Below are 57,671 nucleotides of genomic sequence, written 5' to 3' on the forward strand. Positions count from 1 at the left end.
TGAACGGAACCAAGTTGCGCCGCCTTCTTCGAAAATATGACCTCTTTCTCTCAATTCAGAAAGAGCTTCTTCAATTTTCCCATCTTTATAAAGCGAAGTTTCCGAATACCAAACATCAAAACGAACGCGGAAATTCTCAAGATCTTCTTTTAATTTCGCCATTTCGTATTTCAAGCCGTATTCACGGAAAAAGCCAAAACGTACATCTTCAGCAACCGTTACATATTTATCGCCATAATCTGCAGCAAGCTGCTTCCCGATGCCAATAATATCAGCACCATGGTACCCATCTTCAGGCATTGGCGTGTCCATTCCAAGTGCTTGGAAATAACGAGCTTCAATGGAACGAGCTAAATTATTAATTTGATTTCCAGCATCATTTATATAGTATTCGCGTGATACATCATATCCTGCTTTTGCAAGGACATTACATAATGTATCCCCTACTGCCGCTCCACGAGCATGACCCAAATGCAAGTCGCCAGTAGGATTAGCTGATACAAACTCAACTTGGATTTTTTCCTTCTTACCAAAGTCACTTTCACCATATGCTTCTTGAGCGTCTAAGATCACAGGAATTAATTCTGTTAAATACGCATTATCCATATAAAAGTTAATGAAACCAGGACCAGCAATTTCAATTTTCTCAATGGATGCCTTCGAACGGTCAAAGTTCTCAATAATAGCTTCCGCAATAGCACGAGGAGCTTTTTTAGCCACTCTTGCTAACTGCATAGCCATATTCGTAGAATAATCACCATGTGATTTTTCTTTAGGAAGCTCTAAAACTACTGACGGAATTTGTTCTTCTGTAGCTAATCCAGCTTTAACTGCTGCATCTTTAATTTCTTGTTTTAACTTTTCTTGCACTTGTTCAACAATATTCATCTCTTACGCTTCCTCCTTATAGTTCAAATTCAATTCATATTGCCCTGGTTCTCCGCCCTGTACATCAAGTGTATACCGAAGACGCAATACCCCTTCATTGGTATTCTCGTTCCACAGATGCTCAATCGACTCTGTATGGGTACGCATGGGTAATGTTCCATATATACTTTCATAATGCCCGTTCGTGATTTCCGATGGGCGAAAAAGCTGCCTCATTTTAACCGCGCCATTTCTTAACAAAAGCGTTTCATACTCTTTAAACTTAATTGTAGTTTGTGTATCCCCTGCTTCTGTTTTTTCAGCATACTGAAAATAAAGAGCAGAGCCTTTCCTAAACTTCAAACCAGAAGTCTTCACTTCAAAATTCTCCGTTACACCCTCGTGCATAATCTTCGTTTGAAGAACAACTTTTATCTTTTGTTGTTTATTTTCATGAAGAGACAAACGTCACACATCCTTCATTTTCTCTAATAACCTTATAAGTATAAATTTTCTCGAGACAAGTTTCAACTTGAACTCGAATTTCTACCATTTTTCACGAATTACTTTTTATCCATACCTTATTTTTAAAAACAACTAGCTTTACCTGAAAAGTTGCCTGACGCAGCCTGGGTTGGACTGTTTTTGGCGTATTTTCTGCTCATTTGGGCTGGAAAGGTTGTTTGATCCGTTCAAGGCGAGGACTGATTTTCACATTTGGGAGTTGATTCGGCCCATTCTGCTTTTAATTCGGCCCTTTTTGCCAATCATTCGGCCCAAACGTGGAAACATTCGTCCCTTTTTCCGACTGATTCGGCCCAAAAATCCAAACTGCCTTTCTCAAGGGAAACTACTTTTTTTCTTTTCAAAAAAGTGTATCTTCTATTCTTTTGGCTTGAAAGGGTCGTTTGATCTAACATGGTGAGGCTGAATTCCCGCCATTTGAGAGTCAAGTCCTTATTATTGTGTAAATTTGTTAACAATGTTTTCATTTAAGATCAACACAACCGCTGATTTAATCACGGCATCAAGATTAGAATTCATAATGGAAAGTTTTAAAAGATCGATATCAAGGTTAAACTGTAACTGAGTCATTATATTCCCTCTTTTCAATGTGTTTTCATGGTGAAAACATTGTTTCCAAGAGCGAATAAAATGACTCTCTTTTTTTACACAATTATATGGACTTAATCTTGATTCGCCCCATCAAGCAAAACTACTCTTTTTCTTTTCAAAAAGGTGTATCTTCTGCTCTTTTGGGCTGGAAAGGTTGTTTGGACCATCATGGTGAGGCTGAATCCCCACCATTTGGAAGATGATTCAGCCCATTCTGCTTTTGATTCGACCCAAAAATCCAAACTGCTATTCTCAAGGAAAAACTATTCTTTTCTTTTCAAAAAAGTGTATCTTCTGCTCTTTTGGCTTGAAAAGGTCGTTTGATCCATCATGGTGAGGCTGAAATACCTCCATTTGAGAGATGATTCGGCCCATTTTGCTTTTGATTCGGCCCTTTTTGCCAATCATTCGGCCCAAACGTCTAACCATTCGGCCCTTTTTTCAATTGATTCGGCCCATCAAGCAAAACTACTCTTTTTCTTTTCAAAAAGGTGTATCTTCTGCTCTGGTGAGGCTGAAATCCCCCCATTTGATAGTTGATTCCACCCAAAGACCAGTCTGTAATTCTACTGATTCAGCAGCTACTTCTCCCTTCTGTTCAATTTCTGATACACTTCCGAGCCAACAAAAAAAAGGCTGCCTACTCAGCAGCCTTCCATTGTTATTTACGATTTTGAACCCAGCCAAGTATCATTTCGCGGATTAACTTGCTTGCTGTATTCGCTGTTTGTTCTGAAGGGTCATAGATTGGTGCTACTTCGACCAAATCACAGCCAACCACATTTAGTTTCGCATGTGATATTGCGTGAATGGAGGCAAGTAATTCTTTTGCGGTGATGCCTCCGCAGTCTACTGTGCCAGTTCCTGGCGCATGTGCAGGATCAAGGACATCAATGTCAATCGTTACATATACCGGGCGCCCTGCCAATTCCGGCAGTGCTTTTTTCAATGGCTCTAGAACTTCAAACGGTGAAATTTGCATGCCATTTTCCTTTGCCCACTTAAATTCCTCTTTGAGTCCAGAGCGAATGCCAAATGAATACACATTTTTTGGACCAATTAATTCGGCTGCTTTACGGATAACCGTCGCATGCGACAGCGGCTCGCCTTCATAATCCTCACGCAAATCCGTATGAGCATCCATGTGAATAATGGCTAAGTCCGGATATTTTTTGTGCATCGCTTTAATTACAGGCCATGTCACAAGATGCTCCCCGCCGATTCCCAGCGGAAATTTATCATCTGCCAGTACGCTATCGACGAATTCTTCAATCATGACCACACTGCGCTCTGGATTGCCAAATGGCAATGGAATATCGCCAGCATCAAAATATTTCACTTCTTCTAACTCTTTGTCTAAATAAAGGCTGTACTCCTCAAGGCCGATTGACACTTCCCGAATACGAGTTGGACCAAAACGAGATCCTGGGCGGAAGCTGACCGTCCAATCCATTGGCATACCGTAAATTACAGCTTCACTTTCCTCGTAATTAGGGTGACTCTTAATGAAAACATTGCCTGAATAAGCTGGGTCAAAATGCAATGAAATTCCTCCTTTTCTGTTCATAGAAAAAGGGAGAGCGCCTCTCCCTTTCAACGCGTTTTCGCTATTGTCCAGCTGCATCGCCTAGCTCACTGTGGAAAAGATGTGCGCCCTCAAAAGGCTTTCACCCTTTGCAAAACAAGGCGACTCCGCTTTTCTTGTTATTTAATTAAATCTTGTACGAATTTTGGTAGGACGAACGCTGCTTTGTGTAATTCTTTTGTGTAGTATTTTGTGTCGATTTCATGGAAACGGTCTTCACTGATTTCCAGCGGGTTGTATTTTTTAGAGCCGATTGTAAATGCCCATAGTCCACTTGGGTATGTTGGAATATTGGCTAAATAGAGGCTTGTGATTGGGAAAATTTCTTTTACATCACGTTGAACATCACGGATCAGGTCTGCTTTGAACCATGGATTGTCTGATTGTGCGACAAAGATTCCGTCTTCCTTCAATGCTTTCGAGATTCCCGCGTAAAAGCCTTTAGTAAATAGGTTAACCGCTGGGCCTACTGGTTCTGTTGAATCCACCATAATGACATCATATTCATTTTCACTTTTTGCTATATGCATAAAGCCGTCGCCTACTTGAACATCCACACGTGGATCATCAAGCTTTCCAGCGATTTCCGGCAAAAATTTCTTCGAGTATTCGATTACTTTTCCATCAATGTCTACAAGAGTTGCTTTTTTCACGCTTGGGTGCTTAAGAATTTCACGGATTACTCCGCCATCTCCGCCTCCGACAACCAGTACATTTTCAGGATTTGGATGCGTAAATAACGGCACATGGGCCACCATTTCGTGATAGACAAACTCATCACGTGTTGAAGTCATTACCATATCATCAAGAAGAAGCATATTTCCCCATTCTTCTGTTTCTATCATATCCAACTTTTGAAACTCTGTTTGCTCCGTGTGAAGGGTCCGATTTACTTTCATCGTAATCCCAAAATTCTCAGTTTGTTTCTCTGTGAACCAAATGCTCATATATTTCGCTCCCTTTCTATGTGCCGTCCCGGTGACTGATTTCTAGAGCTCCGATGACGATCTGTTCATTTTAAAAGCAACCCGTTCCACAATTACCAGTTTTCGGATTTGCTAGAAAAAGTATAGATGAATCTAGCAGAATTGCAAGTATTATTTCAATTTTAAAAATAGATGTTTAAAAACTGCGTTTTACTTTCATACTGAATACTATTACTTTTTTTCTAAGGAAAGTGAGGTGTGTGGATTTGGAAATCCATATTGGACAACGTTTTCGTAAAAGCCCTAAGTACATTCGAGCCATTCTCATTCTCACAACTCTTGCAGGCCTTTCCCTGTTTTTGTTGTTTCTTTCTCTTATGATCTATGTAAAAATTCTCGGTCCGCCGACCATTGCTGTTCCGCAATCTAGTCTCTATTACAGTGACAGTGGAAAATTGATAGGAGAAACAGATATTGGCCAGAAAAGGTATTGGACGGGGCTCTCATCCATCTCTCAAAATCTCATAGACGCGACGATTTCTGTCGAGGATCGTAAATTTTATAAACATCATGGTTTCGATATAAAAAGGATTGCGGGTGCCTTGATTGCTGATTTAAAAGCATTGGATAAAGTACAAGGTGCTAGTACGATTACACAGCAATACGCACGGAATCTCTATTTAGGTCATGATAAAACTTGGAGCAGAAAAGCTCATGAAGCGCTTTATACATTAAGACTAGAGATGAATTATTCAAAAGAAGAAATTCTCGAAGGCTACTTAAATACGATTTATTATGGACATGGTGTCTATGGCGTTAAGGCAGCTAGTCAGTTTTACTATGGTGTTGATCCGAGTAAGCTGTCTATTGCTCAAGCCAGTATGCTTGCTGGGATTCCCAAAGGACCTTCACGTTATTCACCTATAGCTAACCCTCAACTGGCTAAAGATCGCCAATCCCATGTTCTTTCTTCAATGGTTACCCAAACATATATAACTGAAAAGGAACGTGCTCAAGCGGACAAGACCGAACTTACCTTAAATGGAAAGTACCAAATAGAAAAAAAGAGCCACGCTCCTTTTTTCCAAGATGCGGTTAATTCTGCACTAAAAACACAATTAAAGATTGATAACCGAACCATTGAAATGGGCGGGTTAAAGGTTTTTACAACATTAAATGTGAAGCAGCAGGAAATTGCTGAAAAAGCATTTGCCGACATTCTATCGAAAGATTCATCCATTCAAGCAGCGTTGATTACAATGGAACCCAGCACAGGGGAAGTAAAAGCTCTTGTTGGAGGTAGAAATTATCAGGAATCACCCTTTAACCGGGCTACTCAAGCGGTTCGTCAGCCTGGCTCTACCATTAAGCCGCTCCTTTACTATTCTGCGCTAGAAAGCGGCTTTACACCTTCTACTACATTGTTGAGCGAGCCAACCACCTTTACATTTGATAAGGGGGAACCATCATATACGCCCCATAACTATAACAACCAGTATGCCAATGGTGAACTCACTCTAGCGCAGGCCATCGCACTCTCCGATAATGTCTATGCCGTGAAGACTCACTTATATTTAGGAAAAGATGCATTGATTAAAACCGCTCGGAAATTTGGCATTACGGCAAAAATGGCCCATGTACCTTCTCTTGCACTAGGAACATCCGGCGTAAGACCTATCGAAATGGTCAATGCATACAGTATCTTAGCTAATGGCGGAAAAGAAGTGGAGCCAACTTTCATTACCAAGGTAGAAAATGCAAAGGGTGAGGTTATTTTCGAGTCAGCTCCTCAAGAAAAACAACTTCTTGATCCTGCTCGAACGGCAGTTATGAACGGGATGTTAACTGGAGTGTTTGATTCAAAATTAAACGGATATACCAAAGTAACAGGCAGCACCATCCTTCCTGAAATATCAAGGATATATGCTGGTAAATCGGGTTCCACCTCTACGGACAGCTGGATGATTGGCTATACACCAGAGTTAGTGACTGGGGTGTGGACTGGGTACGACCAAACAAAGAAAATTACTAATCCTACGGAAAAGATGTATGCGAAAAAGCTCTGGATTCGTTTTATGGAACAAAGTCTCAAAGGGGAGCCGGTTAAGTCATTTCCGCAGCCAAAAGATGTCATTAATGTTGCTGTCGATCCGATAAGCGGCAAACTTTCGACCGATGACTGCCCTGTTTCTAGACTTACTGCGTTTGTAAAAGGAACCGAGCCGCAGGAATTTTGCACACAGTCGAACCCAGAAAAGACAGAAAAGAAGGTCCCCAAGCTAGATGATAAAAAGGCACCATGGTACAAGCGATTCTTAAAAATTTGGCAATAAAGCAAAAAACCTCGAAAGCCAAGGGAGGCAATCGAGGTTTTTTGTGTCCTAGTGCTATAGCGTTGATACGCTGATTTCAGTTTACTTATAAACTGTTAATTCGACAAGAATTATCCAGTTAAACAAGGTAACATTCACACTTTAGACATATTTCAGCCTAAGAGGTCCAGTTTTAATTGTTCAGTAGAACGTGCCCACATACCAGCATCATGCTGTTGCAAAAAGTCAGCTAAAATCTTTTTCGATTTCTCGTCCATATGTGAAACAATTATTTTGCGTTTGAGTGATTTATCCATATTGTTTACATGTTCGGGCAATGATTTGTATCCGCGTCTGATTGACCTGTCTACTGTCATCTCACAGGCAGTTATCCCTGCATACATAGGTCCTTGTTGAGTAGCTTCAATCGTTACCCAAACAAGCCAGTAAAGCTTGCCGTTCGGTACCTCTTCTTTTGTTTTTAAAAATTTGATACCTCGTTCAACCGTGCTCCTTGCATGCATAGCACCGATATCAACAACAGCATCTCCTGCCTCAACATCAATAATTACCGGCGATATATTATCCAGGGTTAATACACCAGCTCCGTACCCGCCATGTCCTTCTGTCGGGTCATTTTTAATAATATTAAAGCCCAGCTTTTTCTTAGGTTGTTCTTCCATTCCTTACTACCTCCTTTTACAAATATATTAAAAAAAGAACAGCCTGAAAAATTGATTCATAAGATCATAAATAAACGGGATTACGGTCGAAAAAATCGGTTGTATCGTAATGGCGTTTAATGGTGGAATAATCACCAAGATTAAGAAAATAAGTGAACCATAGTTTTCGTATTGTGTCATTTTAGCTCGAGTTGAATTAGATACGAGATCCTCTACAATCCGATAGCCGTCTAATGGCGGAAGCGGAATTAAGTTAAAGACGAATAATACCACATTTAGTTGGATTAATTTATTGATAAATGGTTCCACATAAACCGGTATTGGTTGTCCGGACGCGAAAAATGAATACAGAATGGCATAACCGATTGCAGCCACTACTAGGTTGCTCAATGGTCCGGCAGCTGATACGAGCACCCCGGCAAGCCTAGGATTCTTAAAATAATATCGATTGACCGGTACAGGTTTAGCCCAACCGAATCCTGCTATCAATAGGAGAATGGTCCCGAAAGGATCCAAATGCTTCATCGGATTCAGCGTCACACGCCCTTGGTTTTTTGCCGTAGGATCCCCGAACTTATACGCGACATAGGCATGAGAAAATTCATGGACAGTGAAGGCAATTAATAGCACAGCCACCACATATGGAATTTCTTCTAAATTAAACGCTAAAAATCTCTCCACATGGACTCTCCCTTATTGTTTGATACGATTAGTATACAACAAATTCCTATTGAAGAAAAAAAGTTGAGCTGTCTTCCTTTTCTTGCAATTCGTTTTTTGGTATGAAACACTACTGACATACCGTATGAAAGGAGGACGCTGCATGCCCTATGTAACTGTAAAAATGCTTGAAGGACGTACAGAGGAACAAAAGAAAGCCTTAGTAGAAAAAGTAACTTTGGCTGTATCTGAAACAACAGGTGCCCCTTCTGAAAACATCACGATTTTCATTGAAGAAATGTCAAAAAACCATTATGCCCAAAATGGCGTACGATTCAGCGATAAGTAACTACATAAAGGAAAAGCTAAGCTTATAACAGCTTAGCTTTTCCTTTTAGGGAGTCAATATATTGATATGCCTCGTCAATCTCCTCTATGCTATATCTCTGCTTACTCTTGAGTGTAAAAATCTTTTCCGCTACTTCTTCCTTCGCCAATGTCTCAAAGTACAACACCGTTGAAACCAGTTCCAAAAAGCGAGCATTTTTTTCATTCATGTCAAGCAGACAATCATCAAGCTTCGGCATGTCGATTTCGTGCATGTTCATAAATCCTTTTCCCGTTTCGGTAATAGAATAGCAGTATTGGTAATAGCCTGCTTTCTTTTCCTTCACTTCATGTAAATATCCCATATTACATAGTTCTTCAATTCGCAGTGTCAGCTCTTCTGAATAAGGACCATAGAAATGGAACTCAAATTTTTCTTGAAAAGGAAATGACAGCTTTTTAGCGATATATATAATCTTCTGCAGCTTCTTCCTGCCTGCAATCTCACCAGCCGCCGCAATGGCATTCATAATTCTAGCGTGCTCCTTGAACAAAGGAAAATCACTCCTCACACAATATTTCCATCAAACTACTTTTTTTCATCTGCCATCTCAAGCAGCCGGCGAATTTGTTGTTTCACGTTTTTATTTGTCGATTCGTCGCGCAAAAAATCTGCAGGATAATATAATTTATGATCGGTCCGACGTTTGCCTGAAATCGCTTCGACAATTTCTGATTCTCGTGAAAGCTCACGAATTTCTCCATTGTTTTTCAATAGATGAATCGGCAGACGTTCTTCTTCCTCACCTGGCCGATAGAAATCATACGGCAAATCCGAGGAAGAGTCTACAACCAAATAATAGTCAGGATCAATCCCTGCCTTTTTAAACAGCTTTGTTAGTTCAATCAACTTATTCATTTGCTCATTGGAAGGATGAAACTCCGTATATTTAAACAGACGGCGATTCATAAACCGATTGCAAAGGTCACTTAGTATTTCATCGCGTTCATGTTCCCAGTTTGCAAAATAATATAACATCACCGCTTCATCCATTTTCAAATAATCTTTCAAGGTAACATCACCTTTGAAAAGTGAGTGAAAATGAACTGGGTCTTGCTCGAAATGATAGCCCGTCTCAAATAAATACTTAGCTCGATGCAGCACCTTAGTTAATATCACTTCGGCACTCCGGGTTACCGGGTGAAAATAGACTTGCCAATACATTTGATAGCGGCTCATGATGTAATCTTCTACGGCATGCATGCCGCTTTGCTTGATGACAGCTTGATCCTCACGAGGTCTCATAACGCGCATAATTCGTTCCATGTCAAAATGGCCGTAGCTGACCCCGGTAAAATATGCGTCACGCTGTAGATAATCCATCCGGTCTGCATCAATCTGACTCGATATCAGGCTGACGACGAGTTTACCGCTATAGGTTTTGGCAATGACTTCGGCTACTTTCTTGGGAAAGTCATCACCAACATGCTTAAGTACAGTATTCACTTCAGTATCACCAAGAATAATCTTCCTGGTGAATAACTCATGATCAAGGTCAAATACCTTTTCAAATGAGTGAGAAAATGGACCATGTCCTAAATCATGAAGCAATGCTGCACACAATGATAACAGACGCTCTTCTGGATTCCACTCTGGTCTGCCTTCAAAAACATCATCAATGATTCTGCGGACAATCTCATAAACGCCTAACGAATGACTTAATCGACTGTGCTCCGCACCATGAAAAGTCAAATACGTCGTCCCTAGCTGTTTTACCCGGCGAAGGCGTTGAAATTCTTTTGTCCCAATTAGATCCCATATTACCCGGTCACGCACGTGAATATAGCGATGAACCGGGTCTTTAAATACTTTCTCTTCGCTTAACTTTTCACCGGAATATTCCATGGCCTACCCTCTTTTTTATAGTCTGATACTTTTTAGTATAGCTCGTTCTCGACAGGATTCCTACCTGTCAGTTTTGGTAAAAATGATGTCATATCGTATGAAGTCCTGTTGTTTCAACATTTTTATTGTCGAAAATATTTTTCTTATCTTATTGTGTCTATATTTTTAGTAAAAACACATTCTGCACTTCTTACATACCACTCTAAAGAGATGAAAAACCTTGCTGTTCACTTTAAAAAACTAGTATCCTTCCAAGTTTTTGGTATAAAAAGTCTAACATCTGGCGACAATGAAGACTAGAACAACATATATAATCTAAAGTCATGACAAATAATTTACAAGAAAGTATAAATTACCAGAAAAGGAGTAGATATTATGAAAGTTCGTCAAGATGCATGGACCGAAGAAGATGATTTATTACTAGCTGAAACCGTTCTCCGGCATGTTCGGGAAGGAAGCACACAATTAAATGCCTTTGAAGAAGTAGGAGATAAATTAAACCGTACGTCTGCCGCTTGTGGATTCCGCTGGAATGCCGTTGTCCGTCATACTTATGACAAGGCACTGTCTCTAGCAAAAAAACAACGGAAGCAACGGAAACGGATACTAGGAAAGGACCTTGGAGGCAAGAAACGTTTACTATATACCCCTCCAACACCAACCATATCCGATATAACTATTCCAGCCAATCAATCTGTTGAAGAGGACATAGAAACTAGTATTCATTTAGATACAGAGGTTGAAACTCCATATATACCAATGGAATATGTAGAAAAAGAACAATCACACACTCAGAATCTTTCACTTGATGCTGTAATTACTTATTTAAAATCTATGAATGGTACCAGCCTTCAGCTTGAAGTATTACGTACCGAAAATGAGAGACTGAAATATGAATTAAACGATGTAAGAAAACGGAATCAGGAGCTTGAAAGAAAAGTAAATCACTTAGAGCAAGATACGGGACTGATTCAAGAAGATTATGAAACACTAATGAAAATTATGAACCGCGCTCGTAAACTCGTCTTATTAGAAGAAGATGACCGGCCGGCAACAAAATTTAAGATGGACAGAAATGGTAATTTAGAAAAAGTTGCCGAGTAACGCTTGTTAAATGGAGGCTCGCCTTCATCTAGGGAGAGAGAGCAGGCAGCAGCCTGTCTAATAGATTATAAAAAAATCTGGTCAGTTCCTTACGGAAGCACCAGATTTTTTTACTTATTCATCTATCTTTTGAAACACCTTATCATTTCGTTCTACCACTCGTTCTAGATACGCTTCATACTGCGGCCATTCATCTGCCTCAAGCTGTGAAGATGTTAGTTGACCTGCAGACTGCTTAAGTACTTGCAGCAATCTCAACATCACATCAGCTACTGACGAACTGCCAAGCAATTCATCGAGTGATGCCATCACCTCTGGTTGAATGTCTGGATACGTAACCTTCGTTTCATGTGTGCCTTTAGCTGCATCATAAAATCCTTTTACTAAGCTCGCACGTTCTGAACCGCTGCCGGAAACACAAAGATAGATTTGTACCGCTACCCCATTACGAATGCGGCGCTGAGAGATTCCAGCAAACTTTTTTCCGCCAATACTTAAATCATAACTTCCAGGACAGTAGGAACCGGTTATTTCCATTGCTTCAATATCTAGTGGAAATTCAGCAAACATCTTTCTAACAAGCTCGAGCATCGTTTCATAACCACGATTAATTTCAATCCGATGATCTCCCTCTGGAAAGACGAGTGAAATATTCAACACACCCGTATCAAGGACTACAGCAAGTCCGCCTGAATTTCTCACAATGACTGAGTATCCTTGTTCAGTAAGGTACTCTATTCCCTTTTTTAACAATGGCAATCTCGTATCTTGAATACCCAAAACAATCGTTTTATCATGGACCCACGTTCGTGCAGCTGCTGGCGAATTTCCACTTCCAACAGAAGCACATAAAGTATCATCGACCGCAAAGGAATTTAGTGCTGACATCCCAAGTCCAATCGATGACTGATCAATAATCCGCCATACAGGCTGAACCAATAACGAACCTGCTTCATTCATAGTTACGCTTCCTTTATGTTCAAAATTCATTCCTGCCCATTATACCATGTTGCTACCTTAACTCCGAAGGGCTTGAGCAGCAGTTATGATGGCTAATTTATAGACGTCTTCCTCATTACATCCGCGCGATAAATCGTTGACTGGACGATTGAGACCTTGAAGGATCGGACCTACTGCTTCAAAATTTCCTAATCGCTGTGCAATTTTATAGCCGATATTCCCAGATTCCAAGCTCGGGAAAACAAATACATTCGCATCCCCTTGAATTAATGAACCTGGTGCTTTTTTCGCAGCTACAGATGGAATAAATGCTGCATCAAATTGAAACTCTCCGTCGACGATAAGAGTGGGATCTAATTCTTGTGCCAGTTGAACAGCCTCTGATACCCGTTCTGTTTCCGGAGAATGTGCGGAACCCTTTGTTGAGAAGCTTAGCATCGCAACTTTTGGCTCAATATCAAACATCCTCGCCGTTTTAGCACTTTCTACTGCTATCTCTGCAAGGTCTTTATTGTCCGGAGCTATATTGATGGCACAGTCACCAAACACATACTTTTCCTCACCGCGCACCATGATAAATGCCCCTGACGTCTTGGCTACGCCTTCCTTGGTGCGGATAATTTGCAGCGCTGGACGCACGGTATCAGAAGTAGAATGCGCTGCACCACTTACCAGCCCGTCCGCTTTATTCGTATGAACAAGCATCGTCCCAAAATAGTTTTCATCTAATAGAATGTTTCGTGCTTCAGCATCTGAAGCTTTTCCACGCCGCGCTTCAACAAATGAAGCTGCAAGCTCATCCATTAAAATATAGTGTTGAGGGTCATAAATTTCCGCTGCCTCAAGTGAAACACCTAAGTGTTTCGCTTTATCTTGAATCTGCTCAATATTCCCAATTAATACAGGTGTTAATAGCTTTTCTTCTGCCAGCCTGGCTGCTGCAGTAAGTACTCGTTCATCAAGACCTTCTGGAAAAACAATTCTTAAATTATTACCACTGATTTTCGCTTTTAACGTGTCGAAGATATCTACCATTTTTAACTTCCTCCTCATGTTCTGCGAGATTTGTATATGTATTTGTTATTCCTATTATTGTACAACAGCAAACATTTACTTCCTAACCTGCGCACTGGATATTTTTTCATTTCCACACTTGCTCAATGTTCACATATAACTATTTTTAGTGATTATCACCTATGTCTACAGGGTAAAATAAGATTTATGAACGTTTTTTGAACATTCGCTTACTGGCCGCTAAAACATTATCTTTACAGCATTCTATGGTATAGTATGGATATAGAAATGAACTATTAGGAGTGAAGAAGAATGAGTCAAGCAGCACAAACATTAGACGGATGGTATTGTTTACATGACTTCCGCCTAATTGACTGGACATCATGGAAATTATTAAGCAGTGACGAGCGCCAAACAGCCCTTGCAGAATTCCAAGGATTAATGGAAAAATGGAATGCTGTTCAAGATCAAAAAACAGGCAGTCACGCGACCTATTCAATCGTAGGACAAAAAGCTGATTTCATGATGATGTTTGTTCGTCCAACAATGGAAGAATTAAACGAAATCGAAATGGAATTTAATAAATCGAAGCTTGCTGAGTATACAATTCCTGCTTATTCTTATGTGTCAGTAGTAGAGTTAAGCAACTATCTTCCAAGTGAAGAGGATCCTTACCAAAACGCACATGTTCGTTCAAGACTTTATCCAATTCTTCCAAAAGCAAGCCATATCTGCTTCTATCCAATGGATAAAAAGCGTGAAGGCAACGATAACTGGTACATGCTTCCAATGGACGAGCGTAAAAGCTTAATGCGTTCGCATGGTTTGATTGGTCGTTCATACGCTGGAAAAGTGAAACAAATTATCTCAGGTTCAGTTGGATTTGATGACTATGAATGGGGCGTTACGCTATTTGCTGATGACGTACTTCAATTCAAAAAATTAATTTATGAAATGAGATTTGATGAAGTGAGTGCCCGCTATGCAGACTTCGGTACTTTCTTTGTCGGAAACATTCTTCCAGAAGAAAATTTCCAAGCTTTTTTCACTGTATAATTCAATAAACTCAGTCAGTCTCCAGATGAATCTGGAGACTTTTTTTATGTCTGCAAATGTCACCTCTCTTTTTACTTTGATAGGCTGTCATAAAAAGGCAAACCTTCCCATACATATGAACTAGTGAAGTATGTAATTTCTTGAGGCAATCTAAGCCGCGTTTGAGCGCAGTTTACGATTCATCTTTATCACGTAAGATGTTAGAACAGCTCATTTCTATATTTTAGATATTTGGAGGGAAAGCGATGAAGCAAAACAATATTCCAAATCCATATGAAAGCTACAACCCAAATCAGTATCAGCCTTATCTAGATGTTAGACAGCAGCCACAGCAGTCCTATCCGCAGGGGCAGCAAGGTTATCAGCAGCAACAGCAGCCCATGCAACAGCAATACCAACCCATGCAGCAGCAGCCGCAGTTTACCCAACAACCAGGTACCCAAAGCGGCGGTCCTGTAATACCAGGTATGCTGCCCGTGGAAGAATCCTACATTGAAAACATCCTTCGTCTTAATAAAGGAAAGTTAGTCACCATTTACGCAACATTTGAGGGGAATAAAGAATGGAATGCTAAGATTTTCAAAGGAATTATTGAAGCAGCAGGGCGCGATCATGTAATCATTAGCGACCCACAAACGGGCCTTCGTTATCTGATTCCAATGGTGTATCTGGATTATGCCACGTTCGACGAAGAAATCGAGTACGAATATCCATATGCCACCGGACCGGTAAACTTAGCCTCTTACCCTCCAAGATAATGATATCCATACAAAATAAGACCATAAAAGAGATGCCTTCTCTTTTATGGTCTTATTTTTATAAATGTTTGTAAACGGCAATAATCATGAGCACCCATGACGCAAGGAATGCTACGCCGCCAATTGGGGTAATTGCACCGAGTATCTTAATCTGCGTTACACTCAATATGAACAAGCTTCCCGAGAAAAGAAGAATTCCGGCAAACATCATCCAGCCGGACCAATTGATTAACGGACTAGAAATTTTTCCAGCAAGAATCCCGATAAACAATAATCCAGCAGCATGGAACATTTCATATGTAACAGCAGTCTGCCAGGTTTCCAGATACTTAGCTGGAATTTTCCCTTCAAGACCATGTGCTCCAAAAGCACCTAGAGCTACTGCTATAAAAGCATGAATGGCTCCAAGGATAATGAATAATTTCATGTAGAAATCCCTCTTTCTTTTAAAAATCTAGTAATGATTCACCGTTAGCTGCCTCTATTTTTACTGGCTTTGACTGCGGCATTGACGGCATAATTGATTGAACAGGTTGATAATTCTGTGCAGCTGTCGGCAGCTTTTTTAATGAAGGAAAGTTGTTCTGTTTCGAACCGCCATCACTTAATACATCACATAGAACCTGAATAGCCATAATGTATTCGTTCAATTTCTCTGCTGAACTAGCTTGTTTTGCGTGTGTAACCAGCTGTTCCATTTTATCTAAAATTTTGTCAGATGAAATTTCCATCAAAATCACCTCATTGTCTTTCTCTGCTTTTGACTATATCAAAAATAGCCAGTAAGCACAAAATAGTAAATTCAAAAGTTATGTTAGTCTAGTTTTTAGATTCGAATTTCAGACAGATTTCACCGGATGCTCGAAGGACCTCTACTGAAGGAAGCCTATTACTTTTAAATTGATAGGCTCTGCACCCTTTGGGAAATTGCGGATCCCAGGTTACATAGTAATGTTTACAGGCCAAACAATTGATTTTCTTATCTTCCAAGAAATTGCTCCTTTAATTTACCCATTATTTGCTGTTTCACGTGAAACATTTCCAACCTATTTAATTTCCCAATCAATCTCTGTTACCCCTAACTCTTTTAATAAGTGATTCGTTTTCGAGAATGGCTTACTTCCAAAAAAACCTCTCCTTGCCGCTAATGGGCTTGGATGTGCGGAGGTAATCACTCGATGCTTACTTGTGTTAATCAGCGGTAATTTGGATTGAGCAGGTTTGCCCCATAAAATGAAGACAATCGGTGTTTCTTTATCGTTTAACAAAGTAATGACTTGATTAGTGAATGTCTCCCAACCTTTACCACGATGCGAGTGAGCTTCTCCTTCACGGACTGTCAACACCGTATTCAATAACAATACTCCCTGTTTAGCCCAATCAATCAGGCTTCCATGGTTGGGTATACTGCAGCCAATATCATTCTGTAACTCTTTAAAAATATTTCTTAATGACGGCGGAATCCGCACTTCTGGATTAACGGAAAAACTCAATCCCTGTGCCTGTTTTGGACCATGATATGGATCCTGTCCCAAGATAACCACCTTCACCTGTTCAAACGGGGTATAGTGAAACGCATTGAATATATCTTGCTGATTTGGATAGATAAGATGCTGGTCATATTCAGTCGTTAGAAATTCGCATAAGTGTTGATAATATGGCTTAGAGAATTCACCGGCCAACATCCGGCCCCAATCATTCTTAATCGTATTCATGATGTACCAGTTCCTCTCTTCATCTCTTGTTTTACTAGTATACGACAAAGGAAGTCCAGTGCCGACCAAGAGCCTTCACAAGAAAATAAAAAAGCTTTTTTAGGAAGTAGGTTTCTCCATCACCCCTTAATGGATATATAGGAAAGCAGGTAAATTATTGGCTGGAGGCTTATATATGACAAATAAAGTAAAAAAATGGATGAAACAAAAACGAGTTCTTGCAGCTTTGATCCTTCTTATCATCGTTGCAATTGTTATTATCTATAACCAGTATAAGCCACTTCCAGAGGGCATTTCCTATGAAGGAAGTGTTCATTTTGTGGACGATGTCGATTTTATTTATGATTTATCATACAAAGATCTTAATGGAAAGTATCAGCACGAACAAGAGATTTTTCAAACCATGTATCAAGCCATCGATAAAGCCGAGGAATTTCTCGTTCTAGACATGTTTTTATTTAATGGGTATTACGATGAAAAAACAAAATTTCCTAAGCTCAGTCAAACACTTACTCAAAAAATCATTACGCAAAAACAAAAGAAACCTAATCTAAAAGTAGTCTTCGTTACAGATGAAGTGAATACAAACTACAATGCGTATAAATCCAAGGAGATTGAGAAGCTCAAAGAAAACGGCGTGGAGGTTATCATCACAAATTTAGATAAACTTCGTGATCCTACACCTGTTTATTCTGGTTTTTACCGAGCCTATTTACAGTGGTTTGGAGAGAGCGGCACCGGGTGGATACCAAATCCTATGGCTGCTGAAGCTCCGAAGGTAACCGTTCGGTCTTACTTACGATTGTTGAATGTCAAAGCCAATCATCGAAAACTGCTAGCCACTGAGAAAGAGGCGCTTATTACATCAGCTAACCCTCATGATGCCAGCGGCTTTCACTCTAATATTGCCTTTTCCGTTAAAGGAAATATAATTGGAGACTTTGTTAAAGCAGAACAAGCTGTTGCTGATTATTCGAATGGCCCAAATGACTTTCCTGTCTATCATCAAAAGCAAGCTGAACAAGGTGACGTTGCTGTTCAATTTCTAACCGAGGGAAAAATCACTAAGCATGTCCTTCAGGCCATCCAGGAAAGCGAGAAGGGCGATCAAATTTGGATTGGCATGTTTTATATTGCCGATCGCGATGTTGTCACCTCTCTTACCGAGGCGGCCCAACGCGGAGTCTCCATCAACATGGTTCTTGATCCTAACCAAAATGCCTTTGGTTCAGAAAAAATCGGCCTTCCTAACCTACCGGTCGCCGCAGAATTTGAAAAGCTTGATAATGAACATATCCAAATTCGCTGGTACAACACGACAAAAGAGCAGTATCATACCAAGTTAATGCTCATTAATAAAAAGCAGACAAACAGTAGTTTAATTATTGGCGGTTCTGCCAACTACACTAGCCGGAATCTTAATGATTATAATCTTGAAGCCAATTTAAAAATCTCTGCCCCAGCTGACGCGGAAGTTTCCCAAGAAGTAAACGATTATTTCGATAGAATTTGGAACAATGGTGATGGGCAATACACGGTAGACTATAAGGAATACCAAGATAAGCTGCCTGTTTTCAAATACATTATGTACCGAATTCAAAAGCTTATTGGCGTAACAACTTACTAGTTGTTTTCAAGTCCATTCAATAAATAAATGTTTCAACTATGGAAAAATAGGTTATCTATACTATATAGCCGCAACACATTTACCTAACTAAAATGAACGTATTCTAAGGAGGAATTTTTTTATGTATCAAGTACATGTTGTAGAAAATGGATTACAAGCGAAAGAAAAAATTGATCAATTGACTATTACTGAATTTACAAAAGAAAATATTTATCTGTTCGCCCATGATAAAGACCGCTCCGAGCACCTTACAGAGAATACAGATACAGAATCAGTAGGACTGGCTGAATTAGGCCTTATCGATAAAGTTAGCAATATTTTCAAATCTCGTGGAGACGAACTTCGCAAGAGCTTTGTTAATCTTGGATTGACTGAAAATGAAGCCAACCAATATGAAAAAGAATTAGATAAAGGCAAGGTTGTTCTAGTTGCCAGCACAGATGCTAAATAAATCATTACATTAAACAGGGTGTCCCAATATGGGACACCCTGTTTTTTAGCCTAAAATTCGTTGATAAAGAGCTTTAGCATGAGCAAGATCCTTGGTTCCATGAATTAACGCGCGTCCGTCTTGAAAAACAACAATCCGCTCACCATTTTTTTCAATCGATAACAAAAATGGGTTCCCTTTTACTTCATAGCCCCCGCCTGCTAAGTCAGCAGCCAGTTTATCAAGTTTAAGATTCCGCTGTACCGGCGGTCTTACTTGGACTGTATCTCGACCACAAAGCACCGTCGTCTTCGTTGCATTTTCAGGTGATAAAAATGGGTAGGTTGGGGACTCACCACAGGATAAACAATCTGTTTTTTTGACTTTAGATACCTTAAAGCTTTGGTATTCATTTCTCCACAGATCAAAGGTAGTAAAGCTCGGTTTGACAGCATCCCAGTCCTCTACTAGAATCTTCAAGGCTTCTGCTGATTGATGAGCAACCACCATTTGAACAGCCGGCGAAATAATCCCCCCTGTATCACAGGTAACCCCTTGCATCGGAATGGTCCGCATCAAACAATTTAAGCATGGTGTTTTTTCGGGGATAATGGTAAAGCTCATTCCCACACTGCCAACACAAGCTCCATATATCCAAGGAATTGCATACTTCTGTGCTAAATCATTAATCACCATACGTGTTTCAAAATTATCTGTGCAATCAATGATTAAGGAAACGCCTGGTAATTGATTCTCAAGCGTTAGCGCTGTTGCATCAATAATTAATGCTTCAATTTCTACATCTTGATTAATTTCGTTCAAATGTTTTTTGGCAGCTTCAGCCTTTGGAAGTTTCTCCAGTACGTCAGCTTCTGTATACAGCTGCTGCCGCTGAAGATTACTTGCTTCAACATAATCACGATCAATAATCGTCAGTTTACCGATACCAGCCCGAGTCAGTGCTTCTGCGTTGGCTGACCCGAGAGCTCCTGCACCGACTAGGATAACATGCTTCCCTCGAATCTTTTGCTGTCCAGAGTGTCCAATTGGCGTAAATAACGTCTGCCGTGAATAACGCTCGTCCACTTTTCTCAGCCCCCGCTTACTGGAGGGATGAACGCTACTATATCGCCGTCTGTCACTACTGTTTCCTCATCTGCAAATTCCTCATTGACTGCTGCCATGACAGCATCCAATCCCTCTAGCTTAAAGTCAGCAGCTAATTTTTCTTTCACACCAGCAATCGTCAAACCCGCCGCTTCAATCGCTACTTCTTCTTTTCCCAGAGCGTCTTTTAAATGAGCAAATAACAATACCTTAATCATCTGAATCCTCCTTTTCAGGCTTACCAGCTGGATACTCGACTGTCTCTAGTTGATTACCGATCCATTTTTCTCCATCTTCCCAATGTTCTTTTTTCCAGATTGGGACAATCTCTTTAATTCGTTCTATTGCGTATCGATTTGCCTCATAGGCATCATTCCGATGCGGTGTACTGACGGCTATTACAACCGCAATATCTGTTATTTCAAGTTTGCCCGTCCGATGGGTAATTGCCGTCGTCGCATCAGGCCAGCGTTCACTAATTTCCGCACCAATTTGCTCTAGTTTCTTAACAGCCATCGCTTCATAGGCGTCATAGATAAGAAATAACGTTTTTTTCCCTTTTGTCATTTCCCTGACTGTACCAATAAAGGTCGTCACTGCTCCAGCATTCCTTGAAACGACTTTGTCAATTACACTCTGAATATCAATAGGTTCCTTTGACAGTTCAAAATTCATAAGTTTACTCCTTTTTCATTCTTTCATTTTTGTTCAATAAATCTTCTTCTAGCTGTTTCGCCTGATTATATTCCTCAGGCTCATTCATATTAAAAAACGAGGTGGAAAAGAGATGCGGCTGTTCTTTATATAACCGAAAATCTTGTTCCTTCATTATTTTCACAGTAATGGCTGCTAAAAACTGTCTAACTTTCAGCACACGGTTATCTAGACAAGAAGTAAGTGGCGGCAGGCAGGATTTTTTATACACTGCAAACAGCGGCTGCAGCCTGCCTTCAATCTCCGGAACGACTGCATCGTACCCATCTGCTGCATCCAACATTTCCTGTGCTATCCCTTCATGGATAAAGGGCATATCACAAGCAACAGCAATAATCACCTCTGTTTCTGAAGAGGATAATCCTGCATGAATACCAGCTAACGGTCCGAATCCCGGATATCGGTCGGTAGTCATCGGATAACCTAAAAAACGATAATCCTCTGGAGTATTCGTGACAATGAGCAATTCCTTTGTCACCTTTTCCAGTTCACCAGCAATTTTAGCAATATTGGTTTTTTCTTTCATAGGAAGAAGCGCCTTATTCTCGCCCATTCTTGACGACTTGCCTCCCGCTAGAATGACAGCTGTTGTATTCATCCCTCACCTCATATCCTACTATTAATCCTTCATATTAAAAAGGGGTATATTCCGCGAATATCGTGTCTGCTTTCTTGCTTGAACCTGTTAACTTTCCAGCAAGTTTCCTGCACATTCTAGCATTTTACAATCAAGATGTATTGTTATATGCTTGTTTAAAGATATTTCGGAACACGCTGAACATATCCTAATTATTATTATTCCCCTCAGGAGGACCGAATCATGACGATGAAAAAAGCAATGACTGTTGCCGGTTCAGATTCTAGCGGCGGCGCAGGTTTACAAGCTGATTTAAAAACGTTCCAAGAGCTTGGTGTGTATGGGATGTCTGCACTGACAACCATTGTAACGATGGATCCCAAGGACTGGTCTCATAACGTATTTCCGCAGCCAGTTGATGTTTTAGAAGCTCAAATGGAAACCATCCTCTCAGTCGGTATAGATGCTATGAAAACTGGTATGCTTGGTTCCGTAGAAATTATTGAACTCGTAGCCCGGAAAATTGACGAGCTTAAACTTGATAAAGTCGTTATCGATCCGGTTATGGTTTGTAAAGGCGAAGATGAAGTTCTTCATCCAGAAACAGCCGTAGCACTTCGTGAACTGCTTGTCCCTAGGGCGACTGTTGTGACCCCTAATCTTTTCGAAGCAGCACAACTGGCTGGAACAATGCCTATCAAGACGATAGATGATATGAAGAAAGCTGCGATAAACATTCATGCACTCGGTGCAAAGTTCGTACTTATTAAAGGCGGAAATAAGCTGGACCATGATAAAGCAATTGATCTATTATATGATGGGAATAATTTTGAAATCCTTGAATCCGAACGAGTGGATACAACGTATACACATGGTGCAGGCTGTTCTTCATCAGCAGCAATTGCAGCTGAACTGGCACAAGGAAAACCCGTTCGTGAAGCTATTTACTTAGCCAAAGACTATATAACAGCAGCTATAAAACACTCATGGAAGTTAAATGACTTCGTCGGCCCCGTCATGCATGGAGCCTATCGCAAATATGGTGTCGAAAAATAATAGAGCTTACTCTCAATGAGAGTAAGCTTTTCTTATCATAAATCCATCTCTTCGCTTTTTGCTAATCTTTTTAGTAAGATTATAAAATACACATGCTAAATAAGGAGGGAAGCGTAAATGAAACCGATTGAACCCATTGACGTTCAACGAGTAATTGATGGATTTGCCAACAAGGATATCTACCTTCATCTAGAAACAACAAATGGAGCTTACGCTACCCATAACAACGAAGATTTCTTTTCTGCAGGTGCATACATCCGTAATGCGTTGGTACGCTATCAACATGGAAAAATCATTGGAGATAACCCCTACCGTATTGGCCTAAAATTAGACATAGGCTGGGTATACGCTGAGGGGCTGAATCACTATGAAGTGGATGAACAAGGAAGATTATTAACGGCTGGACTGGATTCAACCGGGAAGCTTGCCGTTGCATTACAAATTAGCAGCAAACCTTTTGAATAATAAGAAGGGAGATGAATGGATTGGAAAAAGAAAGACAGGTTTTAGTCATATTCCCTCATCCCGATGATGAGGCTTTCGGAGTTTCAGGAACAATTGCTTTGCATATCGAAAACAATACTCCTGTTACATATATTTGCATGACGCTGGGAGAAATGGGCCGAAACCTAGGGAACCCGCCTTTCGCTACAAGAGAATCCCTGCCTGAAATTCGAAAAAAAGAATTACAAGATGCAGCTGATGCGCTTGGTCTTAGTGATTTACGGATGTGGGGATTGCGGGATAAAACCGTTGAGTTTGAAGATGATGACAAGCTGACAGAAAAAATTTCCGAAGCGATTCAAGAACTAAATCCATCACTAATCATTTCTTTTTACCCGGGTTACAGCGTCCATCCTGATCATGAAGCATGTGCAAGAGCGGTTGTCCGTGCAGTTGGTCAAATGGAGGAAACGAAACGGCCTAAGCTGAACTTGGTTGCCTTTGCCAACAATAGTATTGCTGAAATTGGCGAACCCGATATCCTTCATGACATTACAGCCGTTGAGGATAAAAAAATCGCCTCAATAAAAGCACATCGTTCACAAACCGAATCCATGGTCGCAACTTGGGCAGAAAAAATGAAAAACCAAGACCCTACCTTATTAAACGCGATTCGCAGAGAACGTTTTTGGACTTATAAGTTTTAACTAAACATCAAGGCTGTCGAGGATTTTCTCGGCAGCCTTGTTTGTTTTGTCGAAATAGGGGATCTCTCCTTTAGATGAACATACTCCCTAGCGTAATACTTCTCAAAATGCATTTGCACAGAAAATTGGTCGAACTGCACAGAGTTTGGTTCCTTTTGCACAGAAATACGCTCCATTTGCACACCAATTCACCCTTTCTGCACACTTTTTCCTCTGTTCTGCACAGTCAGCTGCCGTGACGGATGAACATCCCACGTTGCGCGCAGATCCCAGGACAGTTGGTCTTGTTATAATAGGGTATCTTGCCTTTACGCATCTGGATTGGCTGCTTTGGCCTTGATTAATGACTCCTTTTCAACAAAACCAGCTGAACTGGGTCCCGCTCTTCTCAAAAATGCTTTTGCACAGAAATACGCTCCATTTGCACACCAATTCACCCTTTCTGCACACTTTTCCCTCTGTTCTGCACAAGTCCTGTAACAATGTGATGTTTTTCACAAGTTACTCACACAAATAAAAAAACTGCCTGCGGGGGAGCAGACAGTCAAATAGGGGAATAACATTTAAATCATCGTACGATTAGTATGTCCTGTATTTTTGGGTTTCATACAAAATTATTTAAGATTACTTAATGGTATTCGGTAGAGTCTGTCATCTTTTTTATCAGGATTGCCTCGGCCATCGGTATTGTTGCTGATGAAATAGAGGTACGTTCCATCAATGTAGACGTCTCGTATACGCCCTTGATCGGTTACGATATCCTTCATTTTTTTGGTTACAATATCATATGCCTTTAAGGCTTCACCTCTTAAAGAAGAGATATAGATTTTCCCGTTGTTATAGGCGATTCCGGAAGGAGCCCACGTATTGCCGCCAGCATGGATAAGGGGTGCCTCCATTCCTGCTTTCTTTTCATCGCCTTCAATCTCCGGCCATCCATAATTTTTTCCTGGTTCAATATGATTTAATTCATCTCTCCCAGATTCTCCGTGCTCACTGCTGTATAATCTTCCTTCTAAATCCCACGTAAGTCCTTGAGGATTTCGATGGCCATAAGAGTAGACATATGAGTTAGGAAACGGATTATCATCTGGTATACTTCCATCTAAATTCATTCGTAGTATTTTTCCGCCAAGAGAAGTTATATCCTGTGCAATCTCTCCTTTTTTGGCATCACCAGTTGTTACATACAGCTTATTATCAAAGCCGATTTTAATCCGTCCGCCATGGTGGTAGTTCCCGCTCGGTATCTGGTCAAGTAACACATTCGTTTCTTTCCAGCTTCCCTCTTCATATTGAAGAGTGACTATCCGGTTAACAGGTATTCCACCTGATTCATATGTATAATAAGCAAACCCTTGGCCGCTGTCTTCAAATCCTGGCGCGAGTAAAAAGCCCAGCAGACCTGCCTCAGATTCTTCAGACAGTTTTTCTTTTAACTCCACAGGTTCTCGTTTTACTTTTCCGTCCTGAAATTGCACAATGGAACCCGTTCGTTCTGATACAAACAAGGTTTCCTCTATTTCTTGAATAGACCATGGTGCGTCAAGCCCGCTGAGTAATACTTCAGGCTTATCACTTGCTGTCTTCCCTGTCTGTTCCATTTGTAGATCTTCATTCTCAGAATGATCCTGTTGGGTTATATCCTTCAGTGAACATCCTGCGAAAAGTAACACAATCAGCACAATCAGCAGCTTTTTCTTCATTTTCTCCCCCCAGAAATAATTCTACTTTACTAATTGTTCGTTTAAAGCAGCGTGTATGGCTTGTGCAACACCGCTATCATCATTTATGCCTGTCGTTAAATGACATATTTTCTTTATTTCTTCTGGAGCATTACCCATTGCAACCGCTCGTCCAACCCGTTCAAACATGGATTTATCGTTGAAATTATCACCGATGGCCATCGCTTCATTCAGAGTGATGCCTTTTTCTTTCAGATAAATTTCAAGTGCAATCCCCTTTTGTGCCTGGACATGAGAAATTTCCAAGTTTCCATGGCCCGATGAGGTAACTGCAAGGCTTTCTATTCGTTTCAATTCTCCGCCAGCTTCCCCTAGTAATTCTAGATTATTAGAGAATATAAGGATTTTATAATAACTTAGATTTTCTTTAGTCAGAAGATCATAATAACTTGGAATGGTTTTCACCTGACCAAGAGAAAGGCGGTTATGAACGATTTGAGTAATCTCTACCGGATCAACATCTGGATTAGCTGTTACATAAACATCCACAAGAGCGGCCGCTGATTTTTCGTAGTTTTTAGAATACGTACCTTCACTAGTATAGATTTCAAAATAGATCTGTTTCTGTTCTAAGTAATCGACCACTTGTTTAACATCGTCTATATTCATTGTATTTGATGTTGTGATTTCTCCTGATTTGGTTAGGACGACAGCACCATTTACACCAATAACGGGACATTCAAGATTCGTTTCATCCAAAGCAAACCTTGCTTCTTGATACGATCGCCCAGTTGCAATAATAACTTCTACTCCTTCAGCTTGAGCTCGTTCAATGGCTTCTTTGTTTTCTTTACTGACTTTCTGATTTTTATTTAATAATGTACCGTCCATATCAATTGCAATCGCTTTTATCACTGCATACACCTCTAGTTTGTTTGTTTCTGTCATTGTAACAGATTTTTCTGACTGATTCTCTCTTACAGTCTCTCTCTATATCTGTAACCATTCTTAGAACAGTTGAAACAAGCTGAATAGCTCTATTGTCTGCTTTTCATCAAATAGTTATTAGTAAAAACAGACCTGCTCAAATGAGAGGCCTGTTTCTCGTTATTTTTATTGATATTGAAGCGCGATTTGATTCATTTTATCTTCAATGGTTTTCTGAATTTCATTAATTTTCTCGAAATCCATCGCCGCAATATAAATCTCTTCAAGCTTATCGTGCAGTTCTTTAGCTTGGGAGAGATAATTTGTCGCCGCCGTCATTTTTGACCGGTATCTTTCAGAAATTTCTTTTATTTCTTCCGCATAAATATCATCTGTTGCTGGTAAAATCGCAGTTTTATAAATATCCACAATTTCATCCCCTTCCCGGCTAGGAAAGTATTCATGGGGAGCCGTGCTATCAAAGATAGCCAATCCCAATTCGCGGACTATTACCATATCCAGACTGTTTGGATCGAACCCACAATGATAGATTTCAACATCAAAACCTCTTCTCTTCCCTTCTGCTGCTAATTTCTTTAGCATGGTAGATTTCCCGCTGCCGGGCCGGCCTTTTAAAAAGAAGCGTTTTGGAATATCAGTGGTTAAATTCGGAACATAATCGACCGCCCCAGTTGGTGTGGCTGCTCCTAAGAAGCGATGTCGAACATCTGAGGTTTTATTTAGAACCATTTCACCGAAAAAATTTGTCATGAGCTTTTCAGTTAATTGATTCAACTTAGCAAAATCAAGATTATTAATATAGATTTCTTCCCATTCATCATGAACGGAAAGGGCCTCAGCAAATAGTTTGTATGCCTGTTCATAAGCAATATCAATAGCCTCAGTTAACTGTACGATGTTTTCCCTTTTATCACCTAGTTGACTCGAGTTCCAAGCAGTACCCAGGTTCACGTATTCTTCAACAGCACCCGGTGCCTTAGGTTCAATTACATGCGGCGGAGTCCCATCAACAATGCCTGCTTTAAGGGTTGGAAAAATAATTCCATCGATGGACTGGGCGTCTGAGGCACAATGTAAGTACTCAACATCAACTCCTCTTTCTTCCCAGACCAAGCCTAATTTCTTCATGAGCGTTGATTTCCCAGTTCCTGGACCACCTTTAAGAATAAATAATTTCTCGAGATTTTCTAAATTTGTTTCATATAAGCTGTAAAACCCACGGGCTGTATTCCCGCCTGCAAAGTAATGTCTAGTTTTCCCCTTCAAGTGCGAACACTCCTTTGTGATAACGTGTTTCGCTACAGATTATGCAGTGAGCCCATAATAGGTGAAAGCCCATTACTTTGCCTTTGTCAGCTCGATAAATTCGGCATCCGTTATTTGCAATAACTCTTGCGGCGGTAACTCAATTTGGCACCCGACTTTTCCGCCGCTGACAATCATTGTTTCAAGCTGTTCTGCCGTATGATCAATGAACGTTGGATAGAGTTTTTTCATTCCAATCGGTGAACAGCCTCCGCGAATATAGCCTGTCCATTTTTGCAGATCCTTGACAGGCAGCATCTCAATTTTTTTCTCTCCAGCAGCTTTGGCTGCTTTCTTGACATCTAATTCATCTGCTACTGGTATGACAAATACATAAATATGTCCTGGAGCCCCCGAAGCAACTAATGTCTTAAATACTTGATCTGCTGGTTTCCCAATCTTTTCGGCAACCGCTGTTCCGTGAATTTTCCCATCTTCATTATTATAGGATAACGATTGGTAAGGAATTTTCTGTTTGTCCAGGACTCTCATCGCATTCGTTTTACTCATTCTTAGCCTCCATTTACATTTATTAAAAAAGAGCCTCGCATATGCAAGACCCTCTTGATTATCGATGAAACCAATGACCAGCTTTAGCTGCAATTTCAGCTTCTTTTTCTGGATCAAATACAATGATAAAGCAGGTGGAAGGGCCTGCTGAAGCGTTTAAATCAAGGCTTTCAACTGCCTGTGGAATTGTCCCGCTTGGGTCAAGATGCAGCCACTCATTGGCAATGCCTTTTGAGCCAACGGGGAGAATAGTCATGTTTTCCTGCTCACAGCACCATTTAAAGAGAGAGAGCGGTGCAATCAGCTCCGGATGATTGATCACGCCCTCACCCATAAGCGGGGTGCCGATCACGCCCATTTTCCCGCTCGCCACTTTCTCTTCTTCCTCTTTCTTTTGTCCAATAACCAGAATACCGAGGGCTGATTGAACCATTTCCATGTTGGTTTCTGTACTTCCCGTAATAGGAATTGTAAGACCCAACTCTGCTTGACCTTGACGGACGCCTGCTTCTAATTCACTCCATGCTTGTTCTCCGCAAAAATTCTCCATGACCACGGCAATCGGATCAGCTCCTGCAGCCATACACTCTATAACTGCAACTCGAAACGAATAGTAAGCTACTACATCGTAGGAAGCCGTCACAACATCTTCTTTCTTCATGCCGATACCGCCGCTGTTATCGCTGGCAAAAATCAACGAACCACCTGTGACTGGCAGGTTTAGAACATCTCTCATGAATCATGACCCGCTTTGAAAATCAACCTTTTTAAAATAGGGACGAGCTTTGGCATTAGTATAACCGCGATGACTAAGTTAATAACAGTTGCAGTAATTAACGAAGGCAACAAGGCAATATAAAATGATGTACTAATGATGAACATGAAGGGCAGTGGTGCAATGAGCGCATTTCCGACCAAGAACAGTGTGACCGCGCCTAATTTTTGACTGGTATTATATAGAGTACAAAACATCCAAACTAGGATGAACATTTCCAGAACAATGATAAAATGCAGCGGCCCAAGCGGCATCCCGCTGATAATAGCAGAAATCAAGGTCCCAAGACCTGCCACAATTCCCCCATTAATCGGCCCTAATAGTACACCTGCTATAAGGGCAGGGAAACTATCAAGTGCTAAACTGCCGACGATAGAAGGAATTTTAATTGCCGCACCTACAGCGGATAGGGCAATAAACATCGCCAAGGTGCTTATTTTTCGAACGTCCAACCCTATTCACGTTCCTTTCTTTTTCCGCCTCGGAATACATTCGCACTACGTGCATATTCCACATCCTTAACACCCAAACGGAAGTTCACGACACGTGCAAGGGCAAATAGATAATCAGATAATCTATTTAAATATTGGAGAGACAAAGGTGATACTGGTACACCTGTTTTAGTCAGTGAAACGACAAGACGTTCCGCACGGCGTGTCACCGTCCGAGCAATATGAAGAGTAGCTGCCGGGACCGATCCTCCTGGCAGAATGAACTTTTCTAAATCTGGTGCTTCTTCAATAAATTTATCAATTCGTTCTTCTAAGTACGTAATGGCGTCTTCACTTAATTTTTCAGGTGCTTTTTCTGAAATGGTCGCTAAGTCGCCGCCGCAGTCAAATAACTCGTGCTGTATTTTTTCTAAATCAGCGATTACATCTGAAAATAGATCGGGAGTAAGCTCAGTAACGGCTTTACCAATATAGCTGTTTACCTCGTCAACCGTACCATAGCTCTCAACACGGATATCATCTTTATCCACTCTTCCACCAATTACACTCGTCTTGCCTTTATCCCCAGTACGTGTATAAATTTTCATTATTATTCCTCCTTTATTTTAGTTGTTGATTAATACCATACCAGATAAGTTCAACCCGGTCAGCCCTTTCGACAAGATCCTGATACACCCAACCGCAGGCATCCCGCCAAGTGCGGTCACTCGCCTCAATCGGGACAATTCCTTTCGAGAGATCACTACCAATGATAATTAAGTGCCGATCTGTATTTTCCTTCTCCCAGTTCAAGAACCCCTCCATCCGAAGCTTCCAAGAAGCACGGATATCCTCCGCATTCAGTTGTTGAGTATCTTGTTTAATCCAACGTTCAATCCCTTCTAGTACGATCCTTTTACAATGGGGGTCCAGATTTTTTGGTAAGTCATGATCTCGGTATGCAGATAACCAGATTGTCTCATCTGTAACTTGTAATTGCTCTCTTACCCATTTTGCTTTGCCGTTGTAACTACCACCTGTAACGAAGTACACCGTTCACCCCTCCTTGCTGATTGAATTGACTCCCAAGCGAATTGATAGCCTCGAGAATGAGGAACGTCCCAATCCCAGAATTCCTTATTCTCTACAGCCAGTTTACTAAGTATTGAGCGAATTACACCACCGTGGGTGATCACGGCGGCTCGTCGTATACCACGTTCGTTGATATCTTCTACTATATGATTCCAACCTCGTTGTACTCTTGCGGAAAAAACAGAAAAACTTTCCCCATTTGGAGGACTTGCTTCAAATGGACGGTCAAGAAAATCCCGATAGCTAGGTTCATCGACCAAATCCTGATATGTTTTGCCTTCCCAGTCGCCAAAGTTCATTTCTCGAAGTTCTACCTTGCTGATCGGAGTAATCTTAGGGAAAAGAAGGGCTGCTGTTTTCTCGCAGCGAGGCAGGTCACTGCAATAAACTACCTCATAATTAGCTTCGACCCACTTTTCCTGCTCTTCTTGCAGCAATGGCGAGTCCGTCCACCCAAGATACTCCCTCCGTTTATTGGCTTCTGTTATCCCATGACGAAATAATGTAATAACCAGACCGTGATCCATAGAGATAATTCAACTCCTTCCACAGAAGCTCCAAGCACATCTCCTGTTATCCCGCCAAACCACTCGATTGTTTTTTTTCGGATAAAAAGAAAACTCAAGTACGCAGCTGCTGCCATCCATATGAACTGCCACAGCAACGCCGGACTGATTAGATAAGCTCCTATTAAGCCTGCCATCGCATATCCCCAGTAAACATGCGTACTATTTTTACGGGATGCTTTTTGAAAATAGGCGCCTAGACCCTCTTGTTTTGCGAATGGAAAACGGCATAGAACCACACCCATCACAATCTTACTGATAAACGGAATAACAAGGATCAGAGCATACGTATACGGTGTGCTTTTTTCAATAATCTCATAGATAAATAAAAACCGAGCAGCTAATAAAACAATGACTGATAAAACACCAAAGGCCCCTGTTCGTGGATCTTTCATGATTTCTAAGCGTTTTTTCTTATCACGATAGGAAAAGAATGCGTCACTCGCATCAATCCAGCCGTCAAGATGAAGCCCTCCGGTTAGACCAATAGTCAGCAGCCAAATCATAAATGCAATCGCACTGGTTGAGAAGGGCGTCCATTCGACAAACAGATAAAGTGTCCCGCTCATTAAACAGCCTAACAGCAAACCAACTAACGGAAAGGTCTGTATTGCGCGGTGCAGGTACTTGTTGTCCATTGGGAATTCACGTTTAATCGGTATAGCGGTGAAAAATTGCAGATTAATGAGGAACCCAATAAGTGCGCTCACGATTGGGGTCCTTTCATCATGACAGGTATACCTGATTCCACTACATAAGCTTTTTCAGCACGCTGAACAATCTCTTGATGCAGCAAACCCAACGTTCTTTGATACAGCTGGACGGAAGAAAAATGACTATACTCGTGAAGCACTTCATTGCTGACAAGTACTAAGGAACTTACATTTTGCTGAATCGTTTCAAGACCGGCAAGAATTTTGTCGTATACTTGGCTGGCCTGAATTTGGCTCCATTCCGTATTTGCTGAAAACAGTTCATTATCAAGCAATGTCGTTAAACAATCTATCAAGACAACAGGTTTATGATCAAAGGTTTTTACAGATTCCTCAATATTGGTTGGAAACTCTCTAATCTGCCAAGTTACATTGCTTTGCTCTCGCTGTTCTTGATGCTTACTAATACGCAGCGCCATTTCTTCATCACGCGCTCTTCCACAGGCAATATAAACTAAACCTCTGTTCAAATCTTGGCTGCATTGTCTTGTCAATTTCTCTGCAAATGTACTTTTTCCGCTTCTAACTCCTCCGGTTACAAAGTAGATCGGTGCTTTTTCCATTGTGTGAACTCCTCCATCAATACGGCATGATCCCGTTCACCTTTAACCGCAAATCGAAGCCATTTACCATCTAGTCCGGGAAAATTATATGTATGGCGCGGCACAATACCCTTTCCTAACAAATAAGTTAATAAGTATTTGGTATCATCTAGTTCTGGATCTCTAAGTAAATAGAAATTCACCGAGCTTTGAGAGATTACCAGGCCGGTCGTCTTATAGAAAGATTGAAGCTGTCTCTTCTGCTTTTCAATATATTCAACCGTTTCTTTCTGATGAACGATCTCTCTTAAGCAGATTGAACCTGCTTTCTGAGCCAAGCTGCTGACACTCCAATGTGGTTTAAAAGACTGTAAGGCATCAATAATACCTGGATGCGCGAGTAGATATCCAAGGCGGACTCCTGGCATCGCAAACATTTTGGTCATCGAGCGAAGAATAATCAAATTTGCGAAACGACTGAGATACGTTCGGTATGTAAAAGGGTCAAGGACAAAGTCATAAAAAGCTTCATCAAGAATCACTAGACAATTTTCTTTCTGGCAAGCAGTTAGGAGCTCTAACACATCTTCCTTGGCATAAGACATGCCTGTAGGATTATTGGGCGTACATAAATAAAGCGCATCCTGATTTTTAATTAACGGTTTCAAGCCTTCGACATCCAACTTCCACTCTGGCTCTTTGAGGATGTAATTTGTAATGGTACATTGATTTGCTAAACATGCAGCGGCATATTCAGAAAAAGCAGGTTGAATAATTAGAACGTTTTTACCTGCCAGCATTCGAGCAGTTAATGAAATCAATTCTGCCCCTCCATTCCCAAAGAGAATGGAGTTCTCTGAAACATGTTCCATACTTGCAGCCAGCTCCGTTAGTTCTCTAGTTTCAGGATCTGGATACTCTAAGATTGACTCAAAAAAAGATGGCCACTGTTCCTTTAATCCTGCTGGTGGTCCAAGCGGATTAATATTGGCACTGAAATCGTAAAAGCTGTCTGGCATCGTAACTTTTAGTGATTGATATAAATAATGTGGATTAGATCCATGAAGCGGCAGTTGCAAGCAGAATCCCTCCTATCCAGAGCATCAGCATAAATAACCATGAGGTCCTATGCATGATTTGGGTTGTAAGTTTAATATGATTTGCTTGAAGTGGAATGACTGATTCTCCCATCTTCGCTCGATTAGATATGATACCTTTATAATAATTGACTCCCCCAAGCTGCACACCGAGCAAGGCAGCAACAGCAGCTTCTCCCCAGCCGCTGTTCGGACTCGGATGCATCTTGGCGTCACGTACTACAATCGCCGCACGCTTTCTAAAAGAATGCGGTCCCCTATTTGGATTAAGCAGCATCAGCAGCCCTGTTAAACGGGCCGGTATCCAATTGACGATATCGTCCATTTTTGCTGATGCCCACCCGAAATCAAGGTATTGCTTATTTTGATATCCAACCATTGAATCACATGTGTTAATAGCCCGATACATCATAGCCAAGGGCGCTCCGCCAATGAACGCCCAGAATAGCGGAGCTGTAATGCCATCACTGGTATTTTCAGCAATAGTCTCGACGGTTGCTCGGACAATTTCTCCTTCATGAAGCTGATCGGTATCTCGGCCAACAATATACGAAAGCTTACTTCTTGCTTCAGTAAGATCTGCCAAAGCCAAGGGTCTATAAACATCCATTCCCGCAATATGTAAGCTCTTTTGGGCCAGTGTAGTCGAAATAATCACTGCCTCAACCAGAATACCCGCCGCCACATGCTGTTGATAGGCAAGGTAAACAATGACACTCGTCAGCGTAAAAACTATGAGCAATAAACTACTCATCATCAGCAACCCTTTTCTTTTCTTTGCATGACCCTGATTAAGTAATCGATCCAGTTTTGCAATGTAAGCCCCCATCCATTTAACTGGATGCGGCCAAGATGGCGGGTCCCCGATTAATCGATCTAACAAGAATGCAAGACTGAGTGCAAGTAAATGAGGAAGCATCATTCATCCTCCCTCGTATACTGATTTTTCTGTAACGCCTTCATCGTACATTCATAGACACCTTTACCGATTAACTTCCCGAGCGGCGTTGCTGTCCCGCCGTATGGCAAAAAGGTGCCCCTTTGGGTCGCAGCAACCAGTACACTGTCTGTTGATGTCCCCGTCGCGCTAGAGTGGGTGATGTAATCCATAACATTAAGCTGCATCAAAGCCTTCACTTTCGCCTCAGTCGCCGTAACAATACTGTGAATGAACGCTTCTTCTGCAAGTTTTGCGTTTATAAAAATCCAGGTATTGATCGTTCCAGGTGAGCTGTCTTCCGTATGTTCACTTGCTCTTGATGCATCAACAGCATTTCCAACACCCGCTGTTACAATAATAAAAATTGAAAAGTCTCGATCCTGATAGAACTGATAGACTGCATATCGAAGGTCAACAGCCGTCATCATCCCTACCGTTTCCGCAGGATCAAATCCTCGCTCCTGTAAAAACAAGTTCATTTCTTCTAGATGGTCCTCACAATTATAATCGTGGTTAACATGCCGATTAACAAACGTATCATACCAGCCGGTACCAGCTCCTGTTACTCCGGATGACATCGTACGCAGCGGAATCGGTGAACGCAGCGAAATATATTCTTCAGTCTGCGTTACATACCGCTGCTCTATTTTTATTTCCTGATTATCACCTGCCTGTTTTTCGGGAACGATAAACATTTGAGGCTTCGGCAGCACAGGGTGTGGATGCTTTTCAATTTTGGTCTTATATACATGCTGAATCCTCTCCTGTTGGAGCACATTATTCGGAGTATCAATGATTTGGATTCTTCCTTTTTCCAAGAGCAGGAGATTATCACAATACAGAGCGGCTAAATTTAAATCGTGAAAAATCGAGATAACGGTTAAGCCCTTCTCCACAGACCATTTCTTCATCATATCAAGCAAATCTTTTTGATAGGAAAGATCTAAGTGATTGGTCGGTTCATCAAGCAAAAGAATTTCTGGTTGCTGCGCCAAGGCTTGCGAGAGCATTACCCGTTGTATTTCACCACCTGACAGCTCATTCATGCTTTTATCCTGAAAGGCTAGGACACCAGTCTGCTCCATCACCTCTTGCACGATTCGTTCATCCTCCTCTGTCCAGGTATTCAACCAGCCAGATTGATGAGCATAACGGCCAAGCGAAACCGTTTCTTTTACAGTGTAGGAAAAGGTTTGGGAAGAATGCTGCGGCAGTACTGCTACCGTTCTTGCCAGCTGCTTTGCGGAATAGCTCTGGATAGGCAGACCCTTTATATAGATGCTGCCAGTGTCTGAACGCATAATCCCGCTTATCATATGTAATAATGTCGTTTTCCCGCTGCCATTCGGTCCTAAAATTCCGAATAATTCCCCCTTGCGAACAGCAAAGGATAGGGAGTGAATGACAGGTTCTTCAGCGTAGCCTCCGGTCAGCTCTTTTACCTTAAGCATGTTATCTCCTTCTTCCTGTTCTGTTTTTCATTAATATCGCTGCAAAAACAGGAGCACCAATCAAAGCAGTAATGACGCCAATCGGTAATTCAGTTGGTGCGATAATGGTCCTTGATACAAGGTCAGCGAAAATTAAAAATCCCCCTCCTGAGAGTAGAGAAAGCGGCAATAAATGTTTATGATCGGGACCGCATAACTGCCGGATAAAATGCGGCACGACCAGACCAACAAAACCAATCGTTCCTGAAACCGCTACAGCTGCTCCAGTCAGCAATGCTCCGGCAGTTAGAATCGTCAGCTTGCGGCGTTTCACATTTACTCCCAGATGCTGTGCCCTGTCTTCCCCAAAGGATAGAGCATTCAATTCCTTTGCATTCAGCATCAAGACTAGTACACCAACTAGGAAGAAAGGCAGGATAATCGTGATATAACTCCAGCCTCGCATCGACACACTGCCCAGCAGCCACCCAATAATCTGCCGCAGTTCATTACCCGTTAACGCAATCATCAACGAGATAAATGCCCCTAGAAATGAGCTGAAAATAATACCGGTTAAGATAATCGATTCAACTTTCATTGACCTGTCAATTTTCCGGGCAAAAAACAGAACGGCAAAAATGGTCGCAAATGAAAACGACACACTAAATACCGGAAGTGTAAACGGACCGATTATCGGCAAAGAGAAGGAGAAAAACAACACAATCACCGCGCCTAACGATGCTCCTGATGAAACACCGAGTGTATATGGGTCGGCTAATGGGTTTCGCAAAAGCCCCTGAAAAGCAGCCCCTGAAACAGCCAATGAGGCCCCGACAAGTCCAGCTAAAATAACCCGCGGTAAACGAATATTCATAACAATATTGGTATACATTTCATTCGTCTGTTCAATAGGGAAGTTCAGAATTTCTTTAGCAAGTATTTTCAGCAAATCCATGATTGGCACAGAAACCGCACCGATTGAAACTCCTGCAAGGAACGACGCTGTCAAAAAGGCGATTGCCAGCACGTAGATTACTTTTTTATTTAAATACGTCTGGATAGACCGCTTTGGCAAGTTCATCTACTCCCTCTGCCAGCCTTGGACCTGAACGAGTAACAAGATCTTCATCCACGTCAACCACCTGTTTTTCTTTAATAGCAGTGACTGCTTCCCAACCATTACGATTTAAAATATCGCTTGTTACATCATCTACATAACGGCCATACGTCGTAATAATGACATCCGGATCCTCTTCAATCATCGATTCCTCTTCCATCTTAGCCCAGCCCTCTTGATCGGCTGCGGCATTTTTCGCGTTGATCAGCTTCAGCATTTCATCCATGAAGGTGTTTTTTCCCGTCACATATATCTCTGGAGATCCGGAAACCTCCACTAAAACTTTCTTTTGTTCATGCGGTTTAATCTCTGCAGCTTTTTCTTCGATAGTACGTAACTTTGTCTTCATTTCATCAATAAGAACGTTTGCTTTATGATCGGCTCCTGTTGCCTTACCAAGCATCTCAATAGATGTATAGACATCCTCGAAGTTTGCTGCATCATTGATGACTACTACTGAAATACCTGAATCCTTCAGTTGTTGCAGACCTTCCTTCGCACTATTCAATGTGGACCCGTGGGCTAACACTAGATCAGGACTCAGGGAAATAATTTTTTCTATATTAAATTCAAGGTCTCCTATTTTCTCAATATCAGCGGTTTCTTTTGGATAATTATCATAATCTGAGACACCGACAATTTTTTCACCTAGATCCATAGCAAAGGCTATCTCAGTATTGCTTGGAATAAGTGAAACGATTTTTTGTGGTTCTTGTTCAATAGTAACCTGTTCACCCGTTGCATCCTTCAATGTCACAGGAAATACCGCTGTTTCACCTCTATCCATCTCTGAAGTGGACTGTTGCTGCTTCTCCTCTACTTCACTGCCGCAGCCTGTCAAGATCCCGATGACCAAAATACCTGCAAATAGCTTCATGCCTAATTTTCTCATTTTTTAAATCCTCCCAGTCTTTGCTGCACAAATAAAAAATCCCCAATATGAATTGGAGATTGTTGTATGGCCGATTATGACAAATAGAAAAAAGCCACACACCAACCTATCCTCGCAGGTATAAAAAGTGCACGAAAACAGGCAGGTCTCCTGGCTCATGGGTATTGCACACGACGCCTTCCCATAGGAACTACAGTGGCTATGCCGTTTACCCCATTTACAGTGGCGGGACCGCGTTGGAATGACACCAACTTCCCTTTTAAGTCTTTATAAAAAAGACACCTATTTCTTAACTTATATGATTTTTTTATGTATGTCGATTATACACTATAACCTGTATTTCGAACGGATTTCCTTTACTGAATAGTAAATTTCTTGTTAAAAACTGTCTTAACAGACTTAAATACGAATCCTATCTAATTTTACCTTATACATGTTCTGAATAGATAAATAAAACGCTTGCATTCTAAAATAGCTTGATTATAATACTTGTATACAAGTGTACTTGAATGAATAGCAAAGAAGGTGACATCATGTCTGAATCTACTAATTTTCTATACCCAGAAAAATGGCTGTTAAAGGCATCAGTGGGTGAGCGGATAACATGCGAGCTAAGAATGCGTATTATCGCCGGATTAATTGAAAGCGGTGCCATACTATCGGAAAATAAATTGGCAGCAGATTTTGCTGCGAGTCGTTCCCCTGTCCGAGATGCACTAAAAAAACTAGCATCTGAAAACATCATTCGTCTAGAAAGAATGGGTGCTGTCGTTATAGGTTTAACAGAAAAAGATATTAATGAAATTTACGATGTACGTCTCCTTATCGAATCGTTTGTATTTGAACGACTTGTCAGAATAGACACCGATGATTTAACCAAAGAACTAAGTAAAATTCTTGAAATGATGCACGTTGCTATAAAATATCGTGATGCGGACGAGTTTTCATATCAGGATCTATTATTCCATGAAACCATTATCCGATCAGTCAACCACTCCCATATCTTAATGATTTGGAACAATTTAAAACCCGTCATGGAAAGTTTTATTCTCTTGTCAATGCGGGGTCGTTTCCAGGAAACATACAATGACTTCACACGAATAATGGAAAATCATGCTCTTTATATTGAGGCTATTAAAGCAAAAGATCGCTCACTCATGATTAAGTCTTTACATAAGAATTTTGATGATGTTCAAGGAAAAGTAGACGATTTATGGATGTCACAGCAAATGCTAGCTAAAGGAGTTGGGCTCGATAATGACTGATTATATGGTAGGTATAGATATTGGTACAACGAGTACGAAAGCTGTCTTATTTAGTGAAAAAGGCGAAGTAATCCAGCAAGCAAATATCGGTTACCCCCTTCACACGCCGGATAGTTCCACAGCTGAACAAAACCCAGAAGAAATTTTCCAAGCTGTTTTGCAAGCCCTTTCAACGATTATGAAGCTTCACTCTAATAAGACGTTATCCTTTATTTCATTCAGTAGTGCTATGCATAGCGTCATAGCAATGGATGAACAGGACCAACCACTCACACCCTGTATTACTTGGGCAGATAACCGAAGCGAAGCATGGTCTCGTAAAATCAAAAATCAGTTGAATGGGCATGAGATTTATAAACGGACTGGAACACCTATTCATCCGATGTCACCATTGTCCAAAATCGCTTGGTTGGTAAATGAACTCCCTGAGATCGCCTCCAAAGCAACAAAATACATTGGCATTAAGGAATATATTTTTAAAAAGTTTTTTGATCAATATGTAGTCGATCATTCGCTGGCTTCTGCCACTGGCATGATGAATCTTAAAACACTGGATTGGGATGAAGAAGCGTTACAAATCGCAGGAATTACTCGATCCCAATTATCTGATCTTGTCCCAACAACTAAACTTTTCAGCGGCTGTAATCCTTCTCTAGCCAAAGAAATGGGAATAGATCCTCAAACACCTTTTGTGATTGGGGCAAGTGATGGCGTTCTTTCTAACTTAGGCGTCAATGCAATCGGAAAAGGCGAAATTGCAGTCACGATTGGGACAAGCGGCGCTATTCGTACCATTATTAATGAACCAAAAACAGATGAAAAAGGACGGATTTTTTGCTACGCCCTAACCGAAAAACATTGGGTAATTGGCGGTCCTGTAAATAATGGAGGAATGGTTCTGCGCTGGATTAGAGATGAATTTGCTTCTTCAGAAATCGAAACAGCCAAAAGACTAGGGATCGATCCGTATGAAGTCTTAACTCGAATTGCTGAACGAGTTAGACCTGGAGCTGATGGATTGTTATTTCATCCATACCTAGCAGGTGAACGCGCTCCTTTATGGAACCCAGATGTACGCGGGTCATTTTTTGGTCTAACGATGTCGCACAAAAAGGAACATATGATTCGAGCCGCACTAGAAGGCGTTATCTACAATCTATATACCGTATTCTTAGCACTAACTGAGTGCATGGATGGACCAGTAACACGGATTCAAGCAACGGGAGGCTTTGCTAGATCAAGGGTTTGGCGGCAAATGATGTCCGATATATTTGAATCGGAAGTTGTCGTTCCTGAGAGCTATGAAAGTTCATGTCTTGGGGCTTGTATTTTGGGTCTTTATGCAACGGGGAAAATTGAAACATTTGACGTTGTGTCTGAGATGATCGGCAATACGTATAAACACCTGCCAAAAGAAGAAGCCGTTAACGAATATAGACAATTACTCCCGATTTTTATTAACTTATCTAGGATATTAGAGAACGATTATACAAAAATTGCCGATTATCAGCGAAATCTACTAAACAACTAAGTTTGCATCAGGAGGATACATCATGCCATTAATCATTGTAGCAGTTGGGATTTTAGCTCTATTGATCTTAATTATGGGCTTAAAATTAAATACCTTTGTTTCATTAATTATTGTATCATTTGGGGTTGCACTAGCACTTGGGATGCCTTTAGACGAAATTGTCACAACGATTGAAGCAGGGTTAGGAGGAACACTAGGCCACTTAGCATTAATCTTCGGACTAGGTGCCATGCTCGGTAAGCTAATCGCAGATTCAGGCGGTGCTCAGCGGATTGCGTTGACCCTTGTTAACAAATTCGGTGAAAAAAACATTCAGTGGGCTGTTGTCGCTGCTTCCTTTATTATCGGTATTGCCTTATTTTTTGAAGTGGGATTAGTTTTACTAGTTCCTATTATCTTTGCCATTGCTAAGGAATTAAAAGTTTCAATCTTATATCTTGGGATTCCAATGGTAGCTGCTTTATCCGTAACACACGGATTTCTGCCGCCCCATCCAGGACCAACGGTCATTGCTGGTGAATATGGTGCAGATATTGGTGAAGTATTACTCTACGGGATTATTATCTCCATCCCAACGGTTATTATCGCAGGACCTTTATTTACTAAGCTTGCTAAAAGACTAGTACCACAGTCGTTTACAAAGACTGGAAGTATTGCTTCTTTAGGCGAACAGAAGGTATTTAAAATAGAAGATACACCTGGTTTTGGCATTAGTGTCTTCACCGCAATGCTTCCGGTTATTTTAATGTCAATCGCTACGATCATTACATTGCTTCAAAATACGATAGGGTTTAAAGATAACTCGATTCTTGCCTTCATCCGTTTTATCGGCGGTGCATCACCCGCCATGTTACTTTCACTATTAGTCGCTGTCTACACAATGGGGATTGCCAGAAAGATTCCGATCAAAACGGTCATGGATTCATGTACAACGGCTATTACACATATTGGCATGATGCTCTTAATCATCGGGGGTGGAGGAGCGTTCAAGCAAGTACTCATTGACGGCGGCGTCGGCGATTATGTAGCAGAACTGTTCGAGGGAACAAACCTATCTCCTATATTACTAGCTTGGATTATTGCCGCTATTTTACGAATTTCATTAGGATCTGCAACTGTTGCAGCCTTAACAACAGCTGGATTAGTGATCCCAATGCTGGGTCAATCTGATGTAAACCTCGCTTTAGTCGTTCTTGCCACTGGAGCAGGTAGTTTAGTAGCTTCCCATGTTAATGATGCAGGATTCTGGATGTTTAAAGAGTATTTTGGTTTAAGTATGAAAGAAACGTTTGCCACGTGGACACTATTAGAAACAATCATTTCTGTAGCTGGACTAGCATTCGTATTACTGCTTAGTTTATTCGTATAACTCTTCCCCCTTCCACGAGGGGGGCTTTTTTTATCGAGTAAAATAGCTCCCTAATTCCGATACAGTGTCCACAATATGACTTGGGTGTGCATCCATTAATTCTGCAGGTGAACCAAACCCGTACGTAACGCCAATTGAATCGATTCCATTATGAAAGGCTCCATGAATATCCTGTTTTCGATCTCCTATCATAACAAAATCTTCTCGTTTGTACTCCCCGTATTGTTCAAGAATATAACGGATGATTTCTGCCTTTGTTGTCCTCGTCCCATCAAGATTACTTCCAACCACCAGTTCAAAGAACGGATCAATCTGAAAATACGATACTATTTGCTGCGCAAACTCAGTTGGCTTTGACGTTGCAACCACTAACCGTTTGTTCGATTTCAAGGTTTCCAAGAGCTCTAGAATACCTGGATAAAGAACATTTTCAAACATCCCCGTTTTTTTAAAATATTCTCGATAAAATTTAATCATTGATAGCGTCTCTGCTTCATCTAAGCCAAATACCTCAGCGAATGTCTCCTGCAGCGGCGGACCAATATGAGCTTCCACTTCAGCTGCTTGAACATCCCGAAGCTTCATTTTTTTAGCTGCGTACTGAACCGAATGGACAATGCCAAGCCGCGGATCGGATATCGTTCCATCTAAGTCAAACAGCACAAACTTGTATGAATCTCTCATTATTTCTCCCCTATCTCCTAAAATTGGTGCAGGAATTCTACTAGATTTTCCAACATAAGTCGAGGTTTATTTTCTTCTTTATCAAACCTGAAACCATCCATAATCATCCAATTATAGCATAAAAATCAATGAACATTCGGTCATTTTATTTTGAAAAAAAACACAATAATATTGCTTCCAGACACGAATATCTTGATAAATTTGCAGAATAGAAATATAATATATCAATCGTACATTTTTAATCTGTCTCAGTAGCTCAGCAGGATAGAGCGACAGCCTCCTAAGCTGTAGGTCGTAGGTTCGATTCCTATCTGGGACACTACTTATATGAAAAACCTTGTTGTAGTTCGGTTTATACCGTGTTGCAGCAGGTTTTTTTTCTGCAAAAAAACATCCGTGCTCAAGTGCTCACGGATGTTTTTCATTTCCTGCGGAATAGATTCATTAGCTTACCCCATAGCTGCTTCCCTTCGAGGTTTAGTTGCTCTAAACCATTGCAAACATAGAATGAATATCAATATTAGGTCAATGATATCTCCGCCATAGTACATCATCATACTTCCCTGTTTTGCCTGTTCGTAAGGTATTCCCGCAGGTGGGTGCGTATAGAGATACTTTGATAAAATACCATGGCCGGCTAAGGCAATAATTAAGACGATTGAGCGAAATAAAAAAGAACTCCTGTGGAAGATTGGATCAATATAAATCATAGATAAGGTGAATAAGTATCCCGCTATAAAGACATGAATATGCACAAGATAATTCAACATGTTATTTTCGTGCATAAGGGCGTATAGATTGGTCGTGTACAATAACCAAAGACCCCCTATATTTAAAAATGATGCCACAATTGGATGGGTAAACATCCTAGACGGCCTACTCCTTAGAACACGCGTAAGACGCCGTGCAGAAGTGACGCTTATTGTCCTCAGCAGTAATGTCATTGGGGCAGCTAGAACCATCAACAATGGAGCCAGCATTCCTAAGAGTAAATGACCGAGCATATGTGCTGTGAAATCTATGTGGGCTCGAGTTGCGATGGGTCCAGCCACTGCTAGTATCGCCAATAGAACACCAGAAACCCAGTATACAGTTCGAGCTAGAGGCCAGTTCCTATGGTGTCGATTAGAGATGAATACAGCAATAAGATACAGAATTAACACGATGATAAAAGGCAGTGCTAAAAGAATTTGCAATCCTGCCTCTGCCTGGTTTATATGAACTTCGTTGTGATTACTGTGATTCATGGGCAACAGTCTTTCCATCATCATGTTTTCTTCCGCGTGTACGAATAATGAGGGTGACACCGATTATAATCATAACAATAGCAATGAAATTCCAGATTATATCATACACATACACATTTTCTACATAGCGAATCTGATGTAACCCCATTAATTTATGCTGGATGGTTCCATCATATAACTGGAAAGCCCCTCCTCCAAGAAACACACCCGCTAACCATCTTTTGAACCAATACGCTTGCTTACGGTGCAAGTCGGCTAATAGAAACGAAGAAGCGATAGTTGCAAACCAGCTAAAAGCATGAAATAAACCATCTGATACCAGTCCCATGTCTGTCGTTGATTTGTCGTAGAAATGATGCCAATGTAACAGCTGATGAAAGACAACTTCATCAATAAAACCAACTAAACCGAGCCCAAACAAAATTCCAGTCCATATATTTCTACTGGAGTATGCTGTTCTATTATTCGTTGTACTCATATGCTCCTCCTTTTCTACCTGCTTTATCTACTCTGTCATTCTATATTTACCCTACTTTTCCCAAAACTTATCAGTTGTATTCAGAAAAAACAGATATTTATAGACTTGTAATCCATTGTTTGAACTAAAAAGATTATTTTTTTGAAAAATATCCATTTTATGTTTTAAATATAATGACTGGGGTATAGTATGAATGTAAGACATTCTCACCAAAGGGAGATGATGTACGATGAGTATGATCAACAGCCATTGGAACAAAGAGAATGACGCAGCGGTGTTTAGTCCGGGTGATCAGGGCTAGACGTTAAGACAAGCCTGCACGAATGATTCAAGGTACTATTTTTCATGCACGTGATTAAAAGCAGGAGGCATTTTTCAACCAAAGGAGATGATGTGCGATGAGTACAATCAGAAGCCAATGGAACAAAGAGAATGATGCAGCAGTATTTAGTCCAGGTGATAAAGGGTAGGAATCAAGATAGGCTTGCACGAATGATTGACCGGGTACGCAATATGTATTAGTGATTAAAAGGCATGAGGTATTTCTCACCAAAGGAGATGATGTGCGATGAGTACGATCAGAAGCCAATGGAACAAAGAGAATGACGCAGCAGTATTTAGTCCAGGTGATCAGGGATAGACTTCCACAAAAAGAGTATATCGTTTTATTCGACTTAGGAGATGGTTTTCATGATCAATCATTGGTACGATGAACAGGATTCAACAATGATGAATAATGATCAAGATTCAATCTGTGTTCCTAATCAAACGAGTACGTATGAACTTTCGACTAAAGAAAAGATGCTTGAGTTTAATTTATTCGGCACCGCTCTAAATGAGTTATAGAACAAAAAGGATGAAGCCATCTTAGGCTTCATCCTTTTTTGTTTTGGTTATCGATATAATTCAATAATTTGATTGGCTATATATTCAGAACTAAAATGAATGCCATCCTTTAGCCACCACATGATAATTCCAAGAATGGAGGCTGCAAGAATATCCATTGATAACGTTATTTCTCTAGTAACAGCTTCTTCTCTTTCACGTTGTATGACAATAGAGTCCTTTAATATCATATGAGATTTTTTTTTGAAACCAGGGTGCTCAAATAGGACCGTAAAAAGTTTCCGATGCTTATAAAAATAATCTAGAAAGGTAATTAGTTGTTTTTCATTATTTACATTATCGATTTGCAAAACAGGTGACATTTCCAACAACAAGTCGTCGAAGATATCATGAACCAACTGTTTTAACACATCACCAATATCCATAAAATGCAAATAAAATGTAGCCCGATTCAGCTCTGCGCGTTTAGCTATTTTTTGTACGGTAAGCTTCGATATATCAGGATTTTCAATTAATAATTCTGCGACAGCTGCTTTAATCACTCGCTTAGAACGAATGGCACGAGGATCCTGTTTTTTTTGTATGGTCACTTTACCTCTCCTTCATCTATAATCTCTTACTTATTTTATATATTTTATAAATATGTTGTTTACTTAACACTTTATAAAAAATTGATAATAGGCAGCTAAAAAAATGAATGTTACCATCTATTTTATTGACACTGTGTAAAAAAAGCAATGAGGAGAGGAATACAATTTGACCGGATCAATGAATAAAAAAATATTATTAACTGTATTAATTTTAGGGTGTTTTTTATCCACACTAAATCAAACACTGTTAAATGTTGCGTTAAGTAATTTAATGGAGGTATTTACTGTATCTGCTACAACTGTACAGTGGATTTCTACAGGTTTTATGTTGGTTAATGGGGTCTTGATCCCTATTACTGCCTATCTAATGAAACGTTTTTCAACCCGCCAGTTATTTATAAGTTCAATGTTGTTCTTATTAATCGGCTCCATATTGTGCGCAGTATCACCAAACTTCGCCATCTTACTAACAGGCCGTATGATCCAAGCCATTGGGGCAGGAATTATTATGCCATTGCTTATGAGCGTGGTTATGTTTATTTTCCCTCCAGAAAAAAGAGGCAGTATGATGGGGTTAATGGGACTAGCCATTATTTTTGCTCCAGCCATTGCTCCGACATTGGCAGGCTTTGTAATTGAATACTATTCATGGCGTTGGTTATTTATTGGAATCATACCATTTGTAGTAATCGTCATTTTATTAGCTATGAAATATTTAGTTAACGTAACAGGAACGGAAAAAGCGAAGTTGGATATAGTAAGCGTGATCTTATCGACCGTCGGATTTGGACTTATTTTGTATGGATTCAGTAATGCGGGCAGCCATGGTTGGGATGACAAGATTGTCCTAGCTTCCATACTTGTGGGAGTCTTGACGATTGCTGTTTTCTGTCATCGACAAATTAAATCTGCTGACCCCCTTCTTAATTTATCCGTTTTTAATTACAAGGTTTTTACGTTAACATCGATCATAAACATTTTTGTTACTATGATGATGTATGCGGATATGATTCTATTACCGATTTATTTACAGAACGGTAGAGGATTTTCTGCATTTGACGCTGGTTTATTATTATTACCGGGTGCGATTATCAATGCCTTTATGTCTCCCGTAACAGGAAAGTTATTTGACCGCTTTGGTGCAAAGCCTTTATTCATTATTGGGTTAATTTTTATCATTCCTTCAATGTGGGTGGTTACTGATCTAACAGAATCAACAACCTTTATTTTCTTAATGGTTCGTACGATATTCCTTCGTATAGGGTTAAGTTTTATCACAATGCCCTTAAACACCGCTGGTTTGAATGCTTTACCGAAAATACTCGTGACACATGGTACAGCCGTGAATAATACCGTTCGCCAAATTGCTGGTGCAATCGGAACAGCTGTAGTTGTTACGGTGTTTACAGCACAAACCACCAAGCACGCGGAAACCTTACTAGAAGAAACACCAAATGCAACGGCTGAAGCTGTCCGCTCACTTGCTTCGATTTTCGGGTCAAGTGATGCCTATTATTTCATGACCATCTTAGCTATTATCGCATTTGTATTAACACTATTTATTCCATCTAAAGCAAAGATGAAACAATCATCATAACGCAGAGCCGGCACATTCCTAACCATGTGCCGGCTTTTCCTTATTCAGCTGCTTAGGAGCCTGCCGGGCAATTTCTTCCTTAAAATTATGTTATATTATACGGTAAATAGTTAGTAAGGGAGTTCGAATATATGGTGAAAAGTGTAGTCATTGCTGAGAAGCCTTCAGTTGCACGTGATATAGCAAATGTATTGAAATGTACGAAGAAAGGAAATGGTTTTTTAGAAGGCGATAAATACATCGTGACTTGGGCATTAGGCCATTTAGTTACACTAGCAGACCCAGAAGCATATGATGCTAAATTTAAAACATGGAATTTAGAAGACCTTCCTATGCTCCCCGATCAAATGAAGTTAGTGGTCATGAAACAAACAGGGAAACAGTTCAATACGGTTAAAGCACAATTAACCCGTACTGATGTGAATGAAATCATTGTCGCAACTGATGCGGGGCGAGAAGGAGAATTAGTTGCACGTTGGATTATTGATAAAGCAAAAGTTCATAAACCCATCAAACGTCTCTGGATATCTTCTGTAACAGATAAAGCGATAAAAGATGGATTTAATAATTTAAAACCCGGTAAAGATTATGAAAACTTATATGCTTCTGCCGTGGCCCGTTCGGAAGCAGACTGGTATATAGGTTTGAATGCTACGCGTGCCTTAACCACAAAATATAATGCACAATTAAACTGCGGCCGTGTACAAACACCAACCGTTGCAATGGTTGCAGCACGTGAAGAAGAAATTAAGCATTTTAAGCCTCAAACATACTATGGAATCGAAGCCAAAACACCTGGTCTTTCATTAACTTGGCAGGATGCAAACGGGAATAGTCGGAGTTTTAATAAAGAAAAGACCGATGAAATCGTGAAATCACTTGGCAGCAAAGATGCTTCTATTATTTCCATTGACCGCAAAGCAAAGAAAACATTTGCACCTGCTCTATATGACTTAACTGAATTACAACGTGATGCAAATAAGATTTTTGGCTATTCTGCTAAAGAAACCTTAAATATTATGCAAAAACTGTATGAGCAGCATAAAGTCTTAACTTATCCGCGTACAGATTCACGTTATTTAACTTCAGATATTGTAAGCACACTTCCTGAGCGTTTAAAAGCATGTGCTGTAGGTGACTATCGTTCTCTTGCCAATAAGGTATTAACGAAACCAATTAAAGCAACAAAAGCATTTGTAGACGATAGCAAAGTAAGTGATCACCATGCCATTATTCCAACTGAAGATTATGTGAATATTTCATCCTTCACGGACAAAGAACGCAAAATTTACGACCTTGTCGTGAAACGTTTCTTAGCTGTATTATTCCCTGCATTTGAATATGAGCAATTAACCGTACAAACCAAGATTGGTGATCATACGTTTATTGCAAAAGGAAAAACTGTGATTCATTCTGGATGGAAAGAAGTTTATGCAAACCATTTTGATGATGAAGAATCAAAAGACGATGTAAAAGAGCAGCTATTGCCTAAACTTGAAAAAGGCGATGTATTAAAGACAAATATAATCGCTCAAACATCAGGCCAAACAAAGCCGCCTGCCCGCTTTAATGAGGCGACTTTACTGTCAGCTATGGAAAACCCTGCGAAATATATAAAAACAGATGATAAAAAGCTTGCAGACACATTAAGGTCAACTGGCGGACTTGGTACAGTTGCTACTCGTGCTGAAATCATTGATAAATTGTTTAATTCATTCCTATTTGAAAAACGCGGTGGTAAAGAGATTTATATGACGTCTAAAGGACGTCAGCTGTTAGATTTAGTGCCGGAAAAGCTAAAATCTCCTGCAACAACAGCTGAATGGGAACAAAAGCTTGAGCAAATCGCAAAAGGGAACCTGAAAAAAGATGCTTTTATTAATGAAATGAAACATCATACAAAAGAGATTGTCAAAGAAATTAAAGCTAGCGATAAAAAGTATAAACACGATAACATTTCTACAAAATCGTGCCCCGACTGTGGTAAACCAATGCTTGAGGTGAACAACAAAAAGGGAAAAATGTTAGTCTGCCAAGACCGAGAATGTGGACATAGGAAGAATGTTGCCCGCGTAACCAATGCACGCTGCCCACAATGTAAAAAGAAAATGGAACTGCGTGGCGAAGGTGACGGTCAAATTTTCACTTGTAAATGCGGCTATCGCGAGAAACTTTCTGCTTTTGAAGCAAGACGTAAAAAAGAAACTGGTGGAAAAGTAGATAAGCGCACGGTGCAAAAGTACTTAAAAGAGCAAGAAAAAGAAGCTGAACCGATTAATAATCCATTTGCAGACTTACTAAAAGGAATGAAATTTGATTAACATAAACTCGGCGGAGAATTGTAGTTATTCTCTGTCTTTTTTTGCTTGGATATCAGCTGGATTTTCTCAATTATTTCCCAAGAAATTTGTCGAGTGTAAAAGGATCATGGAGATTTCCTGTTAATTTCCAATGGTAAGCCATAGCATTTTTACTAGATTTTTAGTATGATTAAAGGTAGAGATTTTTCAAACTTATTGGAGGTTCAACAATTAATGAGCTTACTTACTATAGATAAATTAGGTCACAGCTTTGGTGACCGCAAGCTTTTCAGTGATGTTTCATTCCGAGTAATGGCGGGGGAACATGTTGGTTTAGTCGGTGCAAATGGTGTCGGAAAATCGACGATGATGAATATAATAACCGGTCAGATTATACATGATGAAGGTAAGGTAGAATGGTCTCCTAGTACAAATTATGGCTACTTAGACCAGCATACAGTACTGACAAAAGGGAAAACGATGCGTGATGTTCTAAACGAGGCCTTCCTTCCTTTGTTTGAAGAGGAAAAAAGGATGAACGAAGTCATTGCGCAAATGGGTACAGCTACCCCTGAGGAACTCGAACAGCTTTTAGAGGAAATGGGGATAATCCAAGATAAATTGGAAGCAGGAAATTTCTATAACCTAGATAAAAAAGTCGACGAAGCGGCTCACGGTTTGGGCCTTGATGCAGTCGGTTTAGACCGAGACGTATCCTCTCTAAGTGGTGGACAACGTACAAAGGTTTTACTAGCTAAATTATTGCTCGAGCAGCCTGAAGTTTTACTTTTGGATGAGCCTACAAATCACCTGGATGTCGAACATATTCGCTGGTTAAGTAATTATTTAAAAGATTACCCGCATGCTTTCTTATTAATCTCCCATGATACTGAATTTATGAATAGTGTAGTCGGTATCATATTCCATCTTGAGTTTTCGAAGCTAACCCGCTATGTAGCTAACTATGAAAAATTCCTAGAATTGTCCGAACTAAATAAAAATCAACATATTAGTGCCTATGAAAAACAACAGGAATTTATAAAAAAACAAGAAGAATTTATTAATAAGAACAAAGCTAGGGCTTCAAGCAGCGGACGGGCAAAGAGCCGTGAGAAACAATTATCACGTATCGATCTAATTGAAAAGCCTGAATCAGCTATGAAACCAACCTTTGAATTCAAAGAGTCACGCAGCAGCAGTCGTTTTGTATTTGAAAGTGAAGAGCTGGAAATCGGCTATGATCATCCCTTATTCCCTAAATTAACAACAACGATTGAGCGCGGTGAAAAGATCGCTATCGTCGGCTGTAACGGAGTCGGTAAATCTACTCTACTAAAAACCATTTTGGGTGATATTAAACCACTCAGCGGTAAAAGTGTCTTTGGTGATTACCTCTTCCCATCTTACTTTGAACAAGAAGTTAAAGCAGATAAAATTACACCACTTGATGATGTATGGAATGCTTTCCCACATCTTGAGCAGGGTCAAGTCCGCTCAATTCTTGCACGCGTAGGTCTTAAAAACGACCATATTACTCGTCAACTTAGTCAATTAAGCGGTGGCGAACACGCTAAGGTCCGCCTATGTAAATTGATGCTTACTGAAAGCAACTGGCTTTTATTTGATGAACCGACGAACCATCTGGACATCGTAGCTAAAGAAGAACTTCAACGGGCAATGAAGGCCTACAAAGGAACCATCCTGCTCGTATGCCATGAACCTGACTTCTATGAAGACTGGGTAACAAAGGTATGGGACGTTGAAGAATGGTTTAATGCCGTTCATTCAGCAGAATAAAGATAAAACGAGAGTTCCGTTATGGAACTCTCGTTTTTTTTTGGAAATAATCTTAAACCATTCATCATTTAGTGCACTTATTCGGCACCATTCCACACGACTATCTTTCTCTGTTTTGATAATCCAAAGACCAGTCTGGCTACTCTTTCACTCTCATACTCTCTTGGGTTTGGCTCTTGAGAAAATAGAGTATCTTTCTCTTTTTGGTTTAGCTTGATTCAATTTTCCCCTTTTTAGCAGCTCTTTTTTGATAAAACCAGATCCTTTTGATCAACTGGCTTTATGGATTCGCCATCTTATAGTCTCATCAAGCTCTCCTAGTCTTACATTCGGCCCTTTCTTTCCTTTATTCGGCCCAAAATGAAGTTGATTCGGCCCAAACGCAAAAGTATTCGGCCCTACCGCCCACAGCATTATTCGCTGCATAAATTCCGACCGCATCATGACTTCATGGGTTCGGCTCTTGTAAAAATAGAGTATCTTTCTCTTTTTGGTTAGGTTGGATTCGATTTTTCCCTTTTAGCGACTCTTTTTTGATAAAACCAAATCCTTTTGATCAATTGGCTTTATGAATTCGCCATCTTATTGTCTCATCAAGCTGTCCTAATCTTACATTCGGCCCTTTCTTTCCTTTATTCGGCCCAAACTCCGATTTATTCGGCCCTACCGCCCACAGCATTATTCGCTGCATAAATTCCGACCGCATCATGACTTCATGGGTTCGGCTCTTGTGAAAATAGAGTATCTTTCTCTTTTTGGTTTAGCTGGAATCGACTTTTCCCTTTTAGCGACTCTTTTTTGATAAAACCAGATCCTTTTTGATCTATTGGCTTTATGAATTCGCCATCATATTGTCTCATCAAGCTGTCCTAATCTTACATTCGGCCCTTTCTTTCCTTTATTCGGCCCAAACTCCGATTGATTCGGCCCAAAAAGAAATTGATTCAGCCCAAACGCGAAAGTATTCGGCCCTACCGCCCACTGCACTGTTTGCTGCATAAATTCCGACCGCATCATGACTTCATGGGTTCGGCTCTTGTGAAAATAGAGTATCTTTCTCTTTTTGGTTTAGCTGGAATCGACTTTTCCCTTTTAGCGACTCTTTTTTGATAAAACCAGATCCTTTTTGATCTATTGGCTTTATGAATTCGCCATCATATTGTCTCATCAAGCTGTCCTAATCTTACATTCGGCCCTTTCTTTCCTTTATTCGGCCCAAACTCCGATTGATTCGGCCCAAAATGAAGTTGATTCGGCCCAAACTTAAAAGTATTCGGCCCTTGCCCGCCGCACCATGAGTTCATGGGCTGGCTCTGGATTACTTCCTCTGCAACCTGCTCCTATAATAAAAAACCAGAATGCTGAGCATTCTGGTTTTTTATTAGACTAATTCTTCTGTTTTGAGTTTTGATCCTAGGAATTTAGCCAGTTCGAGCATGCCGTATTTTCCGGCAGCTTGTTCGGCATCTGAGTTATAGTTCGTATTTGTGTTCACATCGTAGGTAAATATGTCTCCAGCTTCATTTCGGATGAATTCAATGCCGGCTACGGTGATTTGGTTTTCTTTTAAGAATGCTTCATACTTTTCAATGATTGGATCATTAAAATCTTGGACAATTTGGAATTTCGGTTTTTCTTCGACTTCCTCTCCTACTGGACAGAAGAGATCGCCGATTTGGCAGGCATCGGCCGGACACAGTTCAAACCCTTCAGATGTATCGACTTGTACTGCATAAACGAATTTGCCGCCAACGAATTCACAGCGGGTTATAAACGGCTCGGGCGCCTTGATATATTCTTGAATCAAGGTGATGCCATCTACTGGTTCATCAAAATCAGGACCTTCTAGATAGCCTTTCAATCCCTCAATGGTTTGGAATAATTGGACACCGAGACCTTTTCCAGCACGATTATGCTTAGTGATAAATGATTCTGCACCAATTTTCTCTGCGGCCTTCAATATATTTTCCTTACCGATTGCAGCAATCGTTTTCGGAGTGCGAATACCGGACTTTGTCAAAGCCGTATATTGGTTCACTTTGCTGACCTCTAAGCGAAGGGCGCGGCTTCCGTTAAATACGGTGCGGTTATGCTGTTCAAGCCAAGCCAGTACAGACTCTGTTAATTCTGGTGCATATCGATGACCGCGAGTATGGGATGATGCACTCATGCGGCTGTAAAAAACGCCCTCTGGCGGAGTTTCTGTCAGATCAACGAGACCTTCATCAAGATGCCACTCTTCGTATGGTAATTCCAGTTCATTCAACCGTTTCGTTAAATGAGCTGTCCATTCGTTATTTTCATGTAGAATATAAATTTTACTCATCATGATGCCTCCTTCAAAATTAGTTAAACGGATGCTTTTTGGCGTTTTGCTTCTACAAGAGGCTTAACCTGCTTGGCGAAGCGTTCCATCTCTTCAAGCTGCGGAGAAAATTGCAGCAATAGCAAATCTACTCCGGCTTCTTCGAATGCAATAATTCGATCAGCAATTTGTTCAGGTGTTCCAATTAAATTCGGACGCAAGCCCCGGTTAGAAACAGAATAATCGAAAAGTTTAACTTGCTGTTCAAGTTGTGATTTGCTGATAAAGTCGTTATATCCTGCATAACCGCTCGATTCCTTCACATCTGTTATCCTTGCAAGTTCAGCAGCGACTTCTTCTTCTGTATCACGGCAGACTACGTATGCAGCTAAACCAAAAGCTGAAAAAGGTTCACGGCCTGCTTCTGAACGCTGTCTTTTCATCCCTTCAATTTTAGTCGTAATTTCTTCAACCGTTCCGCCATGCATTACGTAGGCGTCACATTTATCGACGATCGTCTGTTTCCCACGTGGACTTTCTCCACCTGCATACAGAATTGGATTAGGACGTTGAACTGGCTTTGGATGTAAATGAGCATCCTTTATGCTGTAATATTTGCCCTCATATGAGAAGGTATCCTCGGCAGACCATAATCCCGTTAAGATATCTAGAAATTCTTCTGTTCGATCATAACGCTCATCATGGGCCGTAAAAATCCCCCCATATTGCCGTGCTTCTTCTTCCCACCATGCAGATACCACATTCAGGGTAAAACGTCCGTTGCTTATGTTGTCTATATTGGCCGCCATTTTCGCTGTGACCGCTGGATTATGGAATCCAGGTCTTACTGCCGTCATAATCTCAATTTTTTCAGTTACCGCTGCTAAAGCTGCAGCAGTTGACCATGCTTCAAGCGAATCATGCTCAGGACCTTTAATATCATTTAAATTTAATTCTGCCACCAGCGTAGTATCAAATCCCAATTTTTCTGCAGCTATTGTTACTTGTTTTGCATACTCAAAGGTTGCAGGCATGTTTTCATTTTCTACATTCCTTAACCATCCACCGAAAATAGGCAGCCAAAAGCCAAACTTCATGTTCAAAACCCCTTTGTTTTTATTGGTGAAACAGAGGAAAGACAACAAAAAAACTCCTTCGATAAGAAGAAGTTTGCGCAGTAGCCTTCACTTATCTTTCAGAGCATATGCTCCGCTGGAATTGGCACCATTCTGACAAAATGTCAGCGGCTGCCGGGCTTCATAGGGCCAGTTCCCTCCACCTCTCTTGATAAGACACTATTTAATTGGTTAAAAGATAAACTAATCCTACTATAAAAGTCGGTTTACTGCAATGAATAATTCTAATTATTCTAAATTTAGTTTTTCAGCAACAATCGTATACGTTTTCGGAATCCCCATATCATGCACTTTATGGTTTGGTTCTTCTTCTAACACCTTTATCATTAAGCCTGATTGCCCAATGGCGGTGATAAGCTCTCCGAGTGTCCACTTCCGTTGCACTACCTGGGACAAGCTTTTTTGTTCCTCATCAGGCATATGTTTGGTGAAGGCGACTTGGTTTTTTTCAATAGATGGATCAAAGTAATTGCCGCTTACTTTATGTTTTTTACCACTAGACGTGATTAATTTGGTGGAAATCGGATGAAATTCATGCAAAATAAAATGACCGCCTGGTTTTAATAAGGATTTAATTTTCTCCATTAACGGCTGTAAATCAATCATATAATGGAGGACACCAAGTTCCATCAGGACAAGATCTGCCCCCTCACTCTCAGGTAGTGAGAGCACGTCTGAAACAATATACTCGACCGGAACGTCTGCCGCATCAGCCAGCTCTCTAGCGAATGCTGCATTTTCTTTTGAAAAGTCAACTACTGTGACCTTTGCCCCAAGGAGTGCCATCGCCACTGCTTTAACACCATTTGAGCCCATCAAATGCATCACTGATTTTTCTTGAAGATTACCCATATACTGATAAAAAGGTTTGAGTCTCCACTTAGGATTTTGCTTGATTTTTTCAACAAGTGCTTCAGGTTTTCCATAACGATTTAAAAGAGCACTATAATTATTCTGGTTCCAGGCTTGTTCATTTTCAGCTGTAAACCCCTGCTGTTCTTTCGCTAAAAAAGCATGAATTTGATCACTGTAACGCGCCATTTCTTCGTTATAAAAGTAACTATAAACCGATTGGCACCAAATATCTGTATGATCTACTTTTACCGATATTCGGTATGGATCTGTCTTAATGGTTGTATTGTATTCACAGCTTATGTAAACGGAAATGGTCTCGATTGTAAAACTGAAACCAGCAGATTCTGGACTACTGCTAATGTCTGTCGGTGAATACTTAGTAAGTATCCTTCTCGCTTCGTCTAAAACATCCCATTGGACAGATGCTTCAATTATTGATTCTTCAGAAATGCATGCACCTTGGATCCTTAATGACGCTTGGCCAATAAATTGGTACGGAATTCCTGCTTTTTCTAACTCTGTGCCTATCATCGTAACTGTCTGTAAATACATAGAATCCTCCAAAAAGTTATTTCACTAGTTGATGTTGAAACGCATAAATCACTGCTTGTGTACGATCTTGGACCTCAAGCTTATTTAAAATATTACTCACATGCACTTTTGCTGTTTTGACGGCAATAAATAATTCATCAGCAATGGCTTGATTCGTTTTCCCTTGCGTCATCAAAAGCAGAATCTCCATCTCACGATTTGTTAAGTGTTCATGAGGAAGTTTACTAGCATGACTACGCATTTTTTTCATCATTTTATCTGTAACCTCTGGCTCTAATACACTCTGGCCATGGTATGTCGAACGAACTGCGTCTGCAATTTCACTTGCTTTTGACGTTTTAAGCATATAGCTGGCTGCACCTGCTTCAAGAGCTGGATAGACCTTTTCATCATCCAGAAAACTTGTCACAATAATAATCTTTGCTTCCGGCCAGCTTTGCATAATGTTTCTAGTTGCTTCTATCCCGTCCATTTCCTTCATAACTAGATCCATTAAAATAATATCCGGACGTAATTCCAGGGCTAGTTTAACACCCGCTGCTCCGTCATCTGCCTCAGCTATCACGGTAATATCAGGCTGTGCAGATAGATAAGCAGTTACTCCTATTCTAACCATTTCATGGTCATCCACAAACAAGACACTAATCACTTAGGTATCCCCCTTAGTCTGTAGTAGTGGTATTTTGACTTCTAGTCGTGTTCCATTTCGAGGAACACTGACAATTTTCAGCGACCCGCCTAACTCTACTGCTCGTTCGTTCATATTCTGCAAACCATACGAACCCGTTTTCGTTTGATCGAGTTCAAATCCCATTCCATCGTCTACAATGCGTAAAATAACCATCTCATCACGCTCAATTAGTAATACATCGATACTATTTGCTTTGGCATGCCTTAATGTATTAGATACTGATTCTTGTAGAATTCGGAACAGATGATCTTCTATCCCTTTATCAAGTTGGATAGATTCTGTTTTCCACTCTATTTTCATTGGCACCTTCTGAGCTAATTCTTCTAAAAGCTCTTGGATTCCTTCTTGCAGAGATTTATTTCGTAATGGTACAGGTCTAAGATGTAAAAGCAATGCCCGCATCTCCAGCTGTGCCTGATGAATAATTCCTTCCACGACCGGAAGTTGTTTATCCTGTTCATTGTTTTCGGTGATGGCGGACATCATCATGGAAGCAGCAAACAACTGCTGGCTGACGGAATCGTGCAATTCCCTTGCCAATCGGTTTCTTTCCTGAGATACAATTTCCTGAATCCGCTTTTCCTGGTCTTCTGCCTTTTCAGTAGCAAGCTTCTGCGCTAACTTTGCCTGCTCTGCTCCAAGCTTTTGTATCTGCTCTCCCTGTTTGGCTAATGTTTTAAATTCCAGTAAAGAATAATCATCAAAAGACTGAATTGGCCGGCCTAATTCAACTA

At 40.6% G+C, this 57,671-nt stretch carries 63 protein-coding genes, 1 tRNA gene and 2 riboswitches (2 of these 66 only partly in view); of the genes, 18 read left to right on the forward strand and 46 right to left on the reverse strand.

Features of this window, described 5'->3' with window-relative positions:
- The 5 genes from argS to speE form a co-directional block, all read right to left on the reverse strand.
- A protein-coding gene (gene argS, locus MHI18_RS10670; protein WP_340847329.1) for an arginine--tRNA ligase crosses the window boundary here: on the reverse strand, positions 1 to 888 show its 5' portion. 792 nt of this gene lie to the left of the window's left edge; the window shows 888 of its 1,680 coding nt (coding positions 1-888); it begins with the start codon at positions 886 to 888; the stop codon falls past the left edge of the window.
- Between the two features lie 3 nt (positions 889 to 891).
- A complete protein-coding gene (locus tag MHI18_RS10675) occupies positions 892 to 1,332 on the reverse strand; it encodes a DUF1934 domain-containing protein (protein WP_340847330.1) in 441 nt (146 codons plus the stop codon).
- 495 nt (positions 1,333 to 1,827) lie between these two features.
- Entirely contained in the window at positions 1,828 to 1,962 is a 135-nt protein-coding gene (locus MHI18_RS10680) for a hypothetical protein (protein WP_340847331.1), read from the reverse strand.
- A gap of 682 nt (positions 1,963 to 2,644) precedes the next feature.
- Positions 2,645 to 3,526, reverse strand: a complete 882-nt coding sequence (gene speB / locus MHI18_RS10685) for an agmatinase (RefSeq protein ID WP_040374763.1) — start codon at positions 3,524 to 3,526, stop codon at positions 2,645 to 2,647.
- A 161-nt stretch (positions 3,527 to 3,687) separates the two neighbouring features.
- Positions 3,688 to 4,515: a spermidine synthase gene (gene speE, locus MHI18_RS10690; protein ID WP_040374760.1), complete on the reverse strand. Its 828-nt coding sequence runs from the start codon at positions 4,513 to 4,515 to the stop codon at positions 3,688 to 3,690.
- Positions 4,516 to 4,760: 245 nt separating this feature from the next.
- On the opposite strand from speE, the gene MHI18_RS10695 reads away from it, so the two are divergent.
- Complete coding sequence (locus MHI18_RS10695; protein ID WP_340847332.1) at positions 4,761 to 6,827, forward strand: transglycosylase domain-containing protein; 2,067 nt, start codon at positions 4,761 to 4,763, stop codon at positions 6,825 to 6,827.
- A gap of 152 nt (positions 6,828 to 6,979) precedes the next feature.
- Here MHI18_RS10695 and MHI18_RS10700 read toward each other — a convergent pair whose 3' ends face one another.
- Both MHI18_RS10700 and MHI18_RS10705 read right to left on the reverse strand, forming a co-directional pair.
- Positions 6,980 to 7,489, reverse strand: coding sequence for a YwhD family protein (locus MHI18_RS10700; RefSeq protein WP_340847333.1), 510 nt, complete (start codon positions 7,487 to 7,489; stop codon positions 6,980 to 6,982).
- A gap of 27 nt (positions 7,490 to 7,516) precedes the next feature.
- Positions 7,517 to 8,170, reverse strand: coding sequence for a site-2 protease family protein (locus tag MHI18_RS10705; RefSeq protein ID WP_340847334.1), 654 nt, complete (start codon positions 8,168 to 8,170; stop codon positions 7,517 to 7,519).
- 142 nt (positions 8,171 to 8,312) lie between these two features.
- Between MHI18_RS10705 and MHI18_RS10710 the strand changes: the two genes are divergently transcribed.
- Positions 8,313 to 8,498 (forward strand): 2-hydroxymuconate tautomerase, encoded by a 186-nt coding sequence (locus tag MHI18_RS10710; protein ID WP_040376332.1) that lies wholly within the window; start codon positions 8,313 to 8,315, stop codon positions 8,496 to 8,498.
- Positions 8,499 to 8,520: 22 nt separating this feature from the next.
- Here MHI18_RS10710 and MHI18_RS10715 read toward each other — a convergent pair whose 3' ends face one another.
- Positions 8,521 to 9,030 (reverse strand): YwgA family protein, encoded by a 510-nt coding sequence (locus tag MHI18_RS10715; protein ID WP_340847335.1) that lies wholly within the window; start codon positions 9,028 to 9,030, stop codon positions 8,521 to 8,523.
- Positions 9,031 to 9,065: 35 nt separating this feature from the next.
- Positions 9,066 to 10,382 (reverse strand): HD domain-containing protein, encoded by a 1,317-nt coding sequence (locus tag MHI18_RS10720; protein WP_340847336.1) that lies wholly within the window; start codon positions 10,380 to 10,382, stop codon positions 9,066 to 9,068.
- A 375-nt stretch (positions 10,383 to 10,757) separates the two neighbouring features.
- Between MHI18_RS10720 and MHI18_RS10725 the strand changes: the two genes are divergently transcribed.
- Positions 10,758 to 11,486 carry an RsfA family transcriptional regulator gene (locus MHI18_RS10725; RefSeq protein WP_340847337.1) on the forward strand — a complete coding sequence of 243 codons (729 nt, stop codon included), beginning with the start codon at positions 10,758 to 10,760 and terminating at the stop codon, positions 11,484 to 11,486.
- Positions 11,487 to 11,600: 114 nt separating this feature from the next.
- Here the strand turns inward: MHI18_RS10725 and MHI18_RS10730 are convergent, their stop codons facing one another.
- Positions 11,601 to 12,446 (reverse strand): lipoate--protein ligase family protein, encoded by an 846-nt coding sequence (locus tag MHI18_RS10730; RefSeq protein WP_340847649.1) that lies wholly within the window; start codon positions 12,444 to 12,446, stop codon positions 11,601 to 11,603.
- Positions 12,447 to 12,503: 57 nt separating this feature from the next.
- The gene (gene pta, locus MHI18_RS10735; RefSeq protein WP_340847338.1) at positions 12,504 to 13,481 is read right to left on the reverse strand and encodes a phosphate acetyltransferase; all 978 of its coding nucleotides are present in this window, start codon (positions 13,479 to 13,481) and stop codon (positions 12,504 to 12,506) included.
- Positions 13,482 to 13,772: 291 nt separating this feature from the next.
- On the opposite strand from pta, the gene hemQ reads away from it, so the two are divergent.
- Both hemQ and gerQ read left to right on the forward strand, forming a co-directional pair.
- Positions 13,773 to 14,516, forward strand: a complete 744-nt coding sequence (gene hemQ / locus MHI18_RS10740) for a hydrogen peroxide-dependent heme synthase (RefSeq protein WP_340847339.1) — start codon at positions 13,773 to 13,775, stop codon at positions 14,514 to 14,516.
- A 245-nt stretch (positions 14,517 to 14,761) separates the two neighbouring features.
- Positions 14,762 to 15,274 (forward strand): spore coat protein GerQ, encoded by a 513-nt coding sequence (gene gerQ, locus MHI18_RS10745; protein WP_340847340.1) that lies wholly within the window; start codon positions 14,762 to 14,764, stop codon positions 15,272 to 15,274.
- A gap of 58 nt (positions 15,275 to 15,332) precedes the next feature.
- Here gerQ and MHI18_RS10750 read toward each other — a convergent pair whose 3' ends face one another.
- The 3 genes from MHI18_RS10750 to MHI18_RS10760 form a co-directional block, all read right to left on the reverse strand.
- Positions 15,333 to 15,701, reverse strand: coding sequence for a DUF423 domain-containing protein (locus MHI18_RS10750; protein WP_340847341.1), 369 nt, complete (start codon positions 15,699 to 15,701; stop codon positions 15,333 to 15,335).
- A gap of 19 nt (positions 15,702 to 15,720) precedes the next feature.
- Positions 15,721 to 16,005 (reverse strand): YwdI family protein, encoded by a 285-nt coding sequence (locus MHI18_RS10755; RefSeq protein ID WP_340847342.1) that lies wholly within the window; start codon positions 16,003 to 16,005, stop codon positions 15,721 to 15,723.
- A gap of 315 nt (positions 16,006 to 16,320) precedes the next feature.
- Complete coding sequence (locus tag MHI18_RS10760) at positions 16,321 to 16,989, reverse strand: uracil-DNA glycosylase (RefSeq protein WP_445669966.1); 669 nt, start codon at positions 16,987 to 16,989, stop codon at positions 16,321 to 16,323.
- A gap of 175 nt (positions 16,990 to 17,164) precedes the next feature.
- Here MHI18_RS10760 and MHI18_RS10765 point away from each other — a divergent pair, with 175 nt between their 5' ends.
- Both MHI18_RS10765 and MHI18_RS10770 read left to right on the forward strand, forming a co-directional pair.
- Positions 17,165 to 18,616, forward strand: a complete 1,452-nt coding sequence (locus MHI18_RS10765; protein ID WP_340847343.1) for a phospholipase D family protein — start codon at positions 17,165 to 17,167, stop codon at positions 18,614 to 18,616.
- A gap of 121 nt (positions 18,617 to 18,737) precedes the next feature.
- Positions 18,738 to 19,067: a general stress protein gene (locus tag MHI18_RS10770; protein ID WP_040376342.1), complete on the forward strand. Its 330-nt coding sequence runs from the start codon at positions 18,738 to 18,740 to the stop codon at positions 19,065 to 19,067.
- Positions 19,068 to 19,112: 45 nt separating this feature from the next.
- On the opposite strand, the gene MHI18_RS10775 is transcribed toward MHI18_RS10770, so the two are convergent.
- The 4 genes from MHI18_RS10775 to mobA are packed head-to-tail and all read right to left on the reverse strand — an operon-like array spanning position 19,113 to position 21,465.
- Positions 19,113 to 20,132 carry a MoeB/ThiF family adenylyltransferase gene (locus MHI18_RS10775; RefSeq protein ID WP_340847344.1) on the reverse strand — a complete coding sequence of 340 codons (1,020 nt, stop codon included), beginning with the start codon at positions 20,130 to 20,132 and terminating at the stop codon, positions 19,113 to 19,115.
- Between the two features lie 5 nt (positions 20,133 to 20,137).
- Entirely contained in the window at positions 20,138 to 20,371 is a 234-nt protein-coding gene (moaD, locus tag MHI18_RS10780) for a molybdopterin converting factor subunit 1 (protein ID WP_340847345.1), read from the reverse strand.
- A complete protein-coding gene (locus MHI18_RS10785) occupies positions 20,364 to 20,828 on the reverse strand; it encodes a molybdenum cofactor biosynthesis protein MoaE (RefSeq protein WP_340847346.1) in 465 nt (154 codons plus the stop codon). Before MHI18_RS10785 ends, moaD begins: the two co-directional genes overlap by 8 nt.
- A gap of 4 nt (positions 20,829 to 20,832) precedes the next feature.
- Complete coding sequence (gene mobA / locus MHI18_RS10790; protein ID WP_340847347.1) at positions 20,833 to 21,465, reverse strand: molybdenum cofactor guanylyltransferase; 633 nt, start codon at positions 21,463 to 21,465, stop codon at positions 20,833 to 20,835.
- 222 nt (positions 21,466 to 21,687) lie between these two features.
- Between mobA and pdxK the strand changes: the two genes are divergently transcribed.
- The 3 genes from pdxK to bshB2 all read left to right on the forward strand — a co-directional run bounded on the left by pdxK (position 21,688) and on the right by bshB2 (position 23,651).
- Complete coding sequence (pdxK, locus tag MHI18_RS10795) at positions 21,688 to 22,500, forward strand: pyridoxine/pyridoxal/pyridoxamine kinase (protein WP_340847348.1); 813 nt, start codon at positions 21,688 to 21,690, stop codon at positions 22,498 to 22,500.
- A gap of 117 nt (positions 22,501 to 22,617) precedes the next feature.
- The gene (locus MHI18_RS10800; RefSeq protein ID WP_340847349.1) at positions 22,618 to 22,965 is read left to right on the forward strand and encodes a YojF family protein; all 348 of its coding nucleotides are present in this window, start codon (positions 22,618 to 22,620) and stop codon (positions 22,963 to 22,965) included.
- 20 nt (positions 22,966 to 22,985) lie between these two features.
- On the forward strand, positions 22,986 to 23,651 hold the full coding sequence (gene bshB2 / locus MHI18_RS10805) for a bacillithiol biosynthesis deacetylase BshB2 (RefSeq protein WP_340847350.1): 666 nt from the start codon (positions 22,986 to 22,988) through the stop codon (positions 23,649 to 23,651).
- A 308-nt stretch (positions 23,652 to 23,959) separates the two neighbouring features.
- Here the strand turns inward: bshB2 and MHI18_RS10810 are convergent, their stop codons facing one another.
- The 17 genes from MHI18_RS10810 to MHI18_RS10890 all read right to left on the reverse strand — a co-directional run bounded on the left by MHI18_RS10810 (position 23,960) and on the right by MHI18_RS10890 (position 37,694).
- Entirely contained in the window at positions 23,960 to 24,088 is a 129-nt protein-coding gene (locus MHI18_RS10810; RefSeq protein ID WP_340847351.1) for a hypothetical protein, read from the reverse strand.
- Positions 24,089 to 24,265: 177 nt separating this feature from the next.
- Entirely contained in the window at positions 24,266 to 25,357 is a 1,092-nt protein-coding gene (locus MHI18_RS10815; RefSeq protein ID WP_340847352.1) for a PQQ-dependent sugar dehydrogenase, read from the reverse strand.
- 21 nt (positions 25,358 to 25,378) lie between these two features.
- A complete protein-coding gene (locus MHI18_RS10820) occupies positions 25,379 to 26,284 on the reverse strand; it encodes a Cof-type HAD-IIB family hydrolase (RefSeq protein WP_340847353.1) in 906 nt (301 codons plus the stop codon).
- A gap of 165 nt (positions 26,285 to 26,449) precedes the next feature.
- Positions 26,450 to 27,550 (reverse strand): PRK06851 family protein, encoded by a 1,101-nt coding sequence (locus tag MHI18_RS10825; RefSeq protein WP_340847354.1) that lies wholly within the window; start codon positions 27,548 to 27,550, stop codon positions 26,450 to 26,452.
- Between the two features lie 72 nt (positions 27,551 to 27,622).
- On the reverse strand, positions 27,623 to 28,099 hold the full coding sequence (ybaK, locus tag MHI18_RS10830; protein WP_340847355.1) for a Cys-tRNA(Pro) deacylase: 477 nt from the start codon (positions 28,097 to 28,099) through the stop codon (positions 27,623 to 27,625).
- A 58-nt stretch (positions 28,100 to 28,157) separates the two neighbouring features.
- A complete protein-coding gene (locus MHI18_RS10835) occupies positions 28,158 to 28,835 on the reverse strand; it encodes an ATP-binding protein (protein WP_340847356.1) in 678 nt (225 codons plus the stop codon).
- A complete protein-coding gene (locus MHI18_RS10840) occupies positions 28,832 to 29,326 on the reverse strand; it encodes an ECF transporter S component (protein WP_340847357.1) in 495 nt (164 codons plus the stop codon). Before MHI18_RS10840 ends, MHI18_RS10835 begins: the two co-directional genes overlap by 4 nt.
- A gap of 2 nt (positions 29,327 to 29,328) precedes the next feature.
- Entirely contained in the window at positions 29,329 to 29,913 is a 585-nt protein-coding gene (locus tag MHI18_RS10845) for a cob(I)yrinic acid a,c-diamide adenosyltransferase (protein WP_340847358.1), read from the reverse strand.
- A gap of 13 nt (positions 29,914 to 29,926) precedes the next feature.
- Positions 29,927 to 30,358 carry a bifunctional adenosylcobinamide kinase/adenosylcobinamide-phosphate guanylyltransferase gene (locus MHI18_RS10850; protein WP_340847359.1) on the reverse strand — a complete coding sequence of 144 codons (432 nt, stop codon included), beginning with the start codon at positions 30,356 to 30,358 and terminating at the stop codon, positions 29,927 to 29,929.
- A complete protein-coding gene (locus tag MHI18_RS10855) occupies positions 30,310 to 30,924 on the reverse strand; it encodes a histidine phosphatase family protein (protein ID WP_340847360.1) in 615 nt (204 codons plus the stop codon). Before MHI18_RS10855 ends, MHI18_RS10850 begins: the two co-directional genes overlap by 49 nt.
- Positions 30,882 to 31,673 carry an adenosylcobinamide-GDP ribazoletransferase gene (cobS, locus tag MHI18_RS10860; protein ID WP_340847361.1) on the reverse strand — a complete coding sequence of 264 codons (792 nt, stop codon included), beginning with the start codon at positions 31,671 to 31,673 and terminating at the stop codon, positions 30,882 to 30,884. The genes MHI18_RS10855 and cobS overlap by 43 nt, the downstream gene beginning before the upstream one ends.
- Positions 31,670 to 32,239, reverse strand: a complete 570-nt coding sequence (locus tag MHI18_RS10865; RefSeq protein ID WP_340847362.1) for a bifunctional adenosylcobinamide kinase/adenosylcobinamide-phosphate guanylyltransferase — start codon at positions 32,237 to 32,239, stop codon at positions 31,670 to 31,672. The genes cobS and MHI18_RS10865 overlap by 4 nt, the downstream gene beginning before the upstream one ends.
- On the reverse strand, positions 32,212 to 33,297 hold the full coding sequence (locus tag MHI18_RS10870) for a pyridoxal phosphate-dependent aminotransferase (protein ID WP_340847363.1): 1,086 nt from the start codon (positions 33,295 to 33,297) through the stop codon (positions 32,212 to 32,214). The genes MHI18_RS10865 and MHI18_RS10870 overlap by 28 nt, the downstream gene beginning before the upstream one ends.
- Positions 33,272 to 34,234 (reverse strand): adenosylcobinamide-phosphate synthase CbiB, encoded by a 963-nt coding sequence (gene cbiB, locus MHI18_RS10875; protein WP_340847364.1) that lies wholly within the window; start codon positions 34,232 to 34,234, stop codon positions 33,272 to 33,274. Before cbiB ends, MHI18_RS10870 begins: the two co-directional genes overlap by 26 nt.
- Complete coding sequence (locus tag MHI18_RS10880; RefSeq protein WP_340847365.1) at positions 34,234 to 35,706, reverse strand: adenosylcobinamide amidohydrolase; 1,473 nt, start codon at positions 35,704 to 35,706, stop codon at positions 34,234 to 34,236. The genes cbiB and MHI18_RS10880 overlap by 1 nt, the downstream gene beginning before the upstream one ends.
- A gap of 1 nt (position 35,707) precedes the next feature.
- On the reverse strand, positions 35,708 to 36,760 hold the full coding sequence (locus tag MHI18_RS10885; protein ID WP_340847652.1) for a FecCD family ABC transporter permease: 1,053 nt from the start codon (positions 36,758 to 36,760) through the stop codon (positions 35,708 to 35,710).
- Positions 36,726 to 37,694: an ABC transporter substrate-binding protein gene (locus MHI18_RS10890; protein ID WP_340847366.1), complete on the reverse strand. Its 969-nt coding sequence runs from the start codon at positions 37,692 to 37,694 to the stop codon at positions 36,726 to 36,728. Before MHI18_RS10890 ends, MHI18_RS10885 begins: the two co-directional genes overlap by 35 nt.
- Positions 37,695 to 37,817: 123 nt before the next feature.
- Positions 37,818 to 37,995, reverse strand: a riboswitch (cobalamin riboswitch).
- Between the two features lie 232 nt (positions 37,996 to 38,227).
- Between MHI18_RS10890 and MHI18_RS10895 the strand changes: the two genes are divergently transcribed.
- The 3 genes from MHI18_RS10895 to MHI18_RS10905 are packed head-to-tail and all read left to right on the forward strand — an operon-like array spanning position 38,228 to position 41,859.
- Complete coding sequence (locus MHI18_RS10895; protein ID WP_340847653.1) at positions 38,228 to 38,959, forward strand: GntR family transcriptional regulator; 732 nt, start codon at positions 38,228 to 38,230, stop codon at positions 38,957 to 38,959.
- Positions 38,952 to 40,490, forward strand: a complete 1,539-nt coding sequence (gene gntK, locus MHI18_RS10900; protein ID WP_340847367.1) for a gluconokinase — start codon at positions 38,952 to 38,954, stop codon at positions 40,488 to 40,490. Before MHI18_RS10895 ends, gntK begins: the two co-directional genes overlap by 8 nt.
- Before the next feature lie 22 nt (positions 40,491 to 40,512).
- A complete protein-coding gene (locus MHI18_RS10905) occupies positions 40,513 to 41,859 on the forward strand; it encodes a GntP family permease (protein ID WP_340847368.1) in 1,347 nt (448 codons plus the stop codon).
- A gap of 30 nt (positions 41,860 to 41,889) precedes the next feature.
- Here the strand turns inward: MHI18_RS10905 and MHI18_RS10910 are convergent, their stop codons facing one another.
- Positions 41,890 to 42,543, reverse strand: a complete 654-nt coding sequence (locus MHI18_RS10910; RefSeq protein ID WP_340847369.1) for an HAD-IA family hydrolase — start codon at positions 42,541 to 42,543, stop codon at positions 41,890 to 41,892.
- 245 nt (positions 42,544 to 42,788) lie between these two features.
- Between MHI18_RS10910 and MHI18_RS10915 the strand changes: the two genes are divergently transcribed.
- Positions 42,789 to 42,862: transfer RNA gene (locus MHI18_RS10915), tRNA-Arg, on the forward strand.
- Between the two features lie 130 nt (positions 42,863 to 42,992).
- Here MHI18_RS10915 and MHI18_RS10920 read toward each other — a convergent pair.
- Positions 42,993 to 43,790 carry a cytochrome c oxidase assembly protein gene (locus tag MHI18_RS10920; RefSeq protein ID WP_340847370.1) on the reverse strand — a complete coding sequence of 266 codons (798 nt, stop codon included), beginning with the start codon at positions 43,788 to 43,790 and terminating at the stop codon, positions 42,993 to 42,995.
- Complete coding sequence (locus MHI18_RS10925) at positions 43,777 to 44,268, reverse strand: DUF2243 domain-containing protein (RefSeq protein WP_340847371.1); 492 nt, start codon at positions 44,266 to 44,268, stop codon at positions 43,777 to 43,779. Before MHI18_RS10925 ends, MHI18_RS10920 begins: the two co-directional genes overlap by 14 nt.
- Positions 44,269 to 44,958: 690 nt before the next feature.
- Between MHI18_RS10925 and MHI18_RS10930 the strand changes: the two genes are divergently transcribed.
- A complete protein-coding gene (locus tag MHI18_RS10930; RefSeq protein WP_340847372.1) occupies positions 44,959 to 45,114 on the forward strand; it encodes a hypothetical protein in 156 nt (51 codons plus the stop codon).
- Positions 45,115 to 45,161: 47 nt separating this feature from the next.
- Here the strand turns inward: MHI18_RS10930 and MHI18_RS10935 are convergent, their stop codons facing one another.
- Positions 45,162 to 45,704, reverse strand: coding sequence for a TetR/AcrR family transcriptional regulator (locus MHI18_RS10935; protein ID WP_340847373.1), 543 nt, complete (start codon positions 45,702 to 45,704; stop codon positions 45,162 to 45,164).
- Between the two features lie 178 nt (positions 45,705 to 45,882).
- On the opposite strand from MHI18_RS10935, the gene MHI18_RS10940 reads away from it, so the two are divergent.
- From MHI18_RS10940 to MHI18_RS10950, 3 genes are all read left to right on the forward strand, one after another.
- Positions 45,883 to 47,301 carry a DHA2 family efflux MFS transporter permease subunit gene (locus MHI18_RS10940; RefSeq protein WP_340847374.1) on the forward strand — a complete coding sequence of 473 codons (1,419 nt, stop codon included), beginning with the start codon at positions 45,883 to 45,885 and terminating at the stop codon, positions 47,299 to 47,301.
- Between the two features lie 131 nt (positions 47,302 to 47,432).
- Positions 47,433 to 49,622: a DNA topoisomerase III gene (locus MHI18_RS10945; RefSeq protein WP_340847375.1), complete on the forward strand. Its 2,190-nt coding sequence runs from the start codon at positions 47,433 to 47,435 to the stop codon at positions 49,620 to 49,622.
- Between the two features lie 213 nt (positions 49,623 to 49,835).
- Positions 49,836 to 51,398, forward strand: a complete 1,563-nt coding sequence (locus MHI18_RS10950) for an ABC-F family ATP-binding cassette domain-containing protein (RefSeq protein WP_340847376.1) — start codon at positions 49,836 to 49,838, stop codon at positions 51,396 to 51,398.
- A gap of 846 nt (positions 51,399 to 52,244) precedes the next feature.
- On the opposite strand, the gene MHI18_RS10955 is transcribed toward MHI18_RS10950, so the two are convergent.
- The 7 genes from MHI18_RS10955 to MHI18_RS10985 all read right to left on the reverse strand — a co-directional run.
- The gene (locus tag MHI18_RS10955; RefSeq protein WP_340847377.1) at positions 52,245 to 52,397 is read right to left on the reverse strand and encodes a hypothetical protein; all 153 of its coding nucleotides are present in this window, start codon (positions 52,395 to 52,397) and stop codon (positions 52,245 to 52,247) included.
- A 155-nt stretch (positions 52,398 to 52,552) separates the two neighbouring features.
- Positions 52,553 to 52,702: a hypothetical protein gene (locus tag MHI18_RS10960; protein WP_340847378.1), complete on the reverse strand. Its 150-nt coding sequence runs from the start codon at positions 52,700 to 52,702 to the stop codon at positions 52,553 to 52,555.
- 77 nt (positions 52,703 to 52,779) lie between these two features.
- Positions 52,780 to 53,724 carry an ATP-grasp domain-containing protein gene (locus tag MHI18_RS10965; RefSeq protein ID WP_340847379.1) on the reverse strand — a complete coding sequence of 315 codons (945 nt, stop codon included), beginning with the start codon at positions 53,722 to 53,724 and terminating at the stop codon, positions 52,780 to 52,782.
- Positions 53,725 to 53,747: 23 nt separating this feature from the next.
- On the reverse strand, positions 53,748 to 54,800 hold the full coding sequence (locus MHI18_RS10970) for an LLM class flavin-dependent oxidoreductase (RefSeq protein ID WP_340847380.1): 1,053 nt from the start codon (positions 54,798 to 54,800) through the stop codon (positions 53,748 to 53,750).
- Between the two features lie 88 nt (positions 54,801 to 54,888).
- Positions 54,889 to 54,997, reverse strand: a riboswitch (SAM riboswitch).
- Positions 54,998 to 55,067: 70 nt separating this feature from the next.
- Complete coding sequence (locus MHI18_RS10975) at positions 55,068 to 56,246, reverse strand: class I SAM-dependent methyltransferase (RefSeq protein ID WP_340847381.1); 1,179 nt, start codon at positions 56,244 to 56,246, stop codon at positions 55,068 to 55,070.
- A gap of 16 nt (positions 56,247 to 56,262) precedes the next feature.
- The gene (locus MHI18_RS10980) at positions 56,263 to 56,895 is read right to left on the reverse strand and encodes a response regulator (RefSeq protein WP_040374617.1); all 633 of its coding nucleotides are present in this window, start codon (positions 56,893 to 56,895) and stop codon (positions 56,263 to 56,265) included.
- Positions 56,896 to 57,671, reverse strand: the 3' portion of a protein-coding gene (locus MHI18_RS10985) for a sensor histidine kinase (protein ID WP_340847382.1). 250 nt of this gene lie beyond the right edge of the window; 776 of the gene's 1,026 nt are visible here — the last part of the coding sequence; its start codon lies beyond the right edge, outside the window; the stop codon is at positions 56,896 to 56,898.

It is taken from the genome of Peribacillus sp. FSL H8-0477, assembly GCF_038002765.1.
GTDB lineage: Bacteria > Bacillota > Bacilli > Bacillales > DSM-1321 > Peribacillus.

Coding starts and splice junctions, on each gene's coding strand:
- MHI18_RS10680 (WP_340847331.1), bottom strand. CDS start 1,962: ATGACTCAGTTACAGTTTAACCTTGATATCGATCTTTTAAAACTTTCC.
- speE (WP_040374760.1), bottom strand. CDS start 4,515: ATGAGCATTTGGTTCACAGAGAAACAAACTGAGAATTTTGGGATTACG.
- MHI18_RS10700 (WP_340847333.1), bottom strand. CDS start 7,489: ATGGAAGAACAACCTAAGAAAAAGCTGGGCTTTAATATTATTAAAAAT.
- MHI18_RS10710 (WP_040376332.1), top strand. CDS start 8,313: ATGCCCTATGTAACTGTAAAAATGCTTGAAGGACGTACAGAGGAACAA.
- MHI18_RS10720 (WP_340847336.1), bottom strand. CDS start 10,382: ATGGAATATTCCGGTGAAAAGTTAAGCGAAGAGAAAGTATTTAAAGAC.
- MHI18_RS10725 (WP_340847337.1), top strand. CDS start 10,758: ATGAAAGTTCGTCAAGATGCATGGACCGAAGAAGATGATTTATTACTA.
- MHI18_RS10730 (WP_340847649.1), bottom strand. CDS start 12,446: ATGAATGAAGCAGGTTCGTTATTGGTTCAGCCTGTATGGCGGATTATT.
- pta (WP_340847338.1), bottom strand. CDS start 13,481: ATGGTAGATATCTTCGACACGTTAAAAGCGAAAATCAGTGGTAATAAT.
- hemQ (WP_340847339.1), top strand. CDS start 13,773: ATGAGTCAAGCAGCACAAACATTAGACGGATGGTATTGTTTACATGAC.
- gerQ (WP_340847340.1), top strand. CDS start 14,762: ATGAAGCAAAACAATATTCCAAATCCATATGAAAGCTACAACCCAAAT.
- MHI18_RS10750 (WP_340847341.1), bottom strand. CDS start 15,701: ATGAAATTATTCATTATCCTTGGAGCCATTCATGCTTTTATAGCAGTA.
- MHI18_RS10755 (WP_340847342.1), bottom strand. CDS start 16,005: ATGGAAATTTCATCTGACAAAATTTTAGATAAAATGGAACAGCTGGTT.
- MHI18_RS10760 (WP_445669966.1), bottom strand. CDS start 16,989: ATGAATACGATTAAGAATGATTGGGGCCGGATGTTGGCCGGTGAATTC.
- MHI18_RS10765 (WP_340847343.1), top strand. CDS start 17,165: ATGACAAATAAAGTAAAAAAATGGATGAAACAAAAACGAGTTCTTGCA.
- MHI18_RS10770 (WP_040376342.1), top strand. CDS start 18,738: ATGTATCAAGTACATGTTGTAGAAAATGGATTACAAGCGAAAGAAAAA.
- moaD (WP_340847345.1), bottom strand. CDS start 20,371: ATGATTAAGGTATTGTTATTTGCTCATTTAAAAGACGCTCTGGGAAAA.
- MHI18_RS10785 (WP_340847346.1), bottom strand. CDS start 20,828: ATGAATTTTGAACTGTCAAAGGAACCTATTGATATTCAGAGTGTAATT.
- mobA (WP_340847347.1), bottom strand. CDS start 21,465: ATGAATACAACAGCTGTCATTCTAGCGGGAGGCAAGTCGTCAAGAATG.
- pdxK (WP_340847348.1), top strand. CDS start 21,688: ATGACGATGAAAAAAGCAATGACTGTTGCCGGTTCAGATTCTAGCGGC.
- MHI18_RS10800 (WP_340847349.1), top strand. CDS start 22,618: ATGAAACCGATTGAACCCATTGACGTTCAACGAGTAATTGATGGATTT.
- MHI18_RS10815 (WP_340847352.1), bottom strand. CDS start 25,357: ATGAAGAAAAAGCTGCTGATTGTGCTGATTGTGTTACTTTTCGCAGGA.
- MHI18_RS10820 (WP_340847353.1), bottom strand. CDS start 26,284: ATGACAGAAACAAACAAACTAGAGGTGTATGCAGTGATAAAAGCGATT.
- ybaK (WP_340847355.1), bottom strand. CDS start 28,099: ATGAGTAAAACGAATGCGATGAGAGTCCTGGACAAACAGAAAATTCCT.
- MHI18_RS10835 (WP_340847356.1), bottom strand. CDS start 28,835: ATGAGAGATGTTCTAAACCTGCCAGTCACAGGTGGTTCGTTGATTTTT.
- MHI18_RS10845 (WP_340847358.1), bottom strand. CDS start 29,913: ATGAAAATTTATACACGTACTGGGGATAAAGGCAAGACGAGTGTAATT.
- MHI18_RS10855 (WP_340847360.1), bottom strand. CDS start 30,924: ATGGATCACGGTCTGGTTATTACATTATTTCGTCATGGGATAACAGAA.
- MHI18_RS10865 (WP_340847362.1), bottom strand. CDS start 32,239: ATGGAAAAAGCACCGATCTACTTTGTAACCGGAGGAGTTAGAAGCGGA.
- cbiB (WP_340847364.1), bottom strand. CDS start 34,234: ATGCTTCCTCATTTACTTGCACTCAGTCTTGCATTCTTGTTAGATCGA.
- MHI18_RS10880 (WP_340847365.1), bottom strand. CDS start 35,706: ATGCTTAAGGTAAAAGAGCTGACCGGAGGCTACGCTGAAGAACCTGTC.
- MHI18_RS10890 (WP_340847366.1), bottom strand. CDS start 37,694: ATGAGAAAATTAGGCATGAAGCTATTTGCAGGTATTTTGGTCATCGGG.
- MHI18_RS10895 (WP_340847653.1), top strand. CDS start 38,228: ATGTCTGAATCTACTAATTTTCTATACCCAGAAAAATGGCTGTTAAAG.
- gntK (WP_340847367.1), top strand. CDS start 38,952: ATGACTGATTATATGGTAGGTATAGATATTGGTACAACGAGTACGAAA.
- MHI18_RS10905 (WP_340847368.1), top strand. CDS start 40,513: ATGCCATTAATCATTGTAGCAGTTGGGATTTTAGCTCTATTGATCTTA.
- MHI18_RS10910 (WP_340847369.1), bottom strand. CDS start 42,543: ATGAGAGATTCATACAAGTTTGTGCTGTTTGACTTAGATGGAACGATA.
- MHI18_RS10920 (WP_340847370.1), bottom strand. CDS start 43,790: ATGAATCACAGTAATCACAACGAAGTTCATATAAACCAGGCAGAGGCA.
- MHI18_RS10925 (WP_340847371.1), bottom strand. CDS start 44,268: ATGAGTACAACGAATAATAGAACAGCATACTCCAGTAGAAATATATGG.
- MHI18_RS10930 (WP_340847372.1), top strand. CDS start 44,959: ATGATCAATCATTGGTACGATGAACAGGATTCAACAATGATGAATAAT.
- MHI18_RS10940 (WP_340847374.1), top strand. CDS start 45,883: ATGAATAAAAAAATATTATTAACTGTATTAATTTTAGGGTGTTTTTTA.
- MHI18_RS10945 (WP_340847375.1), top strand. CDS start 47,433: ATGGTGAAAAGTGTAGTCATTGCTGAGAAGCCTTCAGTTGCACGTGAT.
- MHI18_RS10950 (WP_340847376.1), top strand. CDS start 49,836: ATGAGCTTACTTACTATAGATAAATTAGGTCACAGCTTTGGTGACCGC.
- MHI18_RS10955 (WP_340847377.1), bottom strand. CDS start 52,397: ATGCAGCAAACAGTGCAGTGGGCGGTAGGGCCGAATACTTTCGCGTTT.
- MHI18_RS10960 (WP_340847378.1), bottom strand. CDS start 52,702: ATGAACTCATGGTGCGGCGGGCAAGGGCCGAATACTTTTAAGTTTGGG.
- MHI18_RS10965 (WP_340847379.1), bottom strand. CDS start 53,724: ATGAGTAAAATTTATATTCTACATGAAAATAACGAATGGACAGCTCAT.
- MHI18_RS10970 (WP_340847380.1), bottom strand. CDS start 54,800: ATGAAGTTTGGCTTTTGGCTGCCTATTTTCGGTGGATGGTTAAGGAAT.
- MHI18_RS10975 (WP_340847381.1), bottom strand. CDS start 56,246: ATGTATTTACAGACAGTTACGATGATAGGCACAGAGTTAGAAAAAGCA.